Origin of the sequence: Mesorhizobium sp. AR10, assembly GCF_024746795.1 — a bacterium.
GTDB lineage: Bacteria > Pseudomonadota > Alphaproteobacteria > Rhizobiales > Rhizobiaceae > Mesorhizobium.
In genome coordinates this window covers 4157397-4213916 of the sequence record NZ_CP080524.1, presented here as the reverse complement: position 1 = coordinate 4213916, position 56520 = coordinate 4157397, and the positions used below count along the sequence as shown (strand labels likewise).

Annotated in this window: 51 protein-coding genes and 1 pseudogene (2 of these 52 running past the window's edge); 27 read left to right on the top strand and 25 right to left on the bottom strand. The window is 62.3% G+C overall.

Translation table 11 applies throughout. The features are described 5' to 3' along the window. The 11 genes from pyrH to lpxB all read left to right on the top strand — a co-directional run. Positions 1-567, top strand: partial view of a UMP kinase gene (gene pyrH, locus LHFGNBLO_RS23920; RefSeq protein WP_258601776.1) — the 3' portion only. 156 nt of this gene lie to the left of the window's left edge; only the last 567 of its 723 coding nucleotides appear in the window; its start codon lies off the left edge, out of view; the stop codon is at positions 565-567. A gap of 100 nt (positions 568-667) precedes the next feature. After that, positions 668-1222 (top strand): ribosome recycling factor, encoded by a 555-nt coding sequence (gene frr, locus LHFGNBLO_RS23915; RefSeq protein WP_258601775.1) that lies wholly within the window; start codon positions 668-670, stop codon positions 1220-1222. A gap of 33 nt (positions 1223-1255) precedes the next feature. Continuing rightward, positions 1256-1975: an isoprenyl transferase gene (locus LHFGNBLO_RS23910; RefSeq protein ID WP_258601774.1), complete on the top strand. Its 720-nt coding sequence runs from the start codon at positions 1256-1258 to the stop codon at positions 1973-1975. A gap of 11 nt (positions 1976-1986) precedes the next feature. Next, positions 1987-2802, top strand: coding sequence for a phosphatidate cytidylyltransferase (locus tag LHFGNBLO_RS23905; protein WP_258601773.1), 816 nt, complete (start codon positions 1987-1989; stop codon positions 2800-2802). 102 nt (positions 2803-2904) lie between these two features. Next, a complete protein-coding gene (gene rseP, locus LHFGNBLO_RS23900; RefSeq protein ID WP_258601772.1) occupies positions 2905-4047 on the top strand; it encodes an RIP metalloprotease RseP in 1143 nt (380 codons plus the stop codon). 217 nt (positions 4048-4264) lie between these two features. Beyond that, on the top strand, positions 4265-6661 hold the full coding sequence (gene bamA, locus LHFGNBLO_RS23895; protein ID WP_258601771.1) for an outer membrane protein assembly factor BamA: 2397 nt from the start codon (positions 4265-4267) through the stop codon (positions 6659-6661). 74 nt (positions 6662-6735) lie between these two features. Further along, the gene (gene lpxD / locus LHFGNBLO_RS23890; RefSeq protein WP_258601770.1) at positions 6736-7794 is read left to right on the top strand and encodes a UDP-3-O-(3-hydroxymyristoyl)glucosamine N-acyltransferase; all 1059 of its coding nucleotides are present in this window, start codon (positions 6736-6738) and stop codon (positions 7792-7794) included. Beyond that, positions 7787-8254, top strand: a complete 468-nt coding sequence (gene fabZ / locus LHFGNBLO_RS23885; RefSeq protein ID WP_258601769.1) for a 3-hydroxyacyl-ACP dehydratase FabZ — start codon at positions 7787-7789, stop codon at positions 8252-8254. Before lpxD ends, fabZ begins: the two co-directional genes overlap by 8 nt. Positions 8255-8267: 13 nt before the next feature. Further along, the gene (gene lpxA / locus LHFGNBLO_RS23880) at positions 8268-9101 is read left to right on the top strand and encodes an acyl-ACP--UDP-N-acetylglucosamine O-acyltransferase (protein WP_258601768.1); all 834 of its coding nucleotides are present in this window, start codon (positions 8268-8270) and stop codon (positions 9099-9101) included. Continuing rightward, positions 9088-9990, top strand: a complete 903-nt coding sequence (locus tag LHFGNBLO_RS23875; protein ID WP_258601767.1) for an LpxI family protein — start codon at positions 9088-9090, stop codon at positions 9988-9990. The genes lpxA and LHFGNBLO_RS23875 overlap by 14 nt, the downstream gene beginning before the upstream one ends. After that, complete coding sequence (gene lpxB, locus LHFGNBLO_RS23870) at positions 9980-11158, top strand: lipid-A-disaccharide synthase (RefSeq protein WP_258601766.1); 1179 nt, start codon at positions 9980-9982, stop codon at positions 11156-11158. The genes LHFGNBLO_RS23875 and lpxB overlap by 11 nt, the downstream gene beginning before the upstream one ends. 45 nt (positions 11159-11203) lie before the next feature. On the opposite strand, the gene gltA is transcribed toward lpxB, so the two are convergent. Both gltA and gltX read right to left on the bottom strand, forming a co-directional pair. Then, positions 11204-12532: a citrate synthase gene (gene gltA / locus LHFGNBLO_RS23865; protein ID WP_258601765.1), complete on the bottom strand. Its 1329-nt coding sequence runs from the start codon at positions 12530-12532 to the stop codon at positions 11204-11206. A 179-nt stretch (positions 12533-12711) separates the two neighbouring features. Next, positions 12712-14136 carry a glutamate--tRNA ligase gene (gene gltX / locus LHFGNBLO_RS23860; RefSeq protein WP_258601764.1) on the bottom strand — a complete coding sequence of 475 codons (1425 nt, stop codon included), beginning with the start codon at positions 14134-14136 and terminating at the stop codon, positions 12712-12714. Between the two features lie 101 nt (positions 14137-14237). Here gltX and LHFGNBLO_RS23855 point away from each other — a divergent pair. After that, positions 14238-16701 (top strand): annotated as a pseudogene (locus LHFGNBLO_RS23855) (ComEC/Rec2 family competence protein). Here the strand turns inward: LHFGNBLO_RS23855 and lexA are convergent. Next, on the bottom strand, positions 16695-17432 hold the full coding sequence (lexA, locus tag LHFGNBLO_RS23850; RefSeq protein WP_258601763.1) for a transcriptional repressor LexA: 738 nt from the start codon (positions 17430-17432) through the stop codon (positions 16695-16697). The pseudogene LHFGNBLO_RS23855 and the gene lexA sit on opposite strands and share 7 nt — an antisense overlap. Before the next feature lie 472 nt (positions 17433-17904). Between lexA and kynU the strand changes: the two genes are divergently transcribed. Beyond that, positions 17905-19152, top strand: coding sequence for a kynureninase (gene kynU / locus LHFGNBLO_RS23845; protein WP_258601762.1), 1248 nt, complete (start codon positions 17905-17907; stop codon positions 19150-19152). Positions 19153-19162: 10 nt separating this feature from the next. On the opposite strand, the gene LHFGNBLO_RS23840 is transcribed toward kynU, so the two are convergent. Beyond that, complete coding sequence (locus LHFGNBLO_RS23840; RefSeq protein WP_258601761.1) at positions 19163-20785, bottom strand: AMP-binding protein; 1623 nt, start codon at positions 20783-20785, stop codon at positions 19163-19165. Positions 20786-20965: 180 nt separating this feature from the next. Here LHFGNBLO_RS23840 and LHFGNBLO_RS23835 point away from each other — a divergent pair, with 180 nt between their 5' ends. Then, on the top strand, positions 20966-21796 hold the full coding sequence (locus tag LHFGNBLO_RS23835) for an alpha/beta hydrolase (protein WP_258601760.1): 831 nt from the start codon (positions 20966-20968) through the stop codon (positions 21794-21796). A gap of 9 nt (positions 21797-21805) precedes the next feature. Here the strand turns inward: LHFGNBLO_RS23835 and glp are convergent, their stop codons facing one another. Genes glp through LHFGNBLO_RS23810 form a run of 5 tightly spaced genes read right to left on the bottom strand, consistent with a single transcriptional unit; the run spans position 21806 to position 27209 of the window. Beyond that, positions 21806-23011, bottom strand: coding sequence for a gephyrin-like molybdotransferase Glp (gene glp, locus LHFGNBLO_RS23830; protein ID WP_258601759.1), 1206 nt, complete (start codon positions 23009-23011; stop codon positions 21806-21808). Beyond that, positions 23011-23493: a cyclic pyranopterin monophosphate synthase MoaC gene (moaC, locus tag LHFGNBLO_RS23825; RefSeq protein WP_258601758.1), complete on the bottom strand. Its 483-nt coding sequence runs from the start codon at positions 23491-23493 to the stop codon at positions 23011-23013. The genes glp and moaC overlap by 1 nt, the downstream gene beginning before the upstream one ends. Positions 23494-23495: 2 nt before the next feature. After that, positions 23496-24308: an indole-3-glycerol phosphate synthase TrpC gene (gene trpC, locus LHFGNBLO_RS23820; RefSeq protein WP_258601757.1), complete on the bottom strand. Its 813-nt coding sequence runs from the start codon at positions 24306-24308 to the stop codon at positions 23496-23498. Between the two features lie 4 nt (positions 24309-24312). Next, on the bottom strand, positions 24313-25323 hold the full coding sequence (gene trpD / locus LHFGNBLO_RS23815) for an anthranilate phosphoribosyltransferase (protein ID WP_258601756.1): 1011 nt from the start codon (positions 25321-25323) through the stop codon (positions 24313-24315). Beyond that, entirely contained in the window at positions 25320-27209 is a 1890-nt protein-coding gene (locus LHFGNBLO_RS23810; RefSeq protein ID WP_258601755.1) for a peptidyl-prolyl cis-trans isomerase, read from the bottom strand. The genes trpD and LHFGNBLO_RS23810 overlap by 4 nt, the downstream gene beginning before the upstream one ends. A gap of 144 nt (positions 27210-27353) precedes the next feature. Here LHFGNBLO_RS23810 and tpiA point away from each other — a divergent pair, with 144 nt between their 5' ends. The 5 genes from tpiA (at position 27354) to LHFGNBLO_RS23785 (ending at position 32407) form a co-directional block, all read left to right on the top strand. Beyond that, entirely contained in the window at positions 27354-28121 is a 768-nt protein-coding gene (tpiA, locus tag LHFGNBLO_RS23805; RefSeq protein WP_258601754.1) for a triose-phosphate isomerase, read from the top strand. Positions 28122-28298: 177 nt separating this feature from the next. Next, complete coding sequence (secG, locus tag LHFGNBLO_RS23800) at positions 28299-28763, top strand: preprotein translocase subunit SecG (protein WP_258601753.1); 465 nt, start codon at positions 28299-28301, stop codon at positions 28761-28763. A 199-nt stretch (positions 28764-28962) separates the two neighbouring features. After that, positions 28963-30072 carry a L,D-transpeptidase family protein gene (locus LHFGNBLO_RS23795; RefSeq protein ID WP_258609867.1) on the top strand — a complete coding sequence of 370 codons (1110 nt, stop codon included), beginning with the start codon at positions 28963-28965 and terminating at the stop codon, positions 30070-30072. Positions 30073-30219: 147 nt separating this feature from the next. Next, positions 30220-31848: a CTP synthase gene (locus tag LHFGNBLO_RS23790; protein ID WP_258601752.1), complete on the top strand. Its 1629-nt coding sequence runs from the start codon at positions 30220-30222 to the stop codon at positions 31846-31848. Positions 31849-31867: 19 nt separating this feature from the next. Beyond that, a complete protein-coding gene (locus LHFGNBLO_RS23785) occupies positions 31868-32407 on the top strand; it encodes a DUF1697 domain-containing protein (protein WP_258601751.1) in 540 nt (179 codons plus the stop codon). 90 nt (positions 32408-32497) lie between these two features. Here LHFGNBLO_RS23785 and LHFGNBLO_RS23780 read toward each other — a convergent pair whose 3' ends face one another. The 5 genes from LHFGNBLO_RS23780 to LHFGNBLO_RS23760 form a co-directional block, all read right to left on the bottom strand. Continuing rightward, positions 32498-33955: an NCS1 family nucleobase:cation symporter-1 gene (locus LHFGNBLO_RS23780; RefSeq protein WP_258601750.1), complete on the bottom strand. Its 1458-nt coding sequence runs from the start codon at positions 33953-33955 to the stop codon at positions 32498-32500. Between the two features lie 205 nt (positions 33956-34160). Continuing rightward, positions 34161-34922, bottom strand: a complete 762-nt coding sequence (gene otsB, locus LHFGNBLO_RS23775; protein ID WP_258601749.1) for a trehalose-phosphatase — start codon at positions 34920-34922, stop codon at positions 34161-34163. Next, entirely contained in the window at positions 34919-36694 is a 1776-nt protein-coding gene (locus tag LHFGNBLO_RS23770) for an alpha,alpha-trehalose-phosphate synthase (UDP-forming) (protein WP_258601748.1), read from the bottom strand. The genes otsB and LHFGNBLO_RS23770 overlap by 4 nt, the downstream gene beginning before the upstream one ends. Positions 36695-36855: 161 nt before the next feature. Beyond that, on the bottom strand, positions 36856-39018 hold the full coding sequence (locus LHFGNBLO_RS23765; protein ID WP_258601747.1) for an amylo-alpha-1,6-glucosidase: 2163 nt from the start codon (positions 39016-39018) through the stop codon (positions 36856-36858). Positions 39019-39070: 52 nt separating this feature from the next. Then, positions 39071-40132 carry a glycosyltransferase family 4 protein gene (locus LHFGNBLO_RS23760; RefSeq protein ID WP_258601746.1) on the bottom strand — a complete coding sequence of 354 codons (1062 nt, stop codon included), beginning with the start codon at positions 40130-40132 and terminating at the stop codon, positions 39071-39073. 202 nt (positions 40133-40334) lie between these two features. On the opposite strand from LHFGNBLO_RS23760, the gene LHFGNBLO_RS23755 reads away from it, so the two are divergent. Further along, positions 40335-40637, top strand: a complete 303-nt coding sequence (locus tag LHFGNBLO_RS23755; RefSeq protein ID WP_258601745.1) for a DUF982 domain-containing protein — start codon at positions 40335-40337, stop codon at positions 40635-40637. Positions 40638-41046: 409 nt separating this feature from the next. Beyond that, positions 41047-42324, top strand: coding sequence for a glycosyl hydrolase family 8 (locus LHFGNBLO_RS23750; protein WP_258601744.1), 1278 nt, complete (start codon positions 41047-41049; stop codon positions 42322-42324). A 21-nt stretch (positions 42325-42345) separates the two neighbouring features. Here the strand turns inward: LHFGNBLO_RS23750 and LHFGNBLO_RS23745 are convergent, their stop codons facing one another. Beyond that, positions 42346-43566 carry a diaminopropionate ammonia-lyase gene (locus LHFGNBLO_RS23745; protein WP_258609865.1) on the bottom strand — a complete coding sequence of 407 codons (1221 nt, stop codon included), beginning with the start codon at positions 43564-43566 and terminating at the stop codon, positions 42346-42348. 434 nt (positions 43567-44000) lie between these two features. On the opposite strand from LHFGNBLO_RS23745, the gene dusA reads away from it, so the two are divergent. After that, positions 44001-44996 carry a tRNA dihydrouridine(20/20a) synthase DusA gene (gene dusA, locus LHFGNBLO_RS23740; protein ID WP_258601743.1) on the top strand — a complete coding sequence of 332 codons (996 nt, stop codon included), beginning with the start codon at positions 44001-44003 and terminating at the stop codon, positions 44994-44996. A gap of 6 nt (positions 44997-45002) precedes the next feature. Here the strand turns inward: dusA and LHFGNBLO_RS23735 are convergent, their stop codons facing one another. Both LHFGNBLO_RS23735 and LHFGNBLO_RS23730 read right to left on the bottom strand, forming a co-directional pair. Continuing rightward, positions 45003-45707, bottom strand: coding sequence for a TIGR02281 family clan AA aspartic protease (locus tag LHFGNBLO_RS23735; protein WP_258601742.1), 705 nt, complete (start codon positions 45705-45707; stop codon positions 45003-45005). A gap of 13 nt (positions 45708-45720) precedes the next feature. Beyond that, the gene (locus tag LHFGNBLO_RS23730; RefSeq protein ID WP_258609863.1) at positions 45721-45954 is read right to left on the bottom strand and encodes a DUF1289 domain-containing protein; all 234 of its coding nucleotides are present in this window, start codon (positions 45952-45954) and stop codon (positions 45721-45723) included. Between the two features lie 197 nt (positions 45955-46151). On the opposite strand from LHFGNBLO_RS23730, the gene LHFGNBLO_RS23725 reads away from it, so the two are divergent. Then, a complete protein-coding gene (locus LHFGNBLO_RS23725; protein ID WP_258601741.1) occupies positions 46152-47150 on the top strand; it encodes a nicotinate-nucleotide--dimethylbenzimidazole phosphoribosyltransferase in 999 nt (332 codons plus the stop codon). Here the strand turns inward: LHFGNBLO_RS23725 and LHFGNBLO_RS23720 are convergent. Continuing rightward, positions 47147-48667, bottom strand: coding sequence for a sensor histidine kinase (locus tag LHFGNBLO_RS23720; RefSeq protein WP_258601740.1), 1521 nt, complete (start codon positions 48665-48667; stop codon positions 47147-47149). The two genes, LHFGNBLO_RS23725 and LHFGNBLO_RS23720, sit on opposite strands and share 4 nt — an antisense overlap. A gap of 74 nt (positions 48668-48741) precedes the next feature. Here LHFGNBLO_RS23720 and LHFGNBLO_RS23715 point away from each other — a divergent pair, with 74 nt between their 5' ends. From LHFGNBLO_RS23715 to LHFGNBLO_RS23700, 4 genes are all read left to right on the top strand, one after another. Beyond that, positions 48742-49365 carry a thermonuclease family protein gene (locus LHFGNBLO_RS23715; protein ID WP_258601739.1) on the top strand — a complete coding sequence of 208 codons (624 nt, stop codon included), beginning with the start codon at positions 48742-48744 and terminating at the stop codon, positions 49363-49365. A gap of 53 nt (positions 49366-49418) precedes the next feature. Beyond that, on the top strand, positions 49419-50030 hold the full coding sequence (locus LHFGNBLO_RS23710; RefSeq protein ID WP_258601738.1) for a glutathione S-transferase: 612 nt from the start codon (positions 49419-49421) through the stop codon (positions 50028-50030). A 2-nt stretch (positions 50031-50032) separates the two neighbouring features. After that, positions 50033-50650, top strand: coding sequence for a uracil-DNA glycosylase family protein (locus LHFGNBLO_RS23705; protein WP_413774643.1), 618 nt, complete (start codon positions 50033-50035; stop codon positions 50648-50650). A gap of 209 nt (positions 50651-50859) precedes the next feature. Next, positions 50860-51351: an Lrp/AsnC family transcriptional regulator gene (locus tag LHFGNBLO_RS23700; protein ID WP_006333679.1), complete on the top strand. Its 492-nt coding sequence runs from the start codon at positions 50860-50862 to the stop codon at positions 51349-51351. Between the two features lie 20 nt (positions 51352-51371). Here the strand turns inward: LHFGNBLO_RS23700 and LHFGNBLO_RS23695 are convergent, their stop codons facing one another. The 7 genes from LHFGNBLO_RS23695 to mobB all read right to left on the bottom strand — a co-directional run. Next, complete coding sequence (locus tag LHFGNBLO_RS23695; RefSeq protein ID WP_258601737.1) at positions 51372-51944, bottom strand: DUF3299 domain-containing protein; 573 nt, start codon at positions 51942-51944, stop codon at positions 51372-51374. A gap of 84 nt (positions 51945-52028) precedes the next feature. Further along, the gene (locus LHFGNBLO_RS23690; protein ID WP_258601736.1) at positions 52029-52742 is read right to left on the bottom strand and encodes a DNA alkylation repair protein; all 714 of its coding nucleotides are present in this window, start codon (positions 52740-52742) and stop codon (positions 52029-52031) included. A 7-nt stretch (positions 52743-52749) separates the two neighbouring features. Then, a complete protein-coding gene (locus LHFGNBLO_RS23685) occupies positions 52750-53619 on the bottom strand; it encodes an NAD(P)-dependent oxidoreductase (protein ID WP_258601735.1) in 870 nt (289 codons plus the stop codon). A gap of 99 nt (positions 53620-53718) precedes the next feature. Next, positions 53719-54540, bottom strand: coding sequence for an ABC transporter permease (locus LHFGNBLO_RS23680; RefSeq protein ID WP_258601734.1), 822 nt, complete (start codon positions 54538-54540; stop codon positions 53719-53721). After that, positions 54537-55256 (bottom strand): ABC transporter permease, encoded by a 720-nt coding sequence (locus LHFGNBLO_RS23675; protein ID WP_258601733.1) that lies wholly within the window; start codon positions 55254-55256, stop codon positions 54537-54539. Before LHFGNBLO_RS23675 ends, LHFGNBLO_RS23680 begins: the two co-directional genes overlap by 4 nt. 81 nt (positions 55257-55337) lie before the next feature. Next, complete coding sequence (locus LHFGNBLO_RS23670; RefSeq protein ID WP_258601732.1) at positions 55338-56123, bottom strand: ABC transporter substrate-binding protein; 786 nt, start codon at positions 56121-56123, stop codon at positions 55338-55340. 214 nt (positions 56124-56337) lie between these two features. After that, positions 56338-56520 carry the 3' portion of a molybdopterin-guanine dinucleotide biosynthesis protein B gene (mobB, locus tag LHFGNBLO_RS23665; RefSeq protein WP_258601731.1) on the bottom strand. 330 nt of this gene lie beyond the right edge of the window, so only the last 183 of its 513 coding nucleotides appear in the window; the start codon falls outside the window, past its right edge; it ends in the stop codon at positions 56338-56340.

The following is a 56520-nucleotide window of genomic DNA, read 5'->3' as shown; positions in this document are numbered from 1 at the left end:
ATCGGCGGCGGCAACATCTTTCGCGGCGTGGCCGTTGCGTCCAAGGGCGGCGACCGCGTCACAGGCGACCACATGGGCATGCTCGCCACCATCATCAACTCGCTGGCGTTGCGTACCTCGCTCAACAAGATCGGCGTCGACGCCGTGGTGCTGTCGGCCATCGCCATGCCCGAGCTTTGCGAGAGCTTTTCGCAGCGCCAGGCAACCGCCTACATGAACCAGGGCAAGGTCGTCATTTTCGCCGGCGGCACCGGCAATCCATTCTTCACCACCGATTCGGCTGCAGCCCTGCGCGCCGCGGAGATCGGCGCCGACGCGCTGTTCAAGGGCACCCAGGTCGACGGTGTCTATTCGGCCGATCCCAAGAAGGATCCGAACGCGACGCGCTACGAGCGCATCAGCCATGCCGAAGTCATCAACAAAGGCCTTTCGATCATGGATACGGCCGCGATAGCACTTGCGCGCGAAAACAACATTCCGATAATCGTCTATTCGATCCACGAAAAGGGTGGTTTTGGCGACATTCTGAGGGGCGGTGGCCGCTGTACGGTCGTCGCGGACGACTGATCCGGACCATAATCCCGAAAAAGGGAACCAGCTTTTCGGGATTGAACACGGGGTGTGCCCCTAAGCAGTGAACCCGGGCCAACGGGTTGAGGAGACAATGATGAGTGGTGAGTTCGACGATCTCAAGCGGCGCATGGATGGCGCGATCGCCGCGTTCAGGCACGACCTGGCTTCGCTCCGCACCGGCCGCGCCTCCAGCAACCTGCTCGATGCAATCCAGGTCCAGGCCTACGGCACAACCATGCCGATCAACCAGGTGGCGAACGTATCGGTGCCGGAGCCGCGCATGATCTCGGTCTCGGTCTGGGACAAATCGATGGTCGGCGCAGTCGATCGCGCCATCCGCGAATCCAATCTCGGCTTCAACCCGATCGTCGACGGCACCAATCTCAGGATTCCGCTGCCCGAGCTGAACGAACAGCGCCGCAAGGAGCTGGTCAAGATCTCGCATGGTTATGCAGAGAACGCCCGCGTCGCCGTGCGCCATGTCCGCCGCGACGGCATGGATTTTCTCAAGAAGGCGGAAAAGGACGGCGATATCAGCGAGGACGATCATCGCAAGCGCTCCGACCAGGTCCAGAAACTCACCGACGAGACGATCAGCACCATCGACCACCTGCTTTCCGATAAGGAAGCGGAAATAATGCAGGTTTAGGGTCTGGCCGTCGGCTGGCCCGAAAGCGAGAACATGGCAACGCCCGCGCATGTCGCGATCATAATGGATGGAAACGGACGCTGGGCCAAGGCACGCGGCATGCCGCGGCTTGCCGGCCACCGCGCCGGCGTTGAGGCGCTGCGCAAGACGGTACGTGCCGCTCCAGGTCTCGGCATCTCGTTCCTGACCGTCTACGCCTTCTCTTCGGAAAACTGGTCGCGGCCGAAATCCGAAGTCAGCGACCTAATGGGCTTGTTGAAGCTGTTCATCCGCCGCGATCTTGCAGAACTGCATCAGAGCGGTGTCCGGGTCAGAATCATCGGCGACAGGGCAGGGCTTCAGCCTGACATCAGGGGCCTGCTGGAAGAGGCCGAATCGCTGACATCGGGCAACGAGGCGCTGACCCTGATCATCGCCTTCAACTATGGCGGACGCGACGAGATCGTGCGCACGGCGCGCAAGCTCGCCGCAGCCGTGGCGCGCGGCGAACTCGACAGCGAGGCGATCACAGCCGAGTCCTTTGCCGGCGCTCTCGACACCGAAGGCATTCCCGACCCGGAGCTGGTCATCCGCACCAGCGGCGAGCTTCGGCTGTCGAACTTCCTGTTGTGGCAAGCAGCCTATAGCGAGCTCGTGTTCCTGCCTTGCTACTGGCCCGATTTCAGCCGCGAGCACCTGGCCGATGCTCTGCGCGATTTTGCCGGCCGCGAGCGTCGTTTTGGCGGGCTTGCCGCTCAAGACGTCGCTTCGTGACCGGCGGCGCGATGAGCAATCTTCAGCTTCGCGTTGTTTCGGCTGTCGTTTTGGCCGCCATCGCCCTTGGTCTGACCTGGCTGGGCGGGCTGTCGTTCCGCTTGCTTTGCGCCGCCATGTCGGCAGTGATCTTCTATGAATGGACGCGCATGTCCCGGCCCGTCGCCGCTACCGGGCTCGGCTTGCTGCCGGAAGCGCTGCTTCTGGTTTTCGTCGGTGCCCTGGTTGCCGGCTTGCCGGCGGCATGGTTGCTCCCCCTTGTCATAGCCTTGGTCGTCATCACCGCTGTCAGCGCTCAAATACGCGCGACGACGCAGTGGGATGCGTCCGGCCTTGCCTATGCCGCCGTTTCCGGTCTTTCGCTGGCGCTGTTGCGCGACGGCGACCGCTCCGGACTGGTGGCGATCCTGTTCCTGTTCGCGGTGGTATGGGCGACCGACATTTTCGCCTATTTCGTCGGCCGCGCTGTTGGCGGCCCGAAGCTGGCGCCGTCGATTTCACCCGGCAAGACAAGGAGCGGCGCGCTTGGCGGCGCTGCCGGCGGCGTGATCGCTGGCCTGCTTTTGGCTGCTGCTGCCGGAGCCGGCAATCTTGGCGTCCTTGGCCTGGTTGCGCTGGTGCTGTCGATCGTCTCCCAGGCCGGAGACCTCTTCGAATCCTGGGTCAAGCGCCGTCACGGCCGCAAGGATTCCGGCGTACTGATACCGGGCCATGGCGGCGTCATGGATAGGGTGGACGGGCTTGTCGCGGCGGCTTTGGCCCTATACGTCATCGGGTGGATTTCGGCGACCGCCGACCATCCGGCGCAGGGGCTGTTTCCGGCTTGAGCGGTGTTTGCACGGCGAAGAACGGGGCGCACGCCACGGATTTGCCTGGATTGATGTCACAGTCGGCACCAGCCGCGCCGTGGGTGAATTTGAGGGCATGAATTGAACGAGTTTCTTCACGCGATCTTCAGCACGGAAGGCTTCGTCCTCGGCACACTGGTGCCTTTCCTGTTCGTGCTGACCGTGGTCGTGTTCGTCCACGAAATGGGTCATTACCTCGTTGGCCGCTGGTGTGGCATCGGCGTGAAAGCCTTTTCGATCGGTTTTGGTCCCGAACTCTTCGGTTTCAACGACAGCCACGGCACGCGCTGGAAACTCTGCGCCATACCGCTTGGCGGCTACGTCAAATTCGTCGGCGACATGAACGCCACGTCGAGTCAGCCCAGCTCGGAAGACTTGGAGACGCTGACCGACGCGGAGCGCAAGGTCGCCTTCCACACGCAGCCGATCTGGAAACGCGCGGCGACGGTGTTTGCCGGGCCGCTGTTCAATTTCCTGCTGACGATCGCCGTCTTTGCCGTGCTGTTTTCCGCCTATGGCCGCTATGTCGCGGAGCCGATGGTGGCACAGGTCACAGCTGAAAGCCCGGCGGCCAAGGCCGGCATTTTGCCAGGCGACCGATTCGTCGCCGTCGACGGCAACAAGGTCGAAACCTTTGCCGACGTCCAGCGCCTGGTTTCAGGCCGCGGCGGCGACGCCATCACCTTCACCATGCTGCGCGACGGCAAGGAAATCACCGTCATCGCGACGCCGGAGCTGATGGAGCAGACGGATGCGCTTGGCAACAAGATCAAGCTGGCCGTGATCGGTGTCGTCAACAACAAGGAACTCGGTCAGCCCCGGTTGATCACCTACAGCCCGGCCGGTGCGCTGGCGGCAGCAGTCGAGGAAACCGGCCACATCATCCAGCGTACGGGTCAGTTCCTGCAGCGTTTCGTCATCGGCCGCGAAGACAAGTGCCAGCTTGGCGGCCCGGTGAAGATAGCCGACATGGCAGGCAAGGCTGCAAAACTGGGCTTCGAATGGCTCGTACAACTCGTTGCCTTGCTGTCGGTCGGCATAGGGATTCTCAACCTTTTGCCGATTCCCCCTCTCGACGGCGGCCATCTCCTGTTCTACGGCGTGGAGGCCGTCATCCGGCGGCCGGTGTCGGAACGGATGATGGAAATGGCCTATCGGGCCGGCATGATTCTGGTGCTGGGCTTCATGGGGTTCGTTTTCTGGAACGATCTGTTTGGGTGCTGAAATCATGAAGAAATTTGGCTTCGGCACGACCAATGTTGAGACGCCGTTTACCATGCGTGGGGATATGCGTGACGCGAAAGCCACGCATCAGAGCTAAGTAAATACAAATTAACCAGAAGCCTTGCGTGTAGGGAAAATCCGGTTAATACGGTAGGGGAAATTACCGCACGTCCGGTTTTCTCGCCGTGGGGACTTCGAGAAAAGGTTATAAAGCCCGATGAAGGCAGCATCCAAGTTTTTGAGCGCCGCGTCCGCGGTGGCCATGTCCGCCGCGCTGGTTGTACCAGGCGCGCTCGCAGTTCAGTTCGTTGCCACATCCTCGGCCGAGGCGGCTGTCGTCAGCAGAGTGGAAGTCAGCGGCAACCAGCGTGTCGACGCCGACACCATCCGCAACTACGTCACAATCAAGCCGGGCAAGGCCTTCTCCAGCTCCGATATCGATGATGCGGTCAAGGCGCTGTTCGGCACCGGGCTGTTCTCGGATGTTCAGATCAACCAGGTCGGTTCGGCGCTGGTCATCAAGGTTTCCGAATACCAGGTCGTCAACCAGGTCCTGTTCCAGGGCAACAAGAAGCTCAAGGACAATGCCCTTGCGGCTGCGGTCCAGTTGAAGCCGCGCGGTACGTTCTCACAGGCAGCGCTCGATGCCGACGTCGAGGCGGTCAAGGCCGCTTACAGCCGAATTGGCCGCGACGATGCCGCTGTGACCACGCAGATCATGGATCTTGGCGACAACCGCGTGAACGTGGTCTTCAACATCAACGAAGGCGGCCGCACCCAGATCGCTTCGATCAATTTCGTCGGCAACAGTGCCTATTCGAGCCGCCGTCTGTCCGATGTCATCGCCACCAAGCGCTCGACCTGGCTTTCGTTCGTGCTGCGTGACGACGTCTATGACGACGACAAGCTGCGCGCCGACCAGGAGCTGCTGCGGCGTTTCTATTACAATCACGGCTATGCCGACTTCCAGGTTGTTTCCGCGGTCGGCGAGCTCGACGACACCACGAACAAGTACACGGTCACCATCACCGTGCAGGAAGGCGAGCGTTACACATTCGGTGATGTCAGCGTCGAGAGCACGATCCCTGAGGTCGACGGCAATTCGCTGCAGTCGGTGGTCCAGACGCACAAGGGCGACGTCTACAACGCCAAGGATGTCGAGGACAGCATCATCGCCCTGACCGAGAAGGTCGCGGGGTCGGGCTATGCCTTCGCCCAGGTGACGCCGCGTGGCGACCGCAATTTCGAGAATCACACCATTTCTGTTGTCTATACGATCGATCAAGGCACCAAGGCCTATATCGAGCGCATCGAGATTCGCGGCAACGATCGGACGCGCGACTATGTCATTCGCCGCGAATTCGACGTCAGCGAAGGCGACGCTTTCAACCAGGTTCTCATCCAGCGCGCGAAGAAGCGGCTGGAAGCCCTCAATTATTTTGAAAAAGTCGAAATTTCGACCGTGCCCGGCGCCCAGCCCGATCAGGTTGTGCTGGTGGTCGACGTGGTCGAGAAGTCGACCGGCGAGTTCTCGGTCGGCGCCGGCTATTCGACCGGTGGTGATACAGCGGGTCCATCGGTTGAAGGATCGATTACCGAGCGCAACTTCCTCGGTCGCGGCCAGTTCATCAAGGTTTCGGCGGGCGGCGGCAAGAATTCGCGCGACTACAGCCTCTCCTTCACCGAACCCTATTTCCTCGGACGGCGCATTGCCGCCGGCTTCGACATATTCCAGCAGACCCGCAACTACGACCACTACGACAGCGAAACGCTGGGCGCGACCGTTCGCTTCGGCCTGCCGATCACCGACAACATCTCGACGCAGCTGGCGTACAATATCGCTCAGGAGAAGTACAAACTCGACGACGGTTGCGATGACAATCCTGCTGTCCCGGGCAACGCACCTGGCGACGGGATTCCTGACGCAGACTGCGACGTGTCCCAAGCTATCGTTGAGGGAATTGCGGATAGCCCTTGGATTAAATCGTCGGTCAGCCTCGGCCTGGTCTACAACACCATCGACGATATGAAGAACCCGCATGACGGCATTTATGCCAACGTCACCACGGAAGTGGCGGGCCTCGGCGGCGACGCCCAATTCGTCAAGGTCACGGGACGCACGAGCGTCTACCAGACCTTGTCCGAGCAGTTGGACCTGGTCGGCCTGGTTTCGGGCGGCGCTGGGCATATAGAGGGCTACGGCGACGATGGCCTGCGCATCTTTGACCATTTCCAGAGCAGCGACCGCATGATCCGAGGCTTCGCCTATGGCGGCATCGGCCCGGTCGCCGTAGGCACCAGTGGCGATCATCTCGGCGGCACGACCTATTTCAATGCCTCGGCAGAGGCCCAGTTCCCGCTGCCGGTCATCCCGGAAAGCTTTGGCCTGCGCGGCGCGGTGTTTGCCGATGCGGCAACGCTGTACGGCAGCAAGGTCGATGCTTCCTTGGTCAATCAGTCGACGGTCGACATGCAATTGCGTGCCTCGGTCGGCGTCGGCCTGATGTGGGCATCGCCCTTTGGTCCGATCCGCATCGACTACGCGATCCCGGTCAAGAAGGAAGCGACCGACGACGTGCAGGAATTCAACTTCGGCATATCGACCCGCTTCTGATCCGGGTGACGATGCTTCCGGGCCGTTGGGGCCCGGAAGAAAATGAGCCGATCTAGCTGGATATTGCTTCTGGAATGACCGATCCGGTGTTCTTCGCGCCCTCACGCCGGTATACGGCTGGCGAAGTCGCGAATCTGACCGGCTCGATGCTTGTCGATTCCGACCTGTCCCACATATCGATCGAGGCCTTGGCCCCGGCAAACGAAGGCGGCGAGAATGCGCTCGTTTTCGTCGACGGCAAGCGCAACCTCGCGCTGATGCAATCCCTGAGCGCAGCGGCGGTTCTCTGTCCCGCCGATTTTGTAAGCAAGGCGCCGGCCGGGATTGCGGTACTCGTCCATCCGCGCCCGCAACAGGCTTTCGCGATGGTCGGACGCCTTCTTTTCCCGGCGGCAGCGACGCCTGGGCCGATGACCAGCGAAACCGGGGTCTCGCCGCATGCTCATGTCGATCCGTCGGCGCGTGTCGAGGCCGGCGCCATCATCGAGGCCGGCGCCATCATCGGCCCCCGCGCTTCCATTGGCAGCGGAACCGTCATTGCCCCCAATGCCGTTATCGGCCCCTCAAGCCAGATTGGCCGCGACGGCTACATTGGTCCAGGCGCCAGCGTTCAGTATGCCCTGATCGGCAACCGCGTCATCATCCACGGCGGCGCCAGGATAGGCCAGGACGGCTTCGGTTTCGTGGCTGGCGCCAAGGGTCCCGAGCGTGTCCCGCAGATCGGCCGTGTCATCATCCAGGATGACGTCGAGATTGGCTCGAACACAACGGTCGATCGCGGCGCCATGTCGGACACGATCATCGGCCAGGGCACCAAGATCGACAATCTGGTGCAGATCGCCCATAACGTTCGCATCGGCCGCAATTGCATAGTGGCCGGACTTTCGGGTATTTCCGGTTCGGTAACTGTAGGCGACAACGTCACCATGGGCGGCGGCGTCGGTCTTGCCGATCATTTGACCATAGGGGCAGGGGCCAAGCTTGCCGCGAGAAGTGGATTCATGAGCAACGTCCCTGCCGGCGAGATCTGGGGAGGCTATCCGGCGCAGCCGATGGCGGAAGCCATGCGCGAGATTGCCATGCTGCGCAAGCTGGCCAGGACGCGCAAGCAGGGCGACGGAGGAAATGGCTAAGATGACGGCGGCGACGACGCTGGAAGCGGTCGACATAATGGGGCTGATGAGGCTCCTGCCGCATCGCTATCCGTTCCTGATGATCGACCGCATCATCGACATCGATGGCGACGACTCCGCCGTTGGCATCAAGAACGTGACCATAAACGAGCCGCATTTTCAGGGCCATTTCCCGGAGCAGCCGGTCATGCCGGGCGTGCTGATCGTCGAGGCCATGGCGCAAACCGCCGGTGCCATCTGCATCCGCAGCCTTGCCACCGAAAAGCCGTCACTGGTCTATTTCCTGACCATCGACAACGCCAAATTCCGCAAGCCGGTCGTTCCCGGCGACCAGCTGAAGATTTATGTCAAGAAAATCAAGAAACGCGGCAACCTGCTCAAATTCGCCTGTGAAGCATTGGTGGACGGGGCCAAGGCCGCGGAAGCCGAGATTTCGGCGATGATGGTCACCAGCGACTGACGATCGAATGCTTATGAAAATCCAGACATCCATCCATCCCTCGTCGGTCATCGAGGAAGGCGCTCAAATCGGTGAAGGCGCCCGCATCGGGCCTTTTTGCCACGTCAGCGCCGACGCCGTGATCGGCGACCGCGTCGAACTGGTCAGCCATGTCTCGGTGATGGGCGCGACCACCATCGGGGCTTCGACCAAGGTCTATCCGATGGCGATACTGGGCGGCCCTCCGCAAAACACCAAGCACAAGGGCGGCCGCACCACCCTGGTCATCGGCGAGAACTGCACGATCCGCGAAGGCGTCACCATGCATCGTGGCACCGATTCCAGCCGTGGCGAGACGACTGTCGGCGACAACGGCAACTTCCTGGCCTACGCCCACATTGCCCATGATTGCATCGTCGGCAAGAACGCCACTTTCGCCAATGGCGCGACGTTGGGTGGCCATTGCGAGATCGGCGACAGTGTCTATATCGGCGGCCTGACGGCTGTTCATCAATTTGTCCGCATCGGCAACAACGCCTTCATCGGCGGCTGCTCGGCCGTCGTCGGCGACGTCATTCCCTATGCGATTGCCGTCGGCAATCGCGCCAGCCTGCGCGGCCTCAACATCATCGGCCTGAAGCGCATCGGCTTGCCGCGCGCCGAGATACATCAGTTGCGCAAGGCCTACAAAACAATCTTCGATCGCTCCCGAACCGTCGGCGAGAACATCGAATTCGCCAAGGCCGAGTTCGCCTCGTCGCCGACCGCCATGAAAATCATCGATTTCATCGTCAGTCGCGGCAAGCGGCACTATGCCGTCCCGTCGCTCAGGGGTGGCGGCGGCGACGATGCCGATGATGAAGACTGAGGTCACTGGGACGGACCTTGAACTCCCGCCAGGCGCCAAGGTCGGCATCATTGCCGGTGGCGGTAGCCTTCCGGTCGAAATTGCCCGGGCGCTGGCCCGGCAAGGCAAATCCCCGTTCGTCGTGATGGCGGCAGGCGAGGTCGACCGGGTTTCCGACTTCGACTCCTACGAGCAAACGACATTGATGCTTGAAGATCTCGGCTCGCTGCTGCCGACGCTCAAAAATCATCATGTTACCCATCTGGTGACGGCCGGCCATATCACGCGCCGTCCCAGGCTGAGCGCCATGCGCCTCAACCTCGGCCTGCTCGCCTGGGTACCCACCCTGCTTGTGGGTGTAAGCCGTGGCGACGACAGCGTGCTGAAACTGTTCGTCCGCAGGATCGAACGCGGCGGCATCAAGGTTGTCGGCGCCCATGAGATCGTCCCGGAGCTGGTCGCGGCAGAGGGCACGCTGACCAAGGCGGCGCCACGAAAATCCGATTGGCGCGATATCGAGGCGGCCCATGCGGCGGCAAAGGCTATCGGCGCACTGGATATCGGCCAAGCGGCGGTTGCGGTTGGCGGCCGGACCATTGCGCTCGAAGGCATCGAGGGTACCGACGGGCTGCTCGAGCGGACAAGGCAGCTGCGTGGCCATGGCCGGCTGGCTGGAAGGACGCGCGGCGTCCTGGTCAAATGCGCCAAGCCCGGTCAGGAACTGCGCGCTGACTTACCATCCATTGGCCCACAGACGGTCGAGGCGGCGCATGCCGCCGGACTTGCCGGCATCGCCGTCGAAGCTGGCCGCTCGCTGATCCTGGAAGGTCCCAAGGTCGTCGCGCGCGCCAATGCGCTGGGCCTGTTCATTGTCGGTCTGCCTGCAGCGGAGCCGGTGCATGGCAGTTGAGAAACCGCTGAGGATCGCCATTGTCGCCGGCGAGGAGTCCGGTGACTTGCTTGGCGCCGACATCGTGCAGGCGCTCAAGCGCATGACCGGCCGCGAGGTCAAGCTCGTAGGCATTGGCGGACGGCATTTGCAGGCGCTTGGAATGGTGCCGCTGTTCGACGGTGGTGAGATCGCGCTGATGGGGCTCAGCGCCATCCTGCGCGACCTGCCGCGCCTGATGCGGCGGATCAGCCAGACGGCAAGCGCGGTCGTCGGTGAAAGACCCGACTGTCTGATCACCATCGACAGCCCGGATTTTTCGCTGCGCGTGGCCAAGAAGGTGCGCGCCGCCGACCCGGCAATCCCGATCGTGCACTACGTCTGCCCGAGTGTGTGGGCATGGCGCCCGGGCAGGGCGCTGGCGATGAAGCCTTATGTCGACCACATCCTTTGCATCCTACCCTTCGAGGTGAAGGAGCTCAGCCGCCTGGGTGGCCCGTCCGGCACCTATGTCGGGCATCGCCTTACGCATGATCCAGGCGTGCTTGCCGCCGCCAAGGCGCAGGGCCTGCCGCGCGACCTAGCGGGGGATCGCGTCAAGACATTGCTTCTGCTGCCCGGCTCGCGTCGCGGCGAAGTGCAGCGGCTTATCGGTTCGTTCGGCGAGACGGTGGCGGTCCTGCGTGCGCGCGGACACAGCCTGCGCCTGCTGTTGCCGACGGTGCCGCATGTCGCCGATCTGGTCAAAACCTCGGTCGCGCGCTGGGATCAAGAGCCGGAGATCATCCTCGATCCCGAGCGCAAATGGCAGGCCTTCGGCAAAGCCGATGCGGCGCTGATCGCATCGGGGACAGTGTCGCTGGAGCTGGCGCTGTCGGGCGTGCCGATGATCTCCTGCTACAAGTTCGATCCGGTCATGCGGATGGTCCAGAGTCTGATCACGGTGTGGAGCGCCGCCTTGCCCAATCTGATCGCCGACCGGCCCATCGTGCCGGAAGGCTACAACCAGTATGTGCGGCCGCGCTATCTGGCGCGGCAGCTCGAGGCTTTGTTTTCAGACACCGCCTATCGAACCTGGCAAAAGGACGGCTTTGCCGAAGTTGCCAGACGAATGGCCACGGACAAACCCTCGGGCGACATTGCCGCGGACGTCGTTCTTCGCCACATCAAACTTCGTCATTCCAACTAAAAAAGCGCCCTTGCGGGCGCTTTTTTAACCTCAAGGGGTCGTCGATCACCGCTTGGCGATCGGCACGTAGTCGCGTTCCGGGGCACCCGTATAGAGCTGCCGCGGGCGACCGATCTTCTGGTGCGGATCCTCGATCATCTCTTTCCACTGCGCGATCCAGCCGACGGTACGAGCAACCGCGAACAGCACGGTGAACATGGTGGTGGGGAAGCCCAGCGCCTTCAGCGTGATGCCGGAATAGAAATCGACGTTCGGATAGAGCTTCTTCTCGATGAAATAGGCATCGGTCAGCGCGATCTTTTCCAGCTCCATGGCGATATCGAGCAGCGGATCGTCCTTGATGCCGAGTTCGCCCAGAACCTCATGCGCAGTCTTCTGCATGATCTTGGCGCGCGGATCGTAGTTCTTGTAGACGCGGTGGCCAAAGCCCATCAGCCGGAACGGATCGTTCTTGTCCTTGGCGCGGGCTATGAATTCCGGGATGTGGTCGACATGACCGATCTCGCCCAGCATGTTCAATGCCGCTTCGTTGGCGCCGCCATGCGCCGGCCCCCACAGGCAGGCGATGCCGGCGGCAATGCAGGCAAACGGGTTGGCGCCCGACGAGCCGGCGAGACGAACGGTCGAGGTCGAGGCATTCTGCTCGTGATCGGCGTGCAGGATGAAGATACGCTCCATTGCACGCGCCAGCACCGGGTTGATCTTGTATTCCTCGCACGGCACCGCAAAGCACATATGCAGGAAGTTGGCGGCGAAATTCAGCTCGTTCTTCGGATAAATGAACGGCTGGCCGATGTGGTACTTATAGGCCATCGCCGCGATCGTCGGCATCTTGGCGATCAGCCGCATCGACGCGACCATGCGCTGGTATGGGTCCGAGATGTCGGTGGAATCGTGATAGAAGGCCGACAGCGCGCCGACCACGCCACACATCACCGCCATCGGGTGCGCGTCGCGGCGGAAGCCGGTGAAGAAGCGCGACATCTGCTCATGCACCATCGTGTGGCGCGTCACCCGGTAGTCGAAGTCGTCCTTCTGCGCCTTGGTCGGCAACTCGCCATAGAGCAGGAGGTAGCAGACTTCGAGGAAGTCGCCATGCTCGGCCAGCTGATCGATCGGGTAGCCGCGATGCAGCAGAATGCCAGCGTCGCCATCGATGAAGGTGATTTCCGACTCGCAGCTTGCCGTCGACGTGAAGCCCGGATCGTAGGTGAAGGCTCCGGTGGTGCTATAGAGCGCGCCGATGTCGATAACATCAGGCCCGACCGAACCGCTTCGCACCTTGAACTCGTGAGTTTTGCCGCCGAGTTCCAGTTTTGCAGTGGACACGTGGGTTTTGCCGCCAAATTCCAGTTTCGTCGCAGCTTCGGTCATAGCAAACTCCTTTTTGTTTCCTCATGCCGGCAAAGGCAAATATCTGCAACGCAACACGTCGAAGGCATCGGAACGCGCGCTTTGCGCCCGCGGTTGGATGTCCGTGCCAGATTGGGCCAAGACCTAATGTTGCACTGCGAAACGTAGCTTTCAATGCCAATCTTCTTGGGCCAGTTCTCCTAATCGATTTGATCGGCGATGCGCGCCAAGCTTTCCTCCCGGCCGAGCACGGCAAGCACGTCGAACACGCCGGGCGAAGTGCTTTTGCCGGTGAGCGCAGCCCGCAGCGGTTGGGCCACAGCACCGAGTTTGTGGCCGCCGGCCAGCGCGTAGTCGCGGATCGCGGCTTCCGCCGCAGCGGCGGTCCAATCACCTGAAAGTGTTTTCAGCGCCGCGTGAGCACCGCCCAAGATCTCGCGCGCCTCGCCATTGAGCAGCAGCGCTGCCTTTTCGTCGATCGGCAATGGGCGATCGACGAACAGGAAGGCGGCGCCGTCGACCAGCTCGACCAGCGTCTTGGCGCGTTCCTTCAGACCGGGTAGGGCGGCAAGCAACTGCGCCTTGCGTTTGTCGTCGAGGCGCGCGGCGATCGCCGGCCCCCCTTCGAGATGCGGCAAGGTGGCGACGAAGATGTCCAGCAGATCGGCATCGGCCATGCGGCGCATGTGCGCGCCGTTGATCGACTCGAGCTTGGCGAAGTCGAAGCGTGCGGCGCCCTTGTTGACGTCGCCGATGTCGAACCACACGATCATGTCCTTGATCGACATGATCTCGTCGTCGCCATGGCTCCAGCCGAGCCGGGCCAGATAGTTGAGCAGCGCCTCGGGCAGGTAGCCCATGGCGCGATAGGCCTCGACACCGAGCGCGCCGTGCCGTTTCGACAGCTTGGCGCCATCGGCGCCATGGATCAGCGGAATATGCGACATCGACGGCACGTCCCAGCCCATGGCGCGGTAGATCACCGTCTGGCGGGCGGCGTTGGTCAGATGATCGTCGCCGCGGATGATGTGGGTGACGCCCATGTCGTGATCGTCGACGACGACGGCATGCATGTAGGTCGGGTTGCCATCCGAGCGCAGGATGATGAAGTCGTCGAGATCCTTGTTGGGAAAGCGCACCTCGCCCTGCACGCGGTCGTCCACCACGGTCTCGCCCTCGCTCGGCGCCTTGATGCGGATGGCGCCCTTGACGCCTGGCGGTGCCTCTGACGGGTCGCGGTCGCGCCAGCTTCCGTCATAGCGCGGCGGCAGGCCCTTGGCGCGCGCTGCCTCGCGGATCGCCTCCAGTTCTGCAGGGGTTTCGTAGGCGTAGTAGGCCTTGCCCAGGCGCACCAGTTCCTCGGCCACCTCGCGATGGCGCGGCGCGCGCTCGAACTGCGATATGGCCTCGCCGTCCCAGGAAAGGCCAAGCCATGTCAGCCCATCCAGAATGGCCTGGGTCGCCGCTTCGTTGAAGCGCTCGCGATCGGTGTCCTCAATGCGCAGCAGCATCGTGCCGCCGGTGTGCTTCGCATACAGCCAGTTGAACAGCGCTGTGCGCGCGCCGCCAATATGCAGGAAGCCGGTGGGCGAGGGGGCAAAACGAGTGACGACCTTGTCGGACATGGAACTCTCGGGAGACGTAGGAAGCGGGTGCGGTTGCGCGGACTTTCGCGCGCTGCGCGTTCATGTAGCATAGGAGGTCAAGGGCGCAAGGGGCAGACCCGATGGCTGGACGTGGCCGGGGCGTGGACGATGGCGGCGCGGACGAGGGCGCGGGTGCAAGCGTCAGCGAACGCTCGTTGTTTGCCGAAATCCCGCATGCCGAGCAAATGCCGGTTTTGTTGCCCGCACCGCGCCCCGGTATCCAACCGTTGCCGCCGGATGGTCCCAAGCCGGCGCCGAGCTCCGGAACGGTTTTCCGCTTCCGCAGAGGGCTCCGCCGCCTTTCATTGCCCAGCTTTCGCCAAAGCATCATCGAGGCCGCTGGCACGGAACTCGACCGCGGCGTCGCCTTCCTGCTGGTGCCGGTTTTTCTGGCGGCCGGTGTGATCTTCTATTTCTCGCTGACGAACGAGCCGGGCTTTGCGCAGCCCATCGCCGTCGTGGTTCTGATGGCATTTTGTGCCGTTGTCTCGCGGTCGTGGCCCAAAACGCATCTGTGCTTCATCGTGGTGATGCTGTGCGGGCTCGGCGTGCTCGCCGCCAAGGTCGAAACCTGGCGCGCCGGAACGCAGATGCTTGGTTCGGAAATCCAGACGCGGCTGACCGGCCGTGTCGTCAGCCTCGATCAGATGGCCAATGGCCGCATCAGACTGACCATCGACGTGATTTCGACCGCCCGGCCGAAGCTGCGCTATGCACCGGAACGTGTCAGGCTTTCGGCACGAAAAATACCCCCTGAGATGACCGCCGGTTCCGTAGTGACCGGCTATGTCCGGCTGTTGTCACCGACCGGCCCGGTGCGGCCGGACAGCTACGATTTCTCCTTCGACAGCTATTTCGCCGGCATCGGTGCCAGCGGCTTTTTCCTCGGCAATCCGAAAATCGTCCCCTCCGAAGGCGCGCCGCCGTTTTCGGCGCGCGTCTCTTCCGCGATCGAAAATGCGCGGGAGAGTATCGCAGACCACATCCGGGTTCAAGTCGGCGGTGCCGAAGGCGAGATTGCCGCGGCACTCATCGTTGGCGTGCGTGCCGGCATCCCGGAAGAGATCAACGAGGCGATGCGGCGCACCGGCATCTACCACATCATCTCCATCTCCGGCCTGCACATGGCGTTGGTCGCCGGCACCATCATGGCGCTGCTGCGCGGCGCCTTCGCTCTGTTTCCGGATTTTTCCTCGCGCCGGTCGGTCAAGAAATACGCAGCGGCGACGGCGCTTGTCTCCATCGCAGCCTATCTCGTCTTTTCCGGCATCGTCGTCGCAGCCGAGCGCAGCTTCATCATGCTGGCGGTCATGCTTGTCGCCGTGCTGTTCGACCGTGCCGCGCTCACCATGCGCAATCTGGCGATCTCGGCCATCGCCGTTATCCTGGTGTCGCCGCACGAGGTGGTCGGCCCGAGCTTCCAGATGTCGTTCGCCGCGACCGCAGCCCTCGTCGGCGCCTATGCCGGCTGGTCAGACTATCGCGCTGGCAAGGCCACCGCGCCGCCACCGCGACGCTCGCCGCTCGGCTTTGTCACACGAAAATTCGTGCAGGGGATGGGCGGTCTGGCAATGACCTCCATCATCGCCGCAAGCGCCACCGCGCTTTTCGCCATCTGGCATTTTCAGCGTGTGTCGCCGCTCAGCCTGTTCGCCAACCTGGCCATCATGCCGATCGTTTCGCTCGTCGTCATGCCGTTCGCCGTTCTCAGTGCCCTGGCGATGCCGTTCGGCGCCGATGGGCCTTTCCTCTATGTGATGGGCAAGGGGCTGACCGCGATGATCGCAATATCGGGGTGGATCTCCGCGCGGTCGCCGGTCGATGCGGTCGGACTGATTTCGCTGCAATCGGTGCTGCTGACGACGATCGCCCTGATCATCGCCACCATGGCGACGACATGGCTTAGGCTTGCGGCACTTCCCTTCGCCATCGCCGGACTGCTGACGATTTCCGAGACACGTACGCCCGACGTGCTGATTTCGGAGGACGCCCATCTGGTGGCGCTGCCGATCGGCGGCGGTGAACTTGCCGTCAACCGGGTTCGTTCGAACGAATTCACCACCGACAACTGGAAACATGCGCTGACGTCGGCAACCATTGTCGAGCCGGAGACGTTCGAAAGAGGAGACGCGCAGTTCGACATCGCCGACCCGGCCGGCTTGCCGCTGGGGTCGCCATTCTATTGCAAGGCCGGACTATGCCTCGCCCGGCATCCATCCGGTGCGATCGTTGCGTATGTCGAAGACCGCAAGGACGCATGGAAAGCCTGTTCTTTCGCGACCCTGATCATCATCAATGACGCTACCGCCTACGACCCTTGCCGCAATCCGCTGGTCCTCATCGTCAACAAGCGGCAGCTTGCCCGTTCGGGCAGCGCCGCCGTCTTCTTCGACCCGCAATCGGCAATCGGCCCGGCAGAGATCGACTTTCGCCGTCGAGAAGCCATATCGGCCCTGGCACGTCCAACGAAAGTTCTCGCGCGAGGCGAGAGGCCTGCCGCCCTACCAAAAGCCCGAGAGATCAGTCGTCCAGCCGGCTCAATAGCGCCGGATCAGCCCGACGAGCTTGCCTTGCACCTTGACCCGGTCCGGACCAAAAATGCGGGTTTCATAGGCCGGGTTGGCGGCCTCAAGGGCAATCGAGGCGCCCTTGCGGCGGAACCGCTTCAATGTCGCTTCCTCATCGTCGACCAGCGCCACGATGATCTCGCCGGGGCTTGCCGTGTCGGCGTTGCGGATAATGACCGTGTCGCCATCGAAAATGCCGGCCTCGATCATCGAATCGCCCTTCACCTCCAGCGCATAGTGCTCGCCGCCCATGATCATGTCCGGCGGCACCGAGATCGAATGCGTTTGGTGCTGGATGGCGTCGATCGGCACGCCGGCTGCAATCCGTCCCATCACCGGGATGGACACTGCGGCAACCACATCGTCGTCATTGCCGGCCGAAGGCATGCGCGACGGCGCCGGCTTGATTTGCCGCCCCAGGCCGCCCTGCCCAAGACTGCCCTGAATGACGCTTGGCGAGAATTTGCGCGCTGCGTTGAGACCGGGCGCAATCGAGTCCGGTAGGCGCAGCACTTCCAGGGCGCGCGCGCGATTGGGTAGCCGACGAATGAAGCCGCGTTCTTCCAGCGCCGTGATCAGCCGATGGATTCCCGACTTGGAGGCTAAGTCGAGCGCTTCCTTCATCTCGTCGAACGAGGGCGGAATGCCGCTTTCCTTCAGCCGCTCATGGATGAACATCAGAAGTTCATGTTGCTTGCGCGTCAGCATGGCGGCCCCCAGGAGATTGAAACCAGAATCAGAAAAACAAACCCAGAACAAACACTATCTGTTCCAGTTGTGTTCCGCAACCGTTTAAAGTTTAATGAATAAGTTAGGGTAGCGGAAACCATCGGGCGCTCGAACAACGCCTCCATCCCCCACCGCCTCTCATTGCAATGGGCCTGATCTCATTGAATTCGTTTATGTTTACGCGATACATGCTATTTGCAGGCGTGGATTGGTACAGTCGGCCAGCCGGCAAAAGAAGCCAATATCCGTCACACCTTGATCAAACTCTCGTCTGATCTCCCGTGAACGAAACGAAGCCAAAACGCCAACGATTGGTTAACCATGTCGGTGTTGGCGCATTCGAGGGGAGAGCCGTACGCGATCTGGAAATTCGCGTCTGTCGCGGGCTTTTCTAAAGGTTGGCTCTCTGGCACACCGGAAACCGTTTTCGACCAACCAAGGAAGACTGAACATGGTGGGAATTCCCGATCTCGCGGCGATCGAGGCGATGGATGCCGCAGATCCCCTGCGCGCCATGCGCGACCGCTTTGTCCTGCCGCAAGGGGTGGTCTATCTCGACGGCAACTCGCTGGGGGCTGCTTCGCATGCCGCTTTCGATGAATTGCGCAAGGCTGCGACCGAAGAATGGGCGCACGATCTCATCCGCGCCTGGAACACGGCCGGCTGGTTCGACATGCCGCTTGAGCTCGGCGACCAACTCGGGCGCCTGATCGGCGCCGCGGCTGGGCTGACAGTGGTCTGCGACACGACGTCGATCAACATCTACAAGGTACTGCACGCCGCCATGGCAATGCGGCCGGGGCGGTCAATCATCGTCGCCGAGGGCGACAGCTTTCCGACCGACCTTTACATGGCCGAAGGTGTGGTCTCGACCCGAGAAGGCACTGTGCTGCGCCTCGCCGGCGTCGACGCGCCTGATATCGAGAAGCTGATCGACGAACGCGTCGCCGTGGTGCTGGTCAACCACGTCAACTACAAGTCGGGCGAATTGCGCGACATGATGGCGCTGACGCGCAGAGCCCATGAGGCCGGCGCGCTGATCGTCTGGGATCTCTGCCATACTGCAGGTGCCATGCCGGTCGAACTGGACAAGGCGAATGCCGATTTCGCCGTCGGCTGTACCTACAAATACCTCAACGGCGGCCCGGGTGCTCCTGCCTTCATCTACGCGGCGGAGCGCCATCTTGCCGATATCACCCAGCCGCTCAGCGGCTGGTGGGGCCATGCACGGCCCTTCGCCTTCGAGCAAGGCTACGCGGCCGGCATCGGCATCCGCCGGTTTCTGTGCGGCACCCAGCCCGTCCTGTCGATGCGCACGCTCAAGGGAGCGCTCGACATCTGGAACGATGTCGACCTGGCGGCAGTGCGAAGCAAGAGCATTGCGCTGGCCGACCTGTTCATCGAACTCGTCGAGACAAAGTGCGGCGCCTTTGGTCTCACGCTGGAAAGCACCCGCGACGGCGCCATGCGCGGCAGCCAGATCTCGTTCATGCACGAGCACGGCTACCAAATCATGCGGGCGCTGATCGAACGTGGCGTGATCGGCGATTTCCGTGCGCCGTCGACCATGCGTTTCGGCTTCACCCCGCTCTATGTCGGCTACACCGATGTGTGGCGGGCTGTCGAAGTGCTCGAAGACATCTTGCGCACCGGCGCCTGGAAGGATGCGCGCTTCGCCGTCAAGGCGGCCGTCACCTGAGATCGTAGGGTTAGGTTTTCGACGCGCGCAGCCGGAAGCGCTGAATCTTGCCGGTTTGCGTCTTCGGCAAGGCGTCGGTGAACTTCACCGATCGCGGGTATTTGTAGGGTGCGATCGTCGCCTTGACGTGGTCCTGCAGGCGTTTGACGGTTTCCTGGTTCGCCACGACGCCTTGCACGAGTACGACATGGGCTTCGACGATCTGGCCACGTTCGACGTCCTCGGCGCCGATCACCGCGCATTCGGCGACGTCGGCATGCGAGAGCAACGCCGCTTCGACCTCCGGCCCGGCAATGTTGTAGCCGGCGCTGACGATCATGTCGTCGGAGCGCGCGGCGAAGTGGAAAAAGCCGTCTTCGTCCTGCACGAAAGTGTCGCCGGTGAGGTTCCAGCCGTCGCGGACATAGTCCTTCTGGCGGTCATCGGCCATGTAGCGGCAGCCGGTCGGACCGCGCACGGCGAGCCTGCCTGTCGTGCCGCGGTGGACCTCGCGCATCTTGTCATCGACGATGCGCGCTTCGTAGCCGCCAACGGCTTTTCCGGTCGAGGCAGGCTTCATGTCACTAAGGCGGTTGGAGATGAAGATGTGCAGCATTTCGGTGGCGCCGATACCGTCGAGGATCGGCTTGCCGGTCTTTCGCGTCCACTCCTCGAAGACAGGCGCCGGCAACGTCTCGCCGGCCGAAACGGCGACACGCAGCGACGACAGGTCGGCCCCTTCATCCATCGCCTTCAGCATCGCCCGATAGGCGGTCGGCGCGGTGAAGGAAATGGTCGCCCTGTAGGCCTCGATCATGTGGACCATGTTGGGCGGCGTCGCCTGCTCAAGCAAGGTCGCCGCGGCGCCGAAGCGCAGCGGGAAGATGGCGAGCCCGCCGAGGCCGAAGGTGAATGCGAGCGGCGGTGAGCCGACAAAGATGTCGTCCGGCGTCACTTCGAGAATTTCGCGCGCATAGGCGTCGGCGATAATCAGCAGGTCGCGATGAAAATGCATCGTCGCCTTGGGCACTCCCGTCGTGCCGGAGGTGAAGCCGAGCAGTGCGACGTCGTCGCGGCCGGTCTTCACCGAGGCAAAAATGACGGGCTTGTCGAGAGCCGCGCGATCGAGTTCGGCGTCATGGTTGGCGGTGCCGTCGAAGCCCACCACCTGTTTGAGAAACAGGCTGTCCTTGGCGCAGGCGGCCATCTCATCCATCAACCTGACGTCACACAGCGCCAGTGTGACCTCCGCCTTGTCGACGATCTTGGCCAGCTCCCCGGCTCGCAGCATGGGCATGGTGTTGACGACGACGGCGCCGGCCTTGGTGGCGGCCAGCCAGCAGGCGACCATGGCTGGATTGTTGGCCGAGCGGATAAGCACCCGGTTGCCCGGCTTGACGCCAAAATTCTCGACCAGCGCATGCGCCAGCCGGTTCGTCCAGTCGGACAGTTCCTTGTAGGTGCGGCGGCGGCCGTTGCCGATCAGCGCCGTATGATCACCCAGGCCCATTTCGACCAGCCTGTCGGTCAGTTCGACACCGGCATTGAGGAAATCGGGATAGGCAAAGCCATCGAGCAGGAAGTCCGGCCATTGATCCTGCGGCGGAAGGTTGTCGCGTGTGAAGGTGTCGGTGTGGGCTGTCGGTCCAAGCATTTCGCGGTTGTGTCCCCACCTGCTTCATGACCATGGCATGCGTTGCCCGGACACCCCCAGCATTACACTTGTCGAAAATTGTTTCAAGCCTAAAGGTTTTCGTTCGGAAGCATTGACGACACCGCGCGCCGTGCCCATTGCTATGGCCGCAAAAGCCATATCGCCAGGGGGAGGGCGCCGGTGCTCGAACATCAAATTGCCGATTGGGACAACGCCTATGCCAACGGCGCCAACATAGCCGGCAGCGATCGCTGGCCGGCAGCGTGGGTGGAGCCTGCGCAAGCTTTTCGCGATGCTCTGTCGGCCAAGGGAAGGGCGCGGCTCGACATCGCCTATGGCGATAACCCGCGCAACCGCCTCGATCTTTTCCTGCCGGCCACAGCGCCCAAGGGGCTCGTGGTGTTTGTCCATGGCGGTTACTGGAAGGCGTTCGACAAGAGTTTCTGGTCGCATCTTGCCGCTGGCCCGATTGGTCACGGCTATGCCGTGGCGATGCCTTCCTACACGCTCTGTCCGCAGATTCGCATCGCCGGCATCGTCAGGGAGGTCGGGACGGCGATCGGCAAGGCGGCGGAGTTGATCGAAGGGCCGCTGATGCTGACCGGACATTCGGCAGGCGGCCATCTCGCCAGCCGGATGGTAGCGGCGACGACGCCACTGACACCCGAAGTGGGCAGGCGCATCCGCCATGTCGTGTCGATCTCGGGTGTGCACGATCTGCGCCCGATCATGCGCACCGGCATGAACGAGACGCTGGCAATCGACGAGGCCGAAGCGCAGGCCGAAAGCCCGGCACTGCTGCGCCCGATGGACAAGGCGCGCGTCACCTGCTGGGTCGGTGGCGGCGAGCGCGCCGAGTTTCTGCGCCAGAGCGTATTGCTGTCCAATATCTGGACGGGTCTCGGCGCTGCGACCAACTCGGTGGTCGAACCCGACCGCCACCATTTCAACATCATCGACGGTCTTGCCGACCCCGACCATGCGCTGACCCGGACCCTGATCGCGGAATAGGAGACAGGTTCAGCGCAGCATCAGCACGCTGCAGGCGGCGCCCGCAGCGGCGGCGGGGGCGAACGGCTCGCGCACGATCAGCCCGTTGGCGTCGGCCAGCATTCTCAGCATCGAGGAATCCTGGATGCCGAACGGTGTCGCCACCAGAGTACCGGCGTCTTCCCTGACCACTGCTCGCACATAGTCCTGCCTGAGATCGTTAGCCGGCATCGCGGCGCCCAGTTGTGCCGCGCGTATATCCTGCCGGTGGCTGCGGCCGCCGAACCGCGCCAGCAGCGGCTTGAGGAACAATTGCGAGCAGACCAGGCTCGCCACCGGATTGCCGGGCAGGCCGATGCACCTGATATCGCCCAGCCGCCCGAACATCAGCGGCTTGCCGGGACGCATGGCGATCTTCCAGAAATCCAGCGTCATGCCTTCGCCGGTCAGCACGTCATGGACGAGGTCGTGGTCGCCGACCGAAGCGCCACCAAGCGTGACGATGACGTCAGCCTCTGCCTCGACCGCCTTTTTCACCAGGACGGCGATCGCTTCCTTGCGGTCAGCGGCGATGCCGAGGTCTAGGGCGCGGGCGCCGACCGACTGTGCGGCGGCGGCGACGCCATAGGCATTGGAAGAAATGATCTGGTCGGGGCCAAGCGCGCTGCCCGGCGGCAGCAATTCGTCGCCGGTGGCGATGATGGCGACCAGCGGCCGCTTGACCACGCTGACCCGTGGATGGTTGGCCGACGCCGCCAGCGACAAGGCCGCCGGATCGAGCAGGCGGCCTTTCTCCAAGAGGACGTCACCTTTGGAAAAATCGAGGCCGAGTCGGCGGATGTTGCGTTCCGCCGCCGTCGGCTCGGTCACCTCGATGCTGCCGTCGCCAATATCCCTGACATTTTCCTGGATGACGATGGTGTCGGCGCCTTCAGGCAACGGCGCGCCGGTAAAGATACGCACGGCCTGCTTCGGACCGACAGTGCCATCGAAGCCGCGTCCGGCGGGCGCCATGCCGATCACCGAAAGTCGTGCCGGCACCGATGCGACATCCGCGGCCCGCGCGGCGTAGCCGTCCATGGCGGAAGCGTTGAACGGCGGCTGGGTGCGCAGCGCAATCACCGGCTCCGCCAGCACGCGGTCGGCGGCGTCCATCAGGGCAACGCTTTCGCTGCCACTGGGCTGCGCGCCTTCCAGCAGGCGCTCGAGCGCCTCCGAGACCGGAACCAGCGCCATTATCGGCCAGCCTTGTAGTCGCCAGACTTGCCGCCGGTCTTTTCGACCAGCCTGATGCCGGAGATCACCATGGCGCGGTCGACCGCCTTGGCCATGTCGTAGATGGTCAGGCAAGCGACCGAGGCGGCGGTCAGTGCTTCCATCTCGACGCCGGTCTTGCCGGTGACACGGGCCAGCGCTGTGACCCTCAGGCCAGGCAGCGCCGCGTCCGGCTCGATGTCGACGGAGACTTTGGTCAACAGCAGCGGGTGGCAGAGCGGTATCAGCTCATGGGTCTTCTTCGCCGCCATGATGCCGGCGATGCGCGCGGTGCCCAGCACGTCGCCCTTCTTGGCGTTGCCCGCGAGGATCATCTTGAGCGTTTCAGGCTGCATCGAGACAAAACCTTCGGCGATCGCCGTGCGCGTCGTCTCCGCCTTGTCGCCGACATCGACCATATTGGCTTCGCCTTGCGCGCCAAGATGGGTGAGGGCGGCTGTCATCGTCAGATCGCCTCGGCAGTCGCCTTGCCCGTCAACAACAGGCGTGTCGCCGCGGCCACATCCTGCTGCCGCATCAGGCTCTCGCCAACGAGGAAGGTGTCGATGCCGGTCTTTTGCATCCTGAGGCAATCGTCATGGGTGAAAATGCCGCTTTCGCTGACCAGCAGATGGCCGCCCGGCACCATCGGCGCCAGCCGCTCCGAGGTTTCAAGGCTGGTTTCGAACGTTTTCAGATCGCGGTTGTTGATGCCGATCAACTGCGACGACAGTTTTATCGCACGCTGCGTCTCGGCCTCGTCATGCACCTCTATGAGCGCATCCATTCCGAGTTCGAACGCCGTCGCTTCGAGCTCACTCGCCATGGCGTCGTCGACGCTGGCCATGATGATCAGGATGGCGTCCGCGCCCCAGGCGCGGGCCTCGTAGACCTGATAGGGGTCGAACAGGAAATCCTTGCGCAGCGCGGGCAGGGACACCGCCTTGCGGGCATTGGTGAGAAATTCCGGCGCGCCCTGGAAGGACGGTGCATCGGTCAGCACCGAAAGACAGGCGGCGCCGCCTTTCTCATAGGCCTGCGCCAGTGTCGGTGGGTCGAAGTCGGCGCGGATCAGGCCCTTGGACGGGCTCGCTTTTTTGATTTCCGCGATCAGGGCGAAGCCGCCCGATCTTTGCTTTGCCTCAAGCGCCGCGAGAAAGCCACGCGGGGCGTCTGCGTCTTTCGCCCGTGCCTTGATCTCGGCAAGTGGCGTACGCAGCTTCGCCGCCGCGATCTCGTCGCGCTTGTAGGCCTCGATCTTGCGCAGGATGTCGGCCATCGCACTATCCGTTCGAAATCTCGACCAGCCTGTCGAGCACTTGCAGCGCCCGGCCACTGTCGATGGCTTGCGCAGCTGCCGCCATGCCGTCGGACAGCGTCGTCACCGTGCCCGCCACCACAAGGCCTGCGCCGGCATTCATCAGCACCGTGTCGCGATAGGCGCCGGCAGCACCGCCCAGCATATCGCGCATCGCCTTGGCATTGTAGGCAGCGTCGCCGCCGCGCAACTCGTCCTTGGTGTGGCGCTTCAGCCCGACCGCTTCAGGAGTGAGCGCAAAGCTGCGGATCTCGCCCCCTACCAGCTCGGCCACTTGGGTCTCGCCGGTGGTGGTGATCTCGTCATAGCCGTCGCCATGGACGACCCAGGCGTGGTCGGTGCCGAGCGCCTTCAATGTCTCGGCCACCGGCATGATCCATTCCGGCAGAAACACGCCGACCATCTGCCTGCTGACACTGGCCGGGTTGGAAAGCGGCCCAAGCAGGTTGAAGATGGTGCGGGTACCAAGCTCGACCCGGGTCGGGCCGACATGCTTCATCGCCGGATGATGTGCTGGCGCGAACATGAAGCCGACGCCGGCCTCATGGATGCAGCGGCCGATCGTCTCCGGCGAAATGTCGATCTTGACGCCGAGCGCGACCAGGACATCGGCGGCGCCGGTCAGCGACGACAGTCCACGATTGCCATGCTTGGCCACCGGGACGCCGCTGCCGGCAATGACGAAGGCGGATGCCGTCGAGATGTTGACCGAGTGCGAATTGTCGCCGCCGGTGCCGACGATATCGATGGCGCCGACCGGTGCATCGACGCGCAGCATCTTGGCGCGCATGGTGGCGACGGCACCGGAAATCTCCGCGACCGTCTCGCCGCGCACGCGCAACGCCATCAGAAAACCGCCGATCTGGCCAGGTGTCGCATCGCCCGACATGATGATGTCGAAGGCTTCGCGCGCTTCCTCGAAGGAAAGAGCGGTGCCGGCGGCGACCTTGGCGATATGGGTCTTCAGCGCGCTCATCTGGCCAAGGCTTGGGCAACGGCGGTCTGGTCGATGCGAACGTCGTACTGCGTCTGCAACTGCGCCACCAACTGGTCTAGCAGATCGTCGGACATGCCGGAGGTGAAGGATTTCTGCGCATCGTCCGGCACCGAGCTGGCATCGGCGCCGGCAGGTTCGAACACTTCGGCGACTTTGAACAGGATTTGTCCGTCGCCGGTGGGCGAAGGGATCAATCCGGTGCCGCCTTCGCCGACGCCAAACATCGCGGCAGCGCCCTCCTTGCCGAAATCGACGTCGTCCGCCTCGCGCTTGACGCCGCGCTTGGTCTGCTTCTCGAGCTTGAGCTCGGCGGCGATCACGTCGAGCGTGGTACCCGCCTTGAGGCGCTTTTCGAGCTCACCAGCCTTTGCGGTCAGCCGCTTGGCCGTCTCGGTCGCCGTCCAGTCAGCCACCACCTTCTGGCGAACCTCATCCAGCGTGCGGTCGCGCGCCGGCGTGATCGACGTCAGCTCGTAGAACACAAAACCGTTGTCGGCCGTGGTCAGGGCCTCATTCTCGGTATTGGGCTCGGCGGCGAACACCGCCTTGATGAGGTCGGGTGACGCCGGCAGGTCCTTGATAATTGTCCCGTCGGGCTTCTGACCGGTACGATCGATCGCGTCGATGGTCACGTCCTTCAGCTTCAGCTTGGCCGCCGCCTCGACAAGCGAACTGCCCGAGGCGCGGGTGTCTTCGTAATTGTCATGCACATCCATCAGGATGCGGCTTGCCTCGCCCAGCGCCAGATCCTTGCGGATCTGCTCGGACACCTCGGCCAGCGGCTTCACCACTTCGGGTTTGATCTCGGTGACGCGCAGCAGCACCGGACCAAACGCGCCCTGAACGACCGGGCTGACTTCGTTGACGGCAAGAACGAAGGCCGCGTCGGCGACCGCCTTGTCGGCGATCTTGTCCTTGGCCAGCGTGCCGAGCAGCGTGTCGGCCTGCGTCTTGCCCTCGGCGGTGACGATCTTGTCGAAGGTGGCACCGGTCTTGAGCGAATCGAGGGCTGCCTTCGCCGCATCGGGCGTCTTGAAGACGAGCTGTTCGATGGTGCGCAGCTCGGGCGTGGTGTAGCGCCCCTTGTTCTTGTTGTAGTCGTCGCTGACCTGGCTGTCGGTCACGGCGCTCAGATCCATGATGTCTTGCGGCTCGAGCCTGACATAGGAGAACTTGCGGTATTCGGGCGCCGCATAGGTCTTCTTGTTGGCTTCGAAATAGGCCGAGAGCACGCTGTCGGACGGCGCCTCGATCGGCTCGACCAGCGTTTTCGGCAAGGTCAGGTAGTCGATGGTGCGGTCCTCGCCGCGGTAAAGGGCGACGGCTTTGAAGAAGGTGTCCGGAGCTTTGAGACCATCCGAAACCGCCTCGACGATCTGCTGGCGCACCGCCACCTGGGCGCGGTTCTTCAAATAGTCCTCCGGACGCATGCCGACCTGCTGCAGCATGTACTCGAAGGTCCTCCGGTCGAACGTCCCACTGGGGCCCTTGAAGGCCGGATCTTCGCGCGTGAGTTCGGCCAGCCGGTCCTTGGACAGGCCGAGCCCGAGTTTGCGTGCCTGCTCGTCGAGGACGGCGCCCGATACGAGTTGCCCCAGCACCTGGTTGTCGATGCCGAGCGCCGTCGCCTGTTCGCGCGAGATGCGCTGGCCGAACTGCTGTGACATCACGCTGATCTGGCGATCGTAGGCGAGACGATATTCGGTGATCGAAACCGTGGTGCCGCCAACGGTGATCACCGAATGATGGCCGGCCAGACCCACCATCCGGGTGGTGGCGCCCCAGGCCAAAAAGCTCAACACCAGCAAAATCAGTAGCGCCTTCGCGACCCAGGTCCCCGCCGCGCTTCTCAACATACCAAGCATGCATACTTCCGATTTTTGCGCATTTTCGCATGCGCCGAGTTTGAAACAAGCGCAATAGCGCCCTTCCGGCCCACTGTCGATTGCTTTGTGGCCTGATTTTGATAGTGAGCTACGCCATAACCTTTCCGCCGGAGAAACAGCATCATGACGCCTGGAATTCGCCCGCTTGTCGCCGGCAACTGGAAAATGAACGGCACCAGCGCCTCGCTCAACGAGCTCAGGATGATCGGCAACGGCTTCATGAGTGGACTCGACGCGGAGACCGAAGCGCTGGTCTGCGTTCCCGCGACCTTGCTTGCGCACGCGGCCGAAATTCTGTCGCGCACCCCAGTCCGGGCCGGTGGCGAGGATTGCCACGTCAAGGAAAGCGGCGCCTACACCGGCTGCATTTCGGCCGAGATGCTGAAGGACGCTGGCGCCACCCACGTCATTGTCGGCCATTCCGAATGCCGTGAGCAAAGCAATGAGGACGATGCGACGGTTCAGGCCAAGGCGTCCGCCGCATGGCGGGCCGGGCTTATCGCTATCATCTGTATCGGCGAGACCAGAGCCGAGCGCGAAGCCGGTGCCGCGCTCGACGTGCTGTCGCGCCAGGTTGCCGGTTCCGTGCCGCCAAGCGCCTCGGCCGCCAACACCATCATTGCCTATGAGCCGGTGTGGGCGATCGGCACAGGCTTGACGCCGACCGCCGCCGACGTCGCCGAAGCGCATGCGCATATCCGCGAAAGGCTGTCCGAAAGCCACGGCGCCGCGGCGGCCAAGATGCGCATCCTCTATGGCGGCTCGGTCAAGCCGTCCAACGCGGTCGAACTGCTCGGCGTGAAGAATGTCGATGGCGCGCTGGTCGGCGGCGCCAGCCTGAAGGCGGCTGACTTTCTCGGTATTGCCGAAGCCTACCAAAACATCGGGTAGAACCGGAGCCTGTTGCGGACTTCAGGAAGGGTGGGCTGCGGCGGAAATCGTTGCAAAGGGCGCATTGCTTCCCATATTCCGGCCACGGGCTTGGAAATGCCATCAAAGCATTGTATTGAGCCGCCTCCAAATCACCGGCCGTAATCGCGGCCGCGCAGGGCCTTGCCAGGATAATCTATGGAAACCGTACTGATCGTCATTCACCTCATGGTCGTCCTCGCCCTTGTCGGCGTGGTGCTGCTGCAGCGCTCGGAAGGCGGCGGTCTCGGCATCGGCGGCGGTTCCGGTTTCATGACTGCGCGCGGTGCCGCCAACGCACTGACGCGGGCGACGGCGATCCTGGCGGCGGCTTTCTTTGCCACTTCGCTGACTTTGTCCATCGTAGCCCGTTATGGCGAAAAGCCGATCGACATCCTCGACCGTGTGCCCGCAACCTCGGACGGCGCAGGCAAGGGTGTGCTCAACCAGTTGCCGGGTACCACGGCGCCGACGCCTCCTTCGGGCAACACGGCACCGACGCCGCCTTCCGGCAACGATGCTCCGGCGACGGCTCCCGCCACGCCGCCTGCAACCGATTCGGCCACGCCACCGGCGGCGAATGGCGTCACCTTGCCGGTCACGCCGCAGGTCCCGAACCAGTAGTCTGGCATCCGATGCCGCGATCTGTGGTTGTTTGATCACAGTCGCGGCAAATGCCGCATTATCACGAAGATTCGACCGCGCACCACGCTTGAGGCCGCTCCGGCACTTCGATTATAGATTGCGCGCGGCACTTTCGACGTCCTTGGGGGGCGCCGGGCGACGCCGCAGGCAACAAGCATTGAACGATCGGATCTTCGCCATGCAGCTTCGCAGCTTCATTTTTATGGGGTTTTGTGCCGTACTCGGCATGAGTTCCGCAGCCGTCGCCGGCACCCCGGCAATGGCTTCACCGCAATCGGTTGGGAAAACCGATGTCATCAACGTCGCCGCCAAAAGCGATGCGGCGCAGCTGAAGCTCCTCAAGAAGAAGAAAAATCCGACGTCGGACGACCTCGCTCAGATCAGCAAGATCGAGGCCAAGATCGTAGCCGACAAGCAAGCCGCCCGCGCCAAGGCGCTCGAGGCCCGCAAGCTGGCGCTGCGCGAAGCAGCCAAAGCCAAGGCCGACGCCCAACGGCAGGCCTTCCTCGCCTCGAAGGGCAAGCCTGCGGCGACCGAAGTGGCCGACGCCAAGCCAGCCAAAAAGACCAAGATCATCGAGCCGATTGAGCCGCTGGTGCCGATCCAGTCGGCCGAATCGATCCCGGCCGAGGCCATGAATGTCGCGCTGACCGGCAACAATGGCGAACTGCGCAGCGAGCCGATCGGGCAAAAGCCGCGGAACGTCGGTCTTTTCGCCGGTCTGTTCGGCGGTACGTCCTCTTCCTCGATTTCCTTGCTTCCCGAGACGCGAGCGCTCGATGCCGTGCTCGCCAAGAGGGAGGCCAAGAAGCAGTTCAAGGTAAAGCCTGAGTTCGTGCCGCAGGAAGTGGAGTTCACGGGCTACAGTGCCGGCACCATCGTCATAGATACCAGTGCCCGCCGCCTCTACCTCGTCGAATCCTCTTTCACTGCCCGCCGCTATGCCATTGCGGTTGGCCGTGAGGGCCTGCAGTTCAAGGGCACGGTTGCCGTCGGCGACAAGCAGGAATGGCCGCGCTGGATCCCGACGCTCGACATGCAGAAGCGCGAGCCGAAGCATTACGGCCAATACAAGGACGGCATGCCCGGCGGCGGTCAAAATCCGCTCGGCGCGCGCGCCATCTATCTCTATGACGGCAAGAAGGACACCCACCTGCGTATCCACGGCACCATCGCGCCGCAGTCGATCGGAACCAGCGCCTCCAATGGCTGCTTCCGCATGATCAACGAGCACGTCATGGACCTCTACAGCCGGGTGAGAGTGGGCACCAAGGTCGTCATCATCTGACGCCTCGAACTGGATTGCCGAAAGGGCCGGCTCAGCCGGCCCTTTTGTTTTGCCTCGCACACGATCAAAGCGCCTTCTTGGGAAAAAGCCTTCGCGGTGGTTTTTTCTCTGGCGGAATCAATTCGGCCGCGTTAAGCGATGACTCCCATGGCGCGATATGTATTCATCACAGGCGGCGTGGTTTCCTCACTTGGAAAAGGCATCGCTGCAGCGGCCCTTGGGGCTCTCTTGCAGGCGCGAGGTTATCGCGCGCGCATCAAAAAGCTCGATCCCTATCTCAATGTCGATCCCGGCACGATGTCGCCCTATCAGCACGGCGAAGTCTTCGTCACCGACGATGGCGCCGAGACCGATCTCGATCTCGGCCACTACGAACGCTTCACCGGTCGTTCGGCCAACCAGCAGGACAACATCACCACCGGCCGCATCTACAAGAACATCATCGAGCGCGAGCGGCGCGGCGATTATCTCGGCGCCACCGTCCAGGTCATTCCGCACGTCACCGACGAGATCAAGAATTTCGTCCTCAACGGCAATGACGACTACGACTTCGTGCTGTGCGAGATCGGCGGCACGGTCGGCGACATCGAGGCGATGCCGTTCCTGGAGGCGATCCGCCAGCTCGGCAACGATCTGCCGCGCAACAACGCCGTCTATGTGCATCTGACACTGATGCCGTACATTCCGACAGCCGGCGAACTGAAGACCAAACCCACCCAGCATTCGGTCAAGGAACTGCGCGGCATCGGCATAGCGCCCGACATCCTGCTTGTTCGCGCCGACCGCCCCATTCCGAAGGAAGAGCGCCGCAAACTGTCGCTGTTCTGCAACGTCAGGGAAAGCGCGGTCATCCAGGCGCTCGACGTGCCTCACATCTACGACGTGCCGATGGCCTATCACAATGAAGGGCTGGATTCCGAAGTGCTGGCCGCCTTCGGCATCGAGCCGGCGCCGAAGCCGCGCATGGAGCCCTGGCAAGCGGTGTCCAAGCGTATCCACAATCCGGAAGGCGAGGTGACCATTGCCGTCGTCGGCAAATACACCGGCCTCAAGGACGCCTACAAATCGCTGATCGAGGCCTTGTCGCATGGCGGCATGGCCAACCGCGTCAAGGTCAAGCTCGACTGGATCGAGAGCGAGATCTTCGAGAAGGAAGACCCGACGCCGTGGCTGGAAAAGGTCCATGGCATCCTGGTCCCCGGCGGCTTTGGCGAGCGTGGCTCGGAAGGCAAGATCCTAGCGGCAAAGTTCGCGCGCGAGCGAAAAGTGCCATACTTCGGCATCTGCTTCGGCATGCAGATGGCCTGCATCGAGGCGGCGCGTTCGCTGGCCGGCGTCGAGCATGCCTCATCGACCGAATTCGGCCCGACCAAGGAACCGGTCGTCGGCCTGATGACCGAATGGCTGAAAGGCAACATGCTGGAGAAGCGCAGGGAAACCGGTGATCTCGGCGGCACGATGCGGCTCGGCGCCTATCAGGCTGACCTCGCCAAAGGCTCGAAGATCGCCGAGATCTACGGCGACACGCAGATTTCCGAACGCCATCGCCACCGCTACGAAGTCAATGTCGACTACAAGGAGCGGCTGGAGGATTGCGGCCTGGTCTTTGCCGGCATGTCGCCCGACGGCGTGCTGCCGGAAACGGTCGAATATCCTGACCACCCCTGGTTCATCGGCGTGCAATATCATCCGGAACTGAAAAGCCGGCCGCTTGAGCCGCATCCGCTGTTTGCCAGTTTCATCGAGGCAGCGGTGGAGCAGTCGCGGCTGGTCTAGCGCCTGCCGCTTCATCCCCATGCAGACCTATGTCGCGCTTCTCTACAGCATCATTCTGGGCGAGGGGCGCCGGCTGGTCATGGCCGACCTCAAGGCGATGGCCGAAGGCCTCGGGCTGAAGAACCCACGCACCTTGGTGGCGACCGGCAATCTGGTCTTCGAAGCGCGGGCGGGCGACATCGCCAAGCTGGAACAGCGGCTGGAAGCAGCCTTCGAAAAGAGCTTCGGCCGCCATGTCGACATCATCGTGCGTCGCGCCGATGACTGGCTGAAGCTTGCCGCCGGCAATCCGTTTCCAGCCGAATCGGCTGCAGCCGGCGATCAGGTGGCAGTGCGGGTCATGCGCAAGCCCGTTGCGGCCGAGGCCGTCACGGCGCTGCAGGCCTGTGTCGGCAAAGACGAAAAAATGCAGGCGGTCGGCGGCGACATCTGGGTCTTCTTTTCGCGCGAGACCCCAACGTCGCGCTTGCTGACGGCCACAAGCCACAAACGTCTCGGCGTCGGCACCTCGCGCAACTGGAACACGGTGCGCCGGTTGGCCGAGATGGTCGGCGGATAGAACCATGATCTCGAAAAGAGGAGTCCGGTTTTCGGAGAAGATCATGGTCAAACAAGCATCGGGGCGGCCTTGCGCCGCCCCGAGTGCGGATCAGGCCTTTGCCGTCCTGACGCCGGCGCCCAATGCCATCGTGCGCAGCACGAAGTAGATCGCCCCGGCGATCGCCACGCCGAAGAACCAGCCATAGACGCCCCACCAGGACGGCAGCCAGTTGGTGAAGTTGGGCAGGATCGAGGAGAAGATCGCGCCGATGCCCGCCGCGATGAAGGCGTTGACGTGCCAGCCGCCCTGGAAGCGGAACTCGCCGTCTTCTCTGTAGAGCGCCTCGACGTCGACCTCACCCTTCCGGATCAGATAATAGTCGACCATCATCACCCCGAAGATCGGCCCCATCGTCGCGCCGATGATGTTGACGAAGGAGGCAGCACTGCCTTCCCATGGTGCGAAGGGATAGAGCAGCAGGGCGATCACGGCCGCGATATAGCCGCCCTTCTTGAAGTCGATCTGCCTGGGAAAGACGTTGGAGAAGTCGAAGGCCGGCGAGACGAAGTTTGCCACCACATTGATGCCGAGCGTCGCTACCGCAAACGTCAGGGCCGCGAGCGCTGCCAGGAACCAGCTGTCGAACTTGGCCGAGATCTGGTCGGGATGCAGCAGCACTTCGCCATAGACGTCGAAGGCGGCGATGGTGGTGACGCCGGCGACCAGCGAGAACAGGATGAGGTTGATCGGCAGGCCCCAGATGTTGCCCTTGCGCAGCGATGCCTTGTCGGGCGCATAGCGCGCGAAATCGCAGAAATTGAGATAGAGCGCCGAGAAATAGGTCACCCAGATCGCGGCAACCGCAAAGAGCGAGGTCCATGAGCCAGGCGTTCCGGGCACGCCCGCATCTTTGGTCTTGTCCAGCAGCACGTCCATCGGGATGTCGCTGGTGAAGGCAAATCTCCCGGATTTGACACAGAGATAGATCGCCAGAATCAGCATCATCACCCACACTGCGGGGCCGGCCCAGTCCTGGAAGCGGCGCACCGTTTCCATGCCATTCTGAATGATCAGCAGTTGCAGCCCCCAGATGACCACAAAGCAGATCACTTCAAGGCCGGTATGGCCAAGGAAATGCGTGTTGGCGTTGAAGTCGGCGAACCATTGCGTGCGGATCAGCAGCGCCACGATCGCGCCCGAGGCCGCCGCCGTCTGCGCGCCGTACCAGAAGCAGGCGACGATGGCGCGCACCAGGGCTGGAATGTTAGCGCCCCAGATGCCGAAGGAGGCGCGGGCAAGCACGGGGTAGGGCACCCCGGTTTTCACGCCGGCATAGCCGACCATGTTCATCAGCACATAGATGATCAGCGAGCCGATGCCGATGGCGATGATGAAGTTGACGAAGCCGCCGCAGAACAGGAACAGACTTGCCGCGAGATAGTAGCCCCACAGGCTATGAACGTCCGACGTCCAGACGTTGAAGATCGAGAACGGCCCCCAGTTGCGGACCTTCGCCGGAGCGAGGTCCTCGTTGTAAAGGTCGGGCGATGCGCCTTGTATTGTCATTGCAGGTGTCCCCTTTTGCAAAACGCGCCCTCACGCGTTAATCGCTGAGGCTAAGCCTGACGCGGGGGAACCGGCAAGCAACCTATTTGCCGGCTTTGACCTTAAAGATATTCAATGAGAATCGCGCTTATCGATCAGGTTTTGTGGGTGATCGACTGATTCCAACCATCGAGGTGATTCGATATTGTCGATCCATCGAAGGCGATCAGGATACCGGCGATTTTTCGAAATTGGCCTCAAGCCAGCCTATTGCACCGGTCACGTCGTCGAGCACGTATTTTGCCGCGGTAGGCCCGCGCGGCTTCACCCGGATAGAGATGCCACCCGCTTCGTTTATCGCCTCGAAACCGTTTTCATCCGCGGTGTCGTCGCCGAGGAAGACCGGCCGCCGGCTGGCAAATGATGGGATTGCCATGAAACGCCGCACGGCGGCGCCCTTGGCCGCCTCCAGCGGCATGAGTTCAACGCCGGCGTTTCCCGGGATCACCCGATAGCCCTTGGGAAGCTGGGCCAATGCCTGTTCGACAAGATGAGTCGCGCGGGCAAGCAGATGCGGCGCCGCACGGGTATGGATGGCAAGAATAGATCCCTTGCGCTCGATATAGACCTGGGCATCGTTCAGTTCGGCTTCGATCGCATCGGCGAGGGCGGCGATATCCGCCGGAGCATCGGCAACTTCGACCGGGCCGTCGGGCGTCAGCCGGTGTTCCAGTCCGTAAAGTCCGGCGACCCGCAGCTTCAACGGATGAAACAGCCTGTCTGCGGCTTCGACCGAGCGGCCGGTGATGAAGGCGACGGCGCCATCGAGTCTGTGTTCGATCGTGCCGAGGAGCGTGCGCAATTCGTCGCTGACGGACACCGCGTCAGGGTGAGCGGCATGTTCCAGCAATGTGCCGTCGATGTCGAGGAAAAGCGCCCAATGCCCTGCCGGCAGGTCCGGCGCCAATAGCGGTTGAAGGCTGGTCATGACGCCACCTTCCGCTTGCGCTCGAAGATGGAGATGATGTTGTCGGTGTTTGAGGGCCGATCGCCGGCGCCCGTGGCCCGGTCGAGATCGCCGCGCTTGCGCAGGCGCGCCGCGTCCAGCAGCATGCTGCCGGCCCAGCGGTAGACATTGTTGTCGCGCACCATTTCGCGCATCGGCCGCATGCGCTCGCTTTGCTCGTCGGGCGACATGGTCAGTGCCTGCAACAGCACATCGCTCATCATCGCCGCGTCGTAGGGATTGACGATCAGCGCCTCCAGAAGTTCGCGCGAGGCACCGGCAAACGTGCTGAGCATCAGCACCCCCTGTTCGTCGTCGCGCGCGGCAACGAATTCCTTGGCCACCAGGTTCATGCCGTCATGCAGGCTGGTGACCATGCATATGTCGGCGGCTCGATAGATTTCGTAGACCTGTTCCTGCGAGTGATGTTCGGCCACCATGATGACCGGTTTGTAGCCCTCGCTGCCATAGCGCTGGTTGAGCTCTTCGGCATAGCGGTGGCATTCGTCGTGGAGCTGCTGGTAGGCCGGGAGCGTCCCTCGGCTGGGTGCCGCGATCTGCAGGAAAACTACTCTCCCGACCAGCTCCGGATGTCGCGTGAACAATTCCTCCAGCGCTTGGAAACGATCGAGAATGCCCTTGGTGTAGTCAAGACGCTCGACGCCGATGCAAAGTTTGACATCTGCGGTCAGCCCGAACCTGTCGCGGACACTGGCACGGCATTCCTCGACGCTGGGCAGTTTTGCAAGAAGTTCGGCCGGCCATTCTATCGAGATGGGATAGGCATGGACCAATGTTGTCAGTCCGCCATAGGAGATTGCTGCGTCGGCCCGTTCGATACGGCTTTCGAGGAAGCGATCGACGCTTTCGGTGAAATTATTGGCATGGAACTGGGTATGGAAGCCGATGATGGAGCTGCCGAGCAAGCCTTCCAGGATCCGCTCTCGCCATGGGCAGATGCTGTACACTTCCGAATTGGGCCATGGAATGTGCCAGAAGGTGATGACAATCGCCTCGGGCAGGCGCTCGCGAATCATGCGCGGCAGCAAGGCGAAGTGGTAGTCCTGGACCAGCACGATCGGCCGCTCGTTGCGCGCTTCGGCAACCACCGTGTCAGCGAACTTCCGGTTCACGGCCTCATAAGCCTCCCAGTCCGAGGCGCGGAAAATCGGCCGGGTGAAGGCGATATGGCAAAGCGGCCACAGGCCCTCATTGGCGAAACCGAGATAGTAGCCCTGATGCTCTTCCTCCGTCAGCCAGACCCTGCGCAGCGTGTAGGACGGATTTCCGGGCGGCACCTGCACCCGGTCGTCCTTGTCGACCGTCAGACGGTCTGCCGTTCCGCCGCCATAGGCGATCCAGGTGCCGGCGCAGGCGCGGGTGATCGGCTCGAGCGCCGAGACCAGCCCGCTGGCCGGCACCAGCAATTCGATGCCACCTTCATCCTTGGTGTTGTGGATGTAGGGCTCGCGGTTTGACACCACTATCACTTGCGCCTCCGGCAGGTCGTCGGCCAGAATCTTGCGCAAGGTTTCGGGCGACCACGTCACCAGCGCCGCATCGGCCGATTGGCTGTTCTTTTCAAACTCCCGCATTACCTTGCGCGCGGCTTCCGCAGCCACGTCCTCGCCAGCAGTGTGAACAACCGCCGGAGCGTGGCTGCGCTGCCGGGATATTGAGAACAACACTGCAAGAGCGGAAAGGCCGAGGCTTGCGAGGATAAAAAGCCAAATCAGGTCTACACCATCTGTCATTGGAAATGCCAACTCACCTCCGGCCGTCCGGCAGCCGTTTTCTTCTTGTTTTCAAAATTCGCAGCCACCCGCTGGTGGCAGGTCACCATGCGCGGGTATGGTTGTGCAACGCACAAACGCGCCATCGGTTCCGACTTTTCCGATCCGCGAACGATCCTGCGCTAGGTTCTGACGATGAGCGGCACCAGTCCTTCATGCCGGTCGGCGAGAAAGGCGACGACACGGTCGCCGACACGCTGGAATGTGAGATCGACCGTCGTGGTGCCGACGCCAAGGTGGCGCAACGTGAGGGTGTCGATGCCGATCGGCAACCTGGGACGGGTGACGCGGATTTCTCCGTCCCAGCCGTCGATCTCCAGGCCGAGGCAGGCCTGCATCAGCATGAAGGCCGAACCCGCCGACCAAGCCTGCGGCAGGCAGGCGACGGGATAGGCTATCGGCGCTTCGCCCGGCGCGCGGGTAAAACCGCAAAACAGTTCCGGCAGGCGCATGTTGAAATGGACCGCAGATTCGAATGTGCCGCTCATCAACCGGACCACGCTTTCACGCTCGCCGAACCGCGCCAGGCCGGCGCCGCACAGAGCCGTGTCGTGCGGCCAGATCGAGCCGTTGTGGTATGACATCGGATTGAAGAACACGGCATCGTCGGCAAGCGTCCTCAGCCCCCAGCCCGAGTGGAAGGGCGCTGAAAGCAGCTGGTCGGCGACCATCTGCGCCCGCGCCGGCTCAGGCAACCCGACATAGAGAAGATGCCCTGCATTCGACGTCCGCACCTTGCAGGGCTCGCCGGCGCCGTCGATCGCCAGGGCATAGAAGTCGAGATCGTCCATCCAGAAGTGGCGTTCCACCGCGGCTCGCATTGCCTCGGCGCGGCCTTCCCAATGATCGGCCCTCTCGTCCTCGCCGCGGCGACGCGCGAGTTTCGCCAGGCCCTGGAACGCGGCAAAGACATAGCCTTGCACTTCGACGAGGGCAATCGGTCCCTTGGGAATGCGGCCGTCGGCATGGAAGACGGAATCAAAGCTGTCCTTCCATCCCTGGTTGGCAAGGCCGGATTCGGCGGCGCGCTGATAGGTCACGAAGCCGGTTTTGCGGCTTGCTTCCTCAGTCCATTCAGCCGCAGCGCAAAGCGACGACCACAGACTGTCGATGAACGCCATGTCACCGGTGCGGTCGGCATAGGCGCAGGCAAGATGGATATAGAGCGGCGTGGTGTCGACGCCGCCATAGTAGCGGCCGAAGGGAAGTTCGCGCAGCGCCGCCATTTCGCCCTTGCGGGTCTCATGCATGATCTTGCCGGGCTGTGAATCGCTGAACGGCGATGTCTCGGTCGCTTGATGCTGGGCAAGGAAGGCCAGCACGCCGTGCGCTAGGCCGGGGTTGAGCCACAGCATCTGCAGCGCCGAGATCACGCCGTCGCGGCCGAACGCCGTCGAAAACCAGGGGATGCCCGCATAGGGGTAGGGACCGGTGTCGAGCTCGGTGGTCAGCAGCGCGACATCGGCGCGGGCGCGGGCGACCCAGTCGTTGAAGACACGGCCCGAACTGTGCACAGTGGCGCCGTGGCGGCGCTTGGCACGCATGCCGAAGCGTGCGCGGGCCGCGGAGGCGCGGAAACGGTCGCGGTCGGGCACATCCGCCGCCTCCGCACCAACCTCGACATAGATCACGTTGCTGCTGCGCTTGGCCACGGTGATCAGGAAATCGGCGCGGTCAGCCGTCAGACGATCCGGCGCCTGCGAGAATGATATCGCCGACGCGCGAGCCAGCCCGTCCAGCCCGTCATAACGAAGCAGAACCGATGTTGCATCCGTCTCGGCCGCATGTGCCATCCCGCGCTTGGGCCTGGTCGAGCCGCGTACCTCGAACATGTCGCGGAAATCGGCGGCAAAGTGCAGCGAGACGCCGATGGTCGTATGTTCCCGGCTGTAATTGGCCAGGGTGATGCGCTCGAACAGCCTGTCTTGCCAGAGCAGCCTGACGCGCTCGATATGGATCGCGCCTTGCGGAATGTCGCGGCCGGCGGCGCTCTGGATCGGCAGATTGGTCAGGTTGCTGGTGAAGAGCACATTGTCCTGGCTGAGCGATGCGCCGAGCAACGATGTTGGCCTGCCGCCGATGGTCAGCCGGAATTCGGAGAGCACGCGCGTGTCGTCGCGGAAAAAACCGTCGCCGGCGCCCCTGATATCGCCATAGGCGTCGGCAACCACAAAACAGTCGCCTTGCTTGAGTGCAAACAGCCGGTGCGGCTCACGCGGCGCGGTCGCGTCGAGCGATGCAAGCGCAACGGCCGGATCGAGCGTGCGTTCATCAAGCTGGTTCATACGCCGAAAATCCCTGGGGTTTCATTCCCGGTCCTTGTGCGCGCGGCGCCGTTCACGACGCCTTTGCTTCGGCCGAGACGCCTATCAGGCGCTCATAAGCGGCCACGTAGTCGCGGGCCATTCTAGCGGCGGAGAACCGCTTTTCAAACACTGCTCTCACCTTGCGCCTGTCGAGGCGCAGCAAGTTCGGTACCGAGGCGACCGCGTCATCGATGGAATCGACCACGAAACCGGTCACGCCCTGGTCGATAATTTCGGGCAACGCGCCGCAGTTCCAGGCGATGGTCGGCGTGCCACAGGCCATCGCCTCGATGGCGGCAAGGCCGAACGGCTCCGGCCAGTCTATCGGAAACAGCAGGCCGGCGGCGTTGCCGAGAAATTGCGCCTTCTTGTCCTCCTCGATCTCGCCGACATAGTCGATGCGATCGCCGTCGATCAGCGGCTCGACCTCCTCGTGGAAATAGGCGCGGTCATCATCGCCTATCTTTGCTGCCAGCTTCAGTTTCAGGCCCGCACGTAAAGCGATCTCGATGGCGCGATCTGGTCGCTTGTCGCGCGATAGCCGCCCGAGGAAGGCAACGTAAGGTTCTTCCGCCGCTGTCTCGAAAGTCGGCTGGTAAATGCCGGTCGGCAGTCCGTGATGGATGGTCGCCAGCCAATTGGCGTTGGACAAACCCGTTCTTTGGCTGCGCGAAATGGAGATCAAGGGAAAGCGCGGAAACTGCTCATAGGCAGGCGCCAGATCGACGTAGTCGAGCCGGCCATGCGGCGTCGTCACGGTTCGCTGCGGCATGTCCTCGAAGAACGGGAAATGCAGGAAATGACTGAGGTGAAAATGAATGATATCAAAGTCATGGGCACGTTTCCTGACATTGGAAAGCATTGAAAGATGCGCCGCGGTCTCCGACTTCAGCGGGCGTGGGTCGAGGCGAAGCGCACGTTCGCGTCCCGGTATCAATCTAGCCGACGTGCGACTGTCGCCACTGGCAAACAGGGTCACCTCATGGCCGAGTTCAACCAGTCCTTCGGTCAGATAGGAAACGATCCGCTCCGTCCCGCCATAAAGCCGGGGCGGCACGGACTCGTGCAAAGGCGCGACATGGGCTATCCTCATGGGCTGAAATATCCCTCAAAAATCATCACAAGAGGCAAATGCATCAGCCGGCGTAACGTTCCGTCCAAAGGTGAGAAGGCGGCGATGACCGGCTCCAGGGTGAACGACTTTTTTTGGTGTCGGGCTTGTTTTTCCCGGAACCAAATTGCCAGCCGTGAATTTAGTAGGGTTGGACCGCGTTGCGACCAACCGGGAGGATACGATGGATCGCTTGCATTTCTTTTCGCCTGTGCGCATCGCGCGCGGGCAGGGACATCCAGTGGAAGAAGTTGATAGCGTCGCAGAAGCAATGGTGTTTCTGCAGAAATGGCCAGCGGGGCGGCGAGGGCCTGTCTATCAATGCGCGTTGAATTGCTGCTCCGCGGCGCTCTCGGGTCGAATGTCAGCCGAGGAAGCCAGGAAGGCTTTTACCGGTTTTGCCCGCATCACCCGCCTGCTCGACGACGACATGGCACTGCCTATTGGCGGCGAGGGCATGGATAGAGTGTACGCACTGAGGCGATAGGGCTGGATTCAGTTTGCGATCTGGGGCCGCGTCAAAGCAGGCGCCGGCACGAATTTGTTGGCGGGCTTTGCTTCAAGTCAGGGCGCGGTTCCCTGTTCGATTGCCTCACCTCATATACTTTGGGCAGCGCAGGCTTTCGTGTGACGCTATGCATAAGCCCGACAACGGTATCACGCGGGTCGAGGTCAAATGTGCTGACAATTCAGCAGCGCGGTATATCGAAACGCAACGATCCCGATCGCTCGGCGGCGATCCCCTCTCGCATTCCGACAGGGCGTTGAGGTTCCCCGGCTGACATAGCCAATGTCGCTGTTTTTCTCCTTGCCGACTCATCGAACTGCATGGATGGATCCGTAGTGCAGGTAGACGGTAGGCGGCACGGGCGGTGAACTCGGCAAGGAAATGGTTCATGGCAGCGGCAAAGCCAATCTCAAGGTGGGCCTCAAAAGCGCGAGTGGCAATCAAGGGCATCTCGCAATGCCTTGCATTGGGTTTTGCGTTGGTGACCGCCGTCCCAGCTTTGGCAGCTCCATATTCGGAAGGTTCAATTCTCCCCACAGCCGCGGATCGCGATAAAGCCCTGTTGGAGTTCTACGCTGAGTGGAAGAACCTCTATGTGGTCGAGGCCTGCGGCGAAGGGCGATATTTCGTCAAGGTTGATGCTGACGGCAAAGCTGTCGGAGGCGGCACGGAGGCGGCAACAATAACTGTCTCGGAGGCTCATGGTTACGGTATGCTGCTAACAGTGATGATGGCCGGAAAGGACCCCGAAGCTCAGGTCATTTTCGATGGCATGCTACGGTATTTTCATGATCACCCCGCCGCGTCTGATCCCGGCCTGATGGCCTGGAACCAAGTGACAGGCTGTTCCAATGCCACAACGGTGCAGGGGGAGAACTCCGCCACCGATGGTGATCTCGATATTGGCTATGCCCTGCTATTGGCCGACAAGGCATGGGGTAGTGCCGGCGCTTTCAACTATCGAGCCGAAGCGCGCAAGGTCCTCGCTGCCATTCTCGACAAGGAAGTTTCCGGCGACGTCTTGTTGATCGGCGATTGGGCAAAGTCCGGCGACGGCGGCACCTATGCGGCAACGACCCGGGCATCCGATTTCATGGTTTCCCATTTCAGGGCCTTCGCCGATGCCACCGATGAGCCGCGCTGGCTGGCCATCCGCGACCGCATCTATGCCACGATCAGCAGTGTCGGCTCCCGGCACAGTGCCCAAACTGGTCTGATGCCCGATTTTGTCGTGGGCATGCCCAACAATCCGGCGCCGGCACCATCTATGTTCCTGGAAGGTGCCAATGACGGCGACTACTCCTGGAACTCGGGCCGTTACCCGTGGCGCATCGCCTTGGACTACCTGCTCTATGATGAACAGAGGGCCAAGATAGCCTTGGCGCCGCTGACGGCCTGGGCACAGCGGGTTACCCGAGGGGACCCGCGTGCTTTCGCCGATACGTACCGACTAAACGGCAGCACCTATCCAGGGCATGGCACAAACTCCATGGCCTATGTGCCGATGCTCGGCGTCGCTGCTATGCTCGATCCGGCCAACCAATCCTGGCTCGACGCCATCTGGGCTGATGCAACGTCCACGAGCCTCGCTGACGAGGACTATTTTGGGAACACCCTCAAGCTGCTCGGTATGGTCGCAATGACAGGCCATTGGGCGACGCCCTAGGTTACGATCTCAGAGACCGCCTCAGGCCAACGCCGCGCTAGGCCCCAAGGAAGTCCTCGCGATGATCGTTGCGGGTGAAAACCCGACAATCTCCTTGTATTTGCTCGAATCGGTGGCCCCCTCCGTGTTCACAAGGAAGATGCGGGAGTATTTATCGACGCGAAGAGCGGCCTTGATCGTGGGGTCGGAGACGGCCTTGATCAAGCCGGCCAGCCCCACACCGCCGCTTTCACCCGCGACGACCGCGGGATCGCCATCGACAGGACAGGCAAGGCGCTTCATGATCGAAATCGCATCTTCTTCGTCGACGGTCATGAAGGCGTCGGCTACGCGAGAGAGGATGCGCCAGGCAACTAGAGATGGCGCATAGCATTCGAGCATGGCCATGACGGTCGGCTCCCCATGGGCTACCGTCACGAGATGTCCAGCCCGCGCTGTCTCGACGATGCAGGCCGCGCGCGCTGGATCGACCACGGTGAAGATCGGACGTTTGTCACCGAGTTCAATTGCCAGATGACCCGCCACGGCGGCGGCAATCCCGCCGACGCCAGACTGGATGAATACATGGGTCGGCGGTACCGGCATTTTCCTGAGGGCTTCGCGAATGAGGGCCGTGTAACCCTGCATCACCAGTCCGGGGATGCGCTCGTAGCCTGGCCAGGACGTGTCCGAAACAATAGTCCAACCGCTTGCCTCGGCAATGCGCGCTGCCTGCCGAATGGAGTCGTCATAAGTACCATCGACGCGGATCATGTCGGCACCGTAGCTCGCAATGGCGGCGACCCGCTCGTCTGACACACCGGAATGCACAAAGATTGCCGCCCTGGCGCCCACGAGCTGAGCGCCCTGTGCGACCGATCGGCCGTGATTGCCATCAGTGGCGCAGGCAAGCGTCATTGTGCGGGCGGCGGCCCGGACCTCGGGCAATTGAAGTTCCGAGACATCTATCGCGCGGCCGAGTTTTCTTTCTGCCTCCTCAAGAACAAGCCGGATCACCGCATAAGCTCCGCCGAGAGCCTTGAAACTTCCGAGCCCAAGGCGATAGCCCTCATCCTTGAGGTGGATCGCGGCAACGCCGAACTCCGATGCCAATCCGGGCAGCTCGACGAGAGGCGTTTCTGCATGATTGTCCCGGAATGTGAGGTGGCGCTCAACGTTCTCGGCCGCTGCGACGCTGAGCGTTTCAGCATCTGCCTGGTCGAGTGGCTTCTTGTAATCGGGATGCGTATTGAGCAGAAACATGATCGCCTCGTTCATTGATGCGCTCAATAATATTGCAACCCGAACGCAACGAGCGCTGATTATTGGTTGCCGATTTGCAAGTTTGTTTCGTTAAGGTCGACCTTGAGCAAGCCCGTTCAACCCAGACAATTGGATGCTTCGACCGGAAGATTCTTTCGATCCTTCAGACGGACAACACAACACGTCCTGCCGTCTGCCCGCTCCACCGAGACTTCGACCTCGATGCGGCGTCGCTGGCGGCTCCGGAGTAGCACTAGACCAACCGCTCTCGTGTGCACTATGTGTGCAGTGAGAACTTCGATCGAGCCAAGTGGCTTTCCGTTGCGGCGGCAAAGATCGTAAGTTCGGTTACGCTTGGGCGGAGCGTCCGTTGCCAAATTAGTTTGCCGTTCCAACGCGGCTTTGGATGGATTGAGTCAGAAAAACATAATTGAATGAATGTGATAGACAACAAACTTGCCATAGCTCCGATGATGGACTGGACGGACCGGCATTGCCGGTTCTTCCATCGCCAGCTCACGAGCCGGGCGCTGCTTTACACCGAGATGGTGGTGGCCGACGCGGTGATCCAGGGTGCGCGGGAGCGGCTGCTGGGCTTCGACGACACCGAACATCCGGTCGCCCTGCAGCTCGGCGGCTCCGATCCGCAAAAACTTGCCGAGGCGGCGCGCATCGGCGAGGCCTTCGGCTATGACGAGATCAACCTCAATGTCGGCTGCCCGTCCGACCGCGTCCAGTCGGGCACCTTCGGCGCCTGCCTGATGAAGGTGCCTGACCTCGTCGCCGATTGCGTTGCAGCGATGAAGGCCGTAGTGAAAATTCCGGTCACCGTCAAATGCCGTATCGCAGTCGACGAGCAGGATCCCGAACCGGCGCTCGATGCGCTGGCGGATGGCGTTTTCGCGGCCGGCGCCGACGCGCTGTGGGTGCATGCCCGCAAGGCGTGGCTGGAGGGGCTGAGCCCCAAGGAAAACCGTGACATCCCGCCGCTCGACTATGACAGGGTCTGCCGGCTGAAAGCCAAAAAAACGAACCAATTCATCGGCATCAATGGCGGTATTCAATCCCTGGAAGAAGCATTGCGCCACCTCGATCATGTCGACGGTGCCATGCTTGGCCGCGCCGCATACCACACGCCGGGCATTCTGGCCGGTGTCGACGCCGCGTTTTACGGCGGCGAACCCGGCGCGTTCGATTTTGCCGCGCTGATCGATGCGATGGCGGACTATGCGGCGCGCCATATCGAGCAAGGCGGGCGGCTGGGTCATGTCACCCGTCACATGGTCGGGCTGTTCCATGGCTTGCCTGGCGCACGCCGCTACCGGCAGATTCTTTCGACCGACGCGACGAGACCCGGCGCCGGACCTGATGTGCTGAAGACGGCTTTTGCGGCGGTCGATTTGAACGGAACGGCGGCCGAGGCGGCTTGAAAAGCCCTAGTCGCGCAGAATCATGCGGTCGCCGCGCACGTCGAACCCCGACAGCGAGCCGATGAAGTTCATGCCGAGCAGGCTCTGGCCGAGCGCGCCGGGTGCTGCGACCATGACCGCCATGTCCTTGCGCAAGATGCCGCCGATGGCCACCTCGTCGGCTCTGACAGAAGCGGCGCGTGCCATGCCGTTGGCTGTGGAGACCGGTATGGTGAAGCTCAGCGCTGCCGGATTGAAGCCGGCGGCTTGCGCATCCTCTGATGTCAGCACGGTACTGGTAGCGCCGGTGTCGACAACGGTGCGGATCGTCGCACCGTTGACCGTGATGCGCGCCTCGAAATGACCGTTGCCGGCCTTGTCCAAAGTCACCGTGGCGTGACCCTCTTCGATCCCCAATGCCAAGGGACTGCCGGGAACAAGGCCGGCCGTTACCCGGCTGGCGAAATCCTGCAATTCGTAGCGGTACTGGTAGCCGGCGATTAGAACCAGCACGATGACCCCCCAGGCGCCGAGACTGCGGGCCATGGCGCCCAGCGGTCTGCCCGACCGAATGAGGCCGGCGCCGATCAGCACGCCGAACGCGCCAAGCCAGATCAGCTGGCTGAAATCGTTGTTCTCGATGCCGAAGGTGCTGCCGGCGGAATTGTTGAACATGAGCAGGACCAGCCCGACGCCGATCACCACCATCAAGATCCAGAACAATCGGTTCATTGGCGTCGCCGGTTCACGAGAGGGCGTCGCGTTCGCGCGCCATGCGGCCGCGGCGTGTTTCCCGCCGCGGTCGCCGCTCGACCGTTTCCAGCCGGGCCGGCAACTCGGCCATCACGCTTCGGCGCGTTTCGGACGTCATATCGATCCAGGCGCCGATTTCCTCGCGCGTGCGGCCGCAACCGAAACAGAAGCCGGTTTTCATGTCGATCGAGCAGACCAGGATGCACGGGGATTCGATAGCCGTCATGATTTTCTCTTGGGAGTTCCGTCCGGAATCCCTTGTCTCGTCTCCACATGGTGCAACGGCAAAGCCATTGCAAGCCCTCCGGAATGCGCCGCCGATAACCGTTTTCGCGGCAATACCGGAAGGTCGTGCCGGGAGGTTGTGCCAATCACGCAACGCGGCTATGCCGCTCAACAGCTCCAGGAACGATCATCAACGACATGACCAGCGCGCTGCCCTTCGACGATTTTCGCAATCTGCTGGCGAACTTGCCGCCGGCCGATACGCTAGCAGAGGCGCGGGTGCGCACCCTGTTTGCGAAGGCCGACAAGCCGCAAGGCTCGCTCGGCCGTATCGAGGACATTGCTGCGTGGCTTGCCGCCTGGAGTGGGCGCGCACCGCCGGCTGTGACACGACCGCTGGTGGCGATCTTTGCCGGCAACCACGGCGTCACCCGTCACGGCATTTCGCCGCGGCCGGTGGTGGCGACCGCCAACGCGGTCGAGCTTTGCGCCGCGGGAGGTGCTGCGATCAACCAGGTCTGCATTGCCAACGACCTCGGCTTGAAGGTCTTTGATCTGGCGCTGCACATTGCGACCGCCGACATCACCGAGGACGCAGCACTGGACGAGCGCGGCTGCGCCGCCACCATGGCCTTCGGCATGGAAGCCATTGCCGGCGGCACTGACCTGCTTTGCCTGGGCGATCTCGGCGTCGGCAACTCGACTGTCGCTGCGGCCTTGTGTGCGGCGCTGTCCGGGGGCAGGGGTGTCGACTGGGTCGGCCCCGGATCGGGCGCCGATGCGGCGATGCAGGCGCGCAAGGCCGAAGTCGTCGACACAGCCCTTGCCTTTCATGGCGCCAGCCTAAGGGATCCTCTTGAAGCCTTGCGTCGGGTTGGCGGTCGCGAATTCGCAGCCATCGCCGGTGCCATCCTCGCTGCCCGGGTGCAGAAGATCCCGGTTCTCCTCGATGGATTTGCGGCGACTGCTGCCGCAGCGGTGCTGCATGCCGCCAATCCCGCTGCCCTCGACCATTGTCTGCTTGCCGGCCTGTCGCCGGAGCCTGGGCATGCGCGGGCGGCTGGTCGGCTCGGCCTTCGCCCGCTGCTTGATCTCGGCATGAGCCACGGCGAAGGGGTAGGGGCAGCTCTTGCCGCTGGTCTGGTGAAAGCCGCAGCGCTTGCAAGCTCCGGCATGGCGGCGGCAGTCAAGGTCTAGCGCCGCCGCGCGACCGTCTTGGTTGGCAGTGCCGGCAACTCCTCCATCACCCGGCTCGGCGGGAAGATGGCGATCGCCTCGGTGCCTTCGCGCAGCTTGGAATGAAGTTCGAATTCGCCGCCATGCATGGCAAGCAGGCCTTGCACGATCGGCAGCCCAAGCCCGGTGCCCTGTTCGGCGCTTTTGATGGCGATAGAGCCCTGGCCGAAGGCGGAAAGCACGATCGGAATCTCGTCCTCCGGTATGCCCGGCCCATTGTCCCTGACCGAGATGTACTGTCCGCCGCCGGCAGTCCAGCCGACGCGCAAGCGGATTTCGCCGCCGCTTGTGGTGAATTTGATAGCGTTGGACAGGAGGTTGAGGGCGATCTGCCGCACAGCGCGTTCGTCGGCGAACAGGCGCGGCAAGGCGCTTTCGAAATCCTCGACGATGCGGATGTCCTTGTTGCGTGCCTTCAGCTCCATCATGTGGCAGCAATCCTCGACGATGGTGAGTAGCATCACCGGCTCCTCGTTGAGCTGGTAGCGACCAGCCTCGATGCGCGACAGGTCGAGGATCTCGTTGATCAGGTCGAGCAGATGCTGACCGGATTCATGCACGTCATGGGCATAGTCGCGATAGGTGGGGTTGCTCATCGGTCCAAGCACCTCATTCGCCATCACTTCGGAAAAACCGAGAATGGCATTGAGCGGTGTTCGCAGCTCGTGGCTCATCGAGGCCAGAAAACGCGACTTTGCCAGATTGGCGTCTTCAGCCCGCCGCCGCGCCTCGTCCGACATCGATTTCGCCGTCTCGACTTCGGCAACCAGCGCGTCCGTTTCGGAGCGGAACGACAGCAGCAGCAACGACGACCGGTTGAGATTGCGGGCGATGTAGGCGAAGAACGGGAGCGCGGCGAGCAGCAGCCCGACCATGATCGCCTCGACTGGCATCCACAACTTCGCGCCGTTATAGGCATAGACCGCTACGGGAATGGCGAAGGTCGCCAGCAGTGCGCCGCGCAGCGATGACGCCATGACGGCGGTTGCCGCCATGGCAAACAGCAGAACCACCGCCTTGACCACCTGGAACTGTTCGACCTGGCAGGTATTGCAACCTAGCCAGGCGAACCATGCCCAGCCGACGCCGCAAAGCGAATGGCCGATCAGGAAATCCCTTCGCGTTTGCAATGGGTTGAGCTCGGAAGCTTCAGTGCGTTCGACACGCTTTGCCATGAATATGACGACGGTGTAGCAGGTGAGCGTGAACAGCGCCCAGACACTAATCTGCTTGTTGTCCATGCCGGCAAGCAGCCCCGCCGCCGCCGTCGCCAGCGCAAGCAGCGCGATGGCGATTGCGCCGCCCACCATTGCGCCCGCATGCAGTTTCAGCAGTTCGCGGTCGAAGTCGAGATTGCCGACTTGCTGTGAAAGACGGTCGCGCGTCTTGCGCACCGCGCGCGCCACATCGCTGTTGCGATGCGGTTTCCTGCGGTCCACAATGAATTTGTCCGCTGTGTTCGAGCGTAGCAGAGGCATGGAAACTTCAATTTTGCGCGCAGCGATTTCAAATTGTTAAGCTACGTTCGAATGATTAAGAGACTGTTTGCCATATGAGCCGTTCGTGGTCGCCGAGGCCGCGCCGACGGTACATTCCACCGCGCCCTCGCAGCTTGTGGCGCAGGCTGGTGGATTACGGGCTGACCATCATCCTTTTCGGCCTGCTGATCCTTCTTGCGGCGCGCCTTGACCGAGTGGAGACGCGCAGGACGGAGGGGGCGGCAATCGTCAACGATGGCGATTCGATCACGCTCGGCACCGAGCGCATCCGCATGCGCGGCATCGACGCTCCTGAATATGCGCAGACCTGCCGCAAGGACGGCGCCGACTATCCCTGCGGCAAGCTCGCGCGCCAGTCGCTGGTACGGCTGATCGCCGGCAAACCCGTCTCCTGTGCCGGTTGGCAACGCGACCGCTTTGGCAGGCTGCTTGGCGACTGCAAGGCCAATGGCGAGGAGCTCAACCGTGCCCAGGTCGAAGCCGGTTGGGCGGTTGCCTATGGCGATTTCGAGGCCGAGGAAGCCGCTGCCCGCGCCGGCAAGCTTGGCATCTGGGCCGGCACCTTCGACGAGCCGCGTGACTGGCGCGAAACCCATGACCACGGGCCGGTCGAAAGAAAGCATGGCACTCTGGCTTCGATCGGTGATGCGTTGCGAGAACTTTTTCGCTTCTGGTGATACTCGACAGATCGATGAGCGCCCTATAGTTGCGGAACAACCGGGAGGATGGAATGAAGCTGTTCGACGGTGGCCGCGCGCCCAATCCACGGCGTGTCAGGGTTTTCCTCGCCGAGAAGGGGCTCGAAATTCCCTTGGTGCCCGTCGACATGGGCGCGCTGGGACACAGGCAGGAGGCGGTCAGCTCGCGCAACCCGCTGCAGCGGCTGCCGGTGCTCGAACTCGACGACGGCACCATCATCACCGAATCCGTCGCCATTTGCCGCTATTTCGAGGAATTGCATCCCGAGCCCGCTCTGTTCGGGCGCGGCGCGCTCGGCAAGGCGCAGGTCGAGATGTGGCAAAGGCGCATGGAGTTCAACCTGCTCAGCTGTGTCGCTCAAGCCTTTCGCCACATCCACCCGGCAATGAAGGAATGGGAAATTCCGCAAATCCCCGAATGGGGGCAGGCCAACAAGCCGAAGGCGGTCGCATTCCTGAAACTCCTCGACGGCGAGCTGGCGCAGAGGGAATTCGCCGCCGGCGACACCTACTCGATCGCCGACATTACCGGACTGATCGCCATCGACTTCATGAAGCCGGCGCGCATCAAGGTTCCGGAAGACTGTGCCAACGTCTTGCGCTGGCACAGTGCGATCTCCAGCCGGCCGAGCGCTGCTGCCTGAGGATGGACGCTGAGCTGGAACGCTTCACGGCAAAGGTCCGAGCCTGTCGCATCTGCGTCGAAAACCCCATCGGCCGCCCACTGCCGCACGAGCCGCGCCCGGTGCTGCGGCCGTCGTCCAGCGCCCGCATCCTGCTCGCCAGCCAGGCGCCGGGGACCAAGGTCCATCTATCAGGCATGCCGTTTACCGATGCCTCCGGCGACCGGTTGCGAAGTTGGCTTGGCGTCAGCAGCGAAGAATTCTACGACACGGAAAAATTCGCCATTGTGCCGATGGGCTTTTGCTTTCCCGGCCAGGACGCCAAGGGCGCGGACCTGCCGCCGCGCCGTGAATGTGCGCCGGCATGGCGCGCGCCGTTGATGGCGCTGATGCCGCGTATCGATCTCGTGCTGACGATCGGCATCTATGCACAATCCTGGCATATGGGCGCTGCGCGCCGGCCCTCGCTGACCCAGACTGTGATGGACTGGCGCGCCATCTGGGACGCGCCCACCAGCCCGAAAGTGTTGCCGCTGCCGCATCCATCATGGCGCAACACGGGCTGGTTGAAGAAGAATCCCTGGTTCGAAATGGATTTGCTGCCATTTCTACGATCGGAAATCCGCTATCGCCTCGCTTGAGCATTCAGCAAGAAATCACCCGTTTTTATGCTGTCTGGCAGAATTTCTTTCTTGTGAAAGGCCTAGATAAGAGGGAATATAGCCAAACCATTCCCCAAGCGCGTCGCGACTGAGGGGAACATGTGACGCGCTTTGAATTCTTTGTTTTTGTATGTCGTTATCCCAAAACCGCTACCCACTTTTGGGCGACGTGCATCAGGGAGCACCCAATGGACCGCCTTGACAGAAAAATTCTCCGCCTCCTGCAGGAGGACGCGACGCTCGCGGTCGCCGATGTCGCCAAGAAGGTCGGTCTGTCGACCACGCCGTGCTGGCGGCGCATCCAGAAGCTCGAGGAAGAGGGCGTCATCAAGCGGCGCGTCGCCATTCTCGACCATGAGAAGGTCAATGTGCGCGTCACCGTGTTCGTGTCGATCCGCACCAATTCGCACAGCCATGAATGGCTGCGGCGTTTCTCCGAGGTCATCCAGGAATTTCCGGAAGTGGTCGAGTTCTACCGCATGAGCGGCGACGTCGACTATCTCCTGCGCGTGGTGGTGCCCGACATTGCCGCCTATGACGCCTTCTACAAGCGGCTGATCGCCAAGATCGAGATCCGCGACGTGTCGTCTTCCTTCGCCATGGAGCAGATCAAGTACACGACCGAAATGCCGCTGGACTACATGGTGCTGGACAAGGAATCAGGCGCCAACGCTGCCTGAAATTCTCCAACACATCCCGCTTAGTTCTTCTTTTTGTTGAGGAAACTCCAGGGCGAGTTCACCGGCAGCGTGATCGTGTCCGGCACCGTATCGACATTCACCACCTCCGCCTTGCGCACGGAGTAGCCCGACTGGATGATGCTGGCGCCGTCGAGGATGAACAGCTGGCTTTTCTCCATATCCGGCTTCAGGGCGCCGGTGACGGAGACGGGCTGATAGGCCTCCGACATCCTGTAGGGATGGGCGGGCGTGACCAGCACGATCTGGTTGGGCGGCGGCGTCGGCATGTGGCTGCACGCACCTGTCCACGGCACCAGCAGGAACTGGTAGACAAGATCGCCGTCGCGATCGACCGGCAGCGCATATCCGGCCAGCTGAATGGTCTTGTCCTGCAAGTTGAGCGACAGCGTCTCGCCATGGTCGGGCATCCTTGCCGCGATCATCGGCAGGCCCGCACTTTCGGCAGCCGCCTGGCTTGCCGGGCGCAGATCCTTCCAGAATATGTGCAAGGCCTCGACCGAAGCGTCTGCCGACGCAATGGGCAGGAGCAACGCGGCTACCAGGCCCACGGTCGATTTGAGGCGGATGCTCATTGGCTGTTCCCTTTTGCAATCAAGTAAAGCCACCGTTGCCGACAGCGTCAACGTCTTGGTTTGGCTAGACTGCCGAGGAACAGGTCACTTGCCCTGTTTCGTCTTCGCCGCCAGCCGATTGAGCGTCTTGGGACCGGTCAGTTCCCGCATCGCATCCTTGCCGATCCGGCGCGCCGTCTTGTCGGTCGATTGCGCCAGCCTTTCGGCGACAGAAAGGGCAGCGCCGTGCATTTCCTCGGAGCGTTTGCCGATCGAACGAAGCGCCCAGTTCACGCCCTTCTTCACGAAATTGCGGCCGTCGGTGGCATGCGCCTCGATGATCGGCAGGAAGCCGAGGAAGGTCGTCTCCGGCTCTTTCTTCCGGTGGACGACCGACCAGGCCATCATGGCAAAGGCCGTGCGTCGAACGAATTCCCGTTCGTCGGCCGCGAACTCGCCGATCAATTCCTTCCAGGAGTCGGTGTCGACGAAGAGATCGGAGACGCCGTCGACGATGTCCCAGGAATCGAAAGTCGCCGCCCATTGCCTTGCATCCGCGGCAGAGAACCGCTTCGGGTCGGCCGTGACCGAAGCGATGAACTGCGCCTCCATGATGCCTGTCTGCCACAGCTCGAAGGCGCGTTCATGGTTGCGCTTGATCTTCCTGGCAATCTGCCGCTGCACGCCGTGCGAGACGCCGAGCGCGCGTTCGATCTTGATGCCATAGCGCAGCATGCCGCGGCGATTTTCCTCCGAGCCGATCGAGCGCAGATGCGCGACGATTTCGTCGGCACTGGACTGGGGCGAAAGCTCGGCCATCCCAAGCCTATTTTTCCAGCCGCGCCAGCAGCGAGGACGTATCCCAGCGCTTGCCGCCCATCGCCTGCACGTCCTTGTAGAACTGGTCGACAAGTGCTGTCACCGGCAGCTTGGCGCCATTGCGATCGGCTTCGGTGAGGCAGATGCCGAGATCCTTGCGCATCCAGTCGACGGCAAAGCCGAAATCATACTTGCCGGCATTCATCGTCTTGTGCCGGTTCTCCATCTGCCACGAGCCGGCCGCGCCTTTGGAAATCACCTCGATGACCTTTTCGATATCGAGCCCGGCCTTCTTGCCGAAATGGATGCCTTCGGCCAGCCCCTGGACCAGGCCAGCAATGGTGATCTGGTTGATCATCTTGGTGAGCTGGCCTGAGCCGGCCGGCCCCATCAGCCCGACCATGCGGGCATAGGCGTCGATGACGGGCCTGGCCTTGTCGAAAGCGCCTTGCTGGCCACCGACCATCACCGTCAGCACGCCGTTTTCGGCGCCGGCCTGGCCGCCGGAGACCGGTGCGTCGAGGAACGAAAACCCGCGCGCTTGCGCCTTCTCCGCCAGCTCGCGCGCGACTTCGGCCGACGCCGTAGTGTTGTCGATATAGACCGCGCCCTTTTTCATGGAACTGAAGGCGCCTTGCGCACCTGTTGTCACCGAACGCAAATCGTCGTCATTGCCGACGCAGGAGAAGATGAAATCCTTGCCGTCAGCCGCTTCGGCCGGCGTCGTGGCGAGGTTGCCGCCATGCTGGCCAACCCATTGCTCGGCCTTTGCCCTGGTGCGGTTGTAGACGGTGACGTCATGGCCCCCCTTGTTCCTGAGATGCCCGGCCATCGGATAACCCATGACGCCAAGACCGAGAAATGCCACCGATGCCATAGGCTTACCTTCCACAGAAACAGAATTTTCTGCGGAAGCTCTAGCGCATGGCCCAAAAAATCGGAATCGATTTTTGGAGCGGCCCGGCGCCTGATTGCATCAGCGTTTCAGGTGAATGGTGATGCGTCGTTCGATCCATTCGACCGCATGGCGCAATATCTCGACTATCACCAGATAGACGATGGCGACCCAGATATAGGCTTGAATGTCGAACGAGTTGGCAAAGGCAAGCTTGGCCTGGCCCATCAAGTCATAGACGGTGATGATGGCGACGATGGCCGAGGCCTTGATCATCAGGATGAGTTCGTTGCCGTAAGGCCTTAGCGCGACGATCAGCGCCTGCGGCAGGATGATCTTGCGCAGCGTCTGCAGCTTGTGAAGACCAAGCGAAGCAGCGCCCTCCCACTGGCCTTTCGCCACGCTCTCGATGGCGCCGCGCAGGATTTCCGCCTGGTAGGCGGCCGTGTTGAGCGCAAAGGCGAAGACGCCGCAATAAAACGCTTCACGGAAAAACCACCATAGCCCGACTGCTTCGAGCTGTGGTCTGAACGAACCCACGCCGTAATAGACAAGGAACGTCTGCACCAGCAGCGGCGTACCGCGGAAGAAATAGACATAGGCATAGGCAAGGCTGGAGAGAATGCGGTTCTTCGACATGCGGCCGTAAGCGACAGGGATCGACAGTATCGCGCCGAGCACCATCGATATGCCGACCAGCGACAATGTGACTCCCAGCCCTTCCAGATAGGCCGGTGCATATTTGGCGAAGAATTCGGGGTTCCAGGCAAGGACCAGATAGGCGACGATGCCCAGGCCGAAAGCGCCCCACAGGCAGACGAGCGCGTAGCCGATGATGCGGGTGCGTGGCCAGCCCCGCGTCCGGGGTGGCGGCCGTTCCACAATGGCCGCAGTGACGCTCATCGCTGCGCCTCCCGCTTTCCAAGTGAGCGCAAAATGGCATTGGTGGCGAAAGACGACACGACAGCCAGGATAAGAAAGACCAGGGCCGCCACGCTGTAGAACAGGAACGAATGCTTGGTGACCCGGGCGGCCACGCCGGCATTGCGCAGCGTTTCCGCAAGACCGACGACCGACACGAGCGACGTGTCCTTGAGCAGGCTCAGCCAGCAATTTTCGAGGCCGGGGAATGCAATGCGAAGGAGTTGCGGCAAGATCACCTTGCGCATGGTCAGCCAGTTCGAAAGGCCAATGGCATAGCCGCCCTCGTACTGACCTTTCGGTATGGCGCGAAAGGCCGAGAGGAAAACCTCGCTGGCATAGGACGAGAAGATGAGGGCAAGCACGATCATGCCCGCAACGAAGCTGTTAACGTCGATCGTGGAGTCGGGGTAGATCAATCTTATGAGATGCTGCAGCAGGATCGGCACGCCGAAGAAGAACAGAAAAAGCGTCACCAGTTCCGGCAGACCACGGAAGACCGTGGTGTAGATGTTGGCGGCGAGGCGCAGCGAGGGTTCTTCGGACTGCTTGGCCAGTGCTACAAAGAAGCCGATCGTCAAGCCGATGGGAAGCGTGGCGAGCGCAAGGGCGACGGTGACCATTGCCCCATAGGCGATATCGTCTGACCAGCCATCTGGTCCCCAGCTGAGAAGCGTCCATATACTTGGGCCGGGCATCGACTGGGCTTATCTCCATAACGGGTTCTTGGAGCCGAGTACGAAGACGGCGGGAAATTTCCCGCCGTCTTGATTGTATTGTCAGGAATCGCCGCCAAAGACGTCGAACTTGAAGTACTTGTCGTTGATTTCCTTGTACTTGCCGTTGGCGCGAATGGCGTCGATCGCCGTATTGAACTTGTTGACCAGATCGGTCTCGCCCTTGCGTACGGCGATACCGGCGCCAGGGCCAAATATCTCGACCGGCTGCGGGGAGGGCGTGCCGAGAATCTTGCAACAGGCACCGTCTGGCGTGTCCAACCATTGGCTCAGCACGACGATGTCGTCCTCAATGGCGTCAAGCCGGCCATTGGCGAGATCGGCCTGCTCTTCGGGGCTGCTCGGATAGCCCTTGATGGTGCTGTCCGTGTAGGTCTTCGAGGCATAGTTGAAATGCGTCGTCGTGGTGGCGACACCGACGGTCTTGCCGGCGAGATCTTCCTTGGTCACGCCCTTGAGCGTGGTGTCCTTCGGTGCGGCAAGCGCCGATGGCGTGTTGTAGTATTTGTGGGTAAAGTCGACCTTCTCGGCGCGCTCGGGCGTGATCGACATCGAGGCAATGATGGCGTCGAACTTGCCGGCCTGAAGCGCCGGGATAATGCCGTCCCAATCCTGCGCAACGAATTCGCACTTCACCTTCATCTCGTCGCAAAGCGCCTTGGCGATGTCGATGTCGAAACCCACGAGCTGGCCGTCGGCGGTGAGATTGTTGAACGGCGGATAGGCTCCCTCCGTGCCGATCTTCAAGGTTTTTTCCTGAGCCTGGGCAACGCCCAAGGTCAGCAGCGCAGCCGATGCGGCGAGCGCGATACGCAATGCAATTCGCATGATAGTCCTCTCTTTATGGTCCCGGCCGTCGTTCCGTACGGCTCTGTGGGCGGTGCTTTTTGACCGCCCGCTGTCGCGATACTCCCACTCTTTCCCAAGAAAAAGCAACTGCAAAACAACGGTCTCGGGGATTTGCATTCCAGGCAAATGCTGACGCAAGGTTAGGCTTTTGAAGCGGGATTGGGGGCGGCCGGATGGTGCGTCGGCAGCGTCCTTAGCGCGACAAGCCTGTGGCGCGCTCTATGAAGTCGGCTATCGAATTCGTGTCTTCGAGATCGAACACCGGCAGGTTTTCACCGGCGATCGCAAAGTCGGCCGCAATGGCGACGATATGCGGGTCGTTTGCCGAAAGCGGTGTCTGGTCCCTGGCCTCCAGCCGCCGCGTTTCGATCTTGCT

Bases quoted from the DNA above. Each gene is read 5' to 3' on its own strand.
- gltA (WP_258601765.1), bottom strand. From the start codon at position 12,532: ATGACCGAAGCTGCGACGAAACTGGAATTTGGCGGCAAAACCCACGTG.
- LHFGNBLO_RS23905 (WP_258601773.1), top strand. From the start codon at position 1,987: ATGAGCAATCTTCAGCTTCGCGTTGTTTCGGCTGTCGTTTTGGCCGCC.
- LHFGNBLO_RS23680 (WP_258601734.1), bottom strand. From the start codon at position 54,540: ATGAGCGTCACTGCGGCCATTGTGGAACGGCCGCCACCCCGGACGCGG.
- LHFGNBLO_RS23875 (WP_258601767.1), top strand. From the start codon at position 9,088: ATGATGAAGACTGAGGTCACTGGGACGGACCTTGAACTCCCGCCAGGC.
- LHFGNBLO_RS23700 (WP_006333679.1), top strand. From the start codon at position 50,860: ATGGACCGCCTTGACAGAAAAATTCTCCGCCTCCTGCAGGAGGACGCG.
- LHFGNBLO_RS23735 (WP_258601742.1), bottom strand. From the start codon at position 45,707: ATGAACCGATTGTTCTGGATCTTGATGGTGGTGATCGGCGTCGGGCTG.
- LHFGNBLO_RS23725 (WP_258601741.1), top strand. From the start codon at position 46,152: ATGACCAGCGCGCTGCCCTTCGACGATTTTCGCAATCTGCTGGCGAAC.
- LHFGNBLO_RS23770 (WP_258601748.1), bottom strand. From the start codon at position 36,694: ATGACAGATGGTGTAGACCTGATTTGGCTTTTTATCCTCGCAAGCCTC.
- tpiA (WP_258601754.1), top strand. From the start codon at position 27,354: ATGACGCCTGGAATTCGCCCGCTTGTCGCCGGCAACTGGAAAATGAAC.
- lpxB (WP_258601766.1), top strand. From the start codon at position 9,980: ATGGCAGTTGAGAAACCGCTGAGGATCGCCATTGTCGCCGGCGAGGAG.
- moaC (WP_258601758.1), bottom strand. From the start codon at position 23,493: ATGACAGCCGCCCTCACCCATCTTGGCGCGCAAGGCGAAGCCAATATG.
- LHFGNBLO_RS23670 (WP_258601732.1), bottom strand. From the start codon at position 56,123: ATGCGAATTGCATTGCGTATCGCGCTCGCCGCATCGGCTGCGCTGCTG.
- trpC (WP_258601757.1), bottom strand. From the start codon at position 24,308: ATGGCCGACATCCTGCGCAAGATCGAGGCCTACAAGCGCGACGAGATC.
- LHFGNBLO_RS23760 (WP_258601746.1), bottom strand. From the start codon at position 40,132: ATGAGGATAGCCCATGTCGCGCCTTTGCACGAGTCCGTGCCGCCCCGG.
- trpD (WP_258601756.1), bottom strand. From the start codon at position 25,323: ATGAGCGCGCTGAAGACCCATATCGCCAAGGTCGCCGCCGGCACCGCT.
- kynU (WP_258601762.1), top strand. From the start codon at position 17,905: ATGGTGGGAATTCCCGATCTCGCGGCGATCGAGGCGATGGATGCCGCA.
- fabZ (WP_258601769.1), top strand. From the start codon at position 7,787: ATGGCTAAGATGACGGCGGCGACGACGCTGGAAGCGGTCGACATAATG.
- LHFGNBLO_RS23710 (WP_258601738.1), top strand. From the start codon at position 49,419: ATGAAGCTGTTCGACGGTGGCCGCGCGCCCAATCCACGGCGTGTCAGG.
- lpxD (WP_258601770.1), top strand. From the start codon at position 6,736: ATGACCGATCCGGTGTTCTTCGCGCCCTCACGCCGGTATACGGCTGGC.
- secG (WP_258601753.1), top strand. From the start codon at position 28,299: ATGGAAACCGTACTGATCGTCATTCACCTCATGGTCGTCCTCGCCCTT.
- LHFGNBLO_RS23675 (WP_258601733.1), bottom strand. From the start codon at position 55,256: ATGCCCGGCCCAAGTATATGGACGCTTCTCAGCTGGGGACCAGATGGC.
- LHFGNBLO_RS23790 (WP_258601752.1), top strand. From the start codon at position 30,220: ATGGCGCGATATGTATTCATCACAGGCGGCGTGGTTTCCTCACTTGGA.
- LHFGNBLO_RS23695 (WP_258601737.1), bottom strand. From the start codon at position 51,944: ATGAGCATCCGCCTCAAATCGACCGTGGGCCTGGTAGCCGCGTTGCTC.
- dusA (WP_258601743.1), top strand. From the start codon at position 44,001: ATGAATGTGATAGACAACAAACTTGCCATAGCTCCGATGATGGACTGG.
- bamA (WP_258601771.1), top strand. From the start codon at position 4,265: ATGAAGGCAGCATCCAAGTTTTTGAGCGCCGCGTCCGCGGTGGCCATG.
- LHFGNBLO_RS23690 (WP_258601736.1), bottom strand. From the start codon at position 52,742: ATGGCCGAGCTTTCGCCCCAGTCCAGTGCCGACGAAATCGTCGCGCAT.
- LHFGNBLO_RS23685 (WP_258601735.1), bottom strand. From the start codon at position 53,619: ATGGCATCGGTGGCATTTCTCGGTCTTGGCGTCATGGGTTATCCGATG.
- LHFGNBLO_RS23910 (WP_258601774.1), top strand. From the start codon at position 1,256: ATGGCAACGCCCGCGCATGTCGCGATCATAATGGATGGAAACGGACGC.
- otsB (WP_258601749.1), bottom strand. From the start codon at position 34,922: ATGACCAGCCTTCAACCGCTATTGGCGCCGGACCTGCCGGCAGGGCAT.
- LHFGNBLO_RS23755 (WP_258601745.1), top strand. From the start codon at position 40,335: ATGGATCGCTTGCATTTCTTTTCGCCTGTGCGCATCGCGCGCGGGCAG.
- LHFGNBLO_RS23720 (WP_258601740.1), bottom strand. From the start codon at position 48,667: ATGCCTCTGCTACGCTCGAACACAGCGGACAAATTCATTGTGGACCGC.
- LHFGNBLO_RS23730 (WP_258609863.1), bottom strand. From the start codon at position 45,954: ATGACGGCTATCGAATCCCCGTGCATCCTGGTCTGCTCGATCGACATG.
- gltX (WP_258601764.1), bottom strand. From the start codon at position 14,136: ATGTCCGACAAGGTCGTCACTCGTTTTGCCCCCTCGCCCACCGGCTTC.
- glp (WP_258601759.1), bottom strand. From the start codon at position 23,011: ATGGCGCTGGTTCCGGTCTCGGAGGCGCTCGAGCGCCTGCTGGAAGGC.
- LHFGNBLO_RS23840 (WP_258601761.1), bottom strand. From the start codon at position 20,785: ATGCTTGGACCGACAGCCCACACCGACACCTTCACACGCGACAACCTT.
- LHFGNBLO_RS23780 (WP_258601750.1), bottom strand. From the start codon at position 33,955: ATGACAATACAAGGCGCATCGCCCGACCTTTACAACGAGGACCTCGCT.
- frr (WP_258601775.1), top strand. From the start codon at position 668: ATGAGTGGTGAGTTCGACGATCTCAAGCGGCGCATGGATGGCGCGATC.
- LHFGNBLO_RS23715 (WP_258601739.1), top strand. From the start codon at position 48,742: ATGAGCCGTTCGTGGTCGCCGAGGCCGCGCCGACGGTACATTCCACCG.
- lpxA (WP_258601768.1), top strand. From the start codon at position 8,268: ATGAAAATCCAGACATCCATCCATCCCTCGTCGGTCATCGAGGAAGGC.
- LHFGNBLO_RS23795 (WP_258609867.1), top strand. From the start codon at position 28,963: ATGCAGCTTCGCAGCTTCATTTTTATGGGGTTTTGTGCCGTACTCGGC.
- LHFGNBLO_RS23765 (WP_258601747.1), bottom strand. From the start codon at position 39,018: ATGAACCAGCTTGATGAACGCACGCTCGATCCGGCCGTTGCGCTTGCA.
- LHFGNBLO_RS23705 (WP_413774643.1), top strand. From the start codon at position 50,033: ATGGACGCTGAGCTGGAACGCTTCACGGCAAAGGTCCGAGCCTGTCGC.
- LHFGNBLO_RS23750 (WP_258601744.1), top strand. From the start codon at position 41,047: ATGGCAGCGGCAAAGCCAATCTCAAGGTGGGCCTCAAAAGCGCGAGTG.
- LHFGNBLO_RS23745 (WP_258609865.1), bottom strand. From the start codon at position 43,566: ATGTTTCTGCTCAATACGCATCCCGATTACAAGAAGCCACTCGACCAG.
- LHFGNBLO_RS23810 (WP_258601755.1), bottom strand. From the start codon at position 27,209: ATGCTTGGTATGTTGAGAAGCGCGGCGGGGACCTGGGTCGCGAAGGCG.
- lexA (WP_258601763.1), bottom strand. From the start codon at position 17,432: ATGCTGACGCGCAAGCAACATGAACTTCTGATGTTCATCCATGAGCGG.
- LHFGNBLO_RS23785 (WP_258601751.1), top strand. From the start codon at position 31,868: ATGCAGACCTATGTCGCGCTTCTCTACAGCATCATTCTGGGCGAGGGG.